We start from the raw sequence: 55,472 nt of genomic DNA, 5'->3' as shown, positions 1-55,472 counted from the left end.
TGAACAAGCCGACCGTCGACGAGCGTGACGCCTGCGCCCCCTGGTTGGACGCCGAGGTGGCGCTGGTGGCGCCCTCCCTGCGGGTGGTGGTGGCCCTGGGCTCGTTCGGCTGGCAGGCCGCCCTGCGCACGTTCCGCTCGCTCGGTTGGCAGGTGCCGCGTCCGGCCCCCCGGTTCGGCCACGGCGCCGAGGCCCGGCTGACCGCGCCCCCGGGAACCGGCCGGGCCGGCGGGCGGACCGAGGTGCTGCTGCTGGGCTGCTACCACCCCAGCCAGCAGAACACGTTCACCGGCACCCTCACCGAGGCGATGCTGGACGAGGTGCTCGGCCGCGCGGCGGCCACTGCGAGAATGCCCGGGTGACCCAGTCTCCTGCTCCGACCAGCGGATCCCGATCCACGCACGCGATCACCGTCCTCGGCCACGACCGGCCCGGCATCATCGCCGAGACCACCGCGCGCCTCGCCGACCTGGGCCTCAACCTCGAGGACTCCACGATGACGCTGCTGCGCGGCCACTTCGCGATGATGCTGATCTGCGAGGGCGAGACCGGCGAGGCCGCGCTCGAGGAGGCCCTGGCGCCGCTCGCCGCCGACGGCACCCTGACCGTGACCGTGCGGCCGCTGCCGCCGGAGCACCACGAGCCGGCCGCGGGCACCTCCTGGGTGCTGACCGTGCACGGTGGTGACCGGCCCGGCATCGTCTCGGCCGTCGCCGGCGAGGTCGCTCGTGTCGGCGGCAACATCACCGACCTCACCACCCGGCTGGCCGGCGACCTCTACCTGCTGGTCGCCGAGATCGACCTGCCCGCCGGCGTCGAGGTGGCCGGCGTCGAGGCCGCGATCGGCGAGGCGGCCGCGCGCCTGGGCGTCGGGGCGACGCTGCGCCCGATGGAGGCCGACGACCTGTGAGTGGCACTCCAGCAGCGAGCACGGTGAACGACCGGGTGGCGTCCTGGTCGGCGACGGAGCTCGGCGTCGAGGGTCGCGTCCTCGACGTGGTCCGCGCCCCGGCAACGGTGCTCTCGAGCAAGGGCGAGGACGTCGACCCCACCTCCGCGGAGGCAGTGCAGCTCGCCGCCGACCTGGTCGCCACGATGCGGGTCAGCCCCGGCTGCGTCGGCCTGGCCGCGCCACAGGTGGGCGTCGGGGCACGGATGTTCTGCGTCGACGTCTCCGAGCACCCCAAGACCCGCGACCACCACGGCACCTTCGTGCTCTGCAACGCCGAGGTGGTCGAGGCCAGCCGCAACGAGAAGGCCCGTGAGGGCTGCATGAGCGTGCCCGACTTCACCGGCGACGTGAAGCGCGCGACCCGGCTGGTCGTCCGGGGCCAGCTGCCGGGCACCGGCGAGGAGGTCACGGTGCGGGCCAACGCCTTCGAGGCACGCTGCCTGCAGCACGAGATCGACCACTGCGAGGGGCTGCTGTTCCTCGACCGCGCCGCGGGCGCGCACGCGATCTACCCCCGCAAGACCTACCTGTAGCGTCCGGTCGACGACCCTCGGCCCCCGTATCCCAACCGGTAGAGGAAGCCGCCTTAAAAGCGGCGTGTTCTGGGTTCGAGTCCCAGCGGGGGCACCCTCGCCGTCCACAGCTCCGACCCCCGGCTTCCCCCGGGCCCCGCTGGTGCGACATGCTGGGGCCGGCCCGCCGACGCGGGGTGGGGGCGAGCAGGAGTGGGGGCGTGACGGTCTTTCTGGTGATCGGGCTGGTCGGGCTCGTGCTGCTCGGCGTCTCGCTCGTGCTCGGCGACGTCTTCGACGGCGCCCTCGACGCGCTCGCCGGCGACGCGTTCTCCAGTGCGGTGATCGGCGCGTTCGTCGCGGCGACCGGCTTCGGCGGGGCGGCGGCCCAGGCGCTCGAGGCGCCGATGGTCGTGGCGCTGCCGGCCGGCCTGGCCGCGGGTGTGGTCTTCGGCTGGTTCGCCTGGTGGCTGACCCGGCTGATCCGAGACGGCGGCAGCGACGCCACCGTCAGCATCGACGACACCGTCGGGCGCGACGGCAAGGTCCTCACCAGCATCCCCACCGACGGCTTCGGCGTCGTGAACATCCTGGTGGGCGGCCACACCCTGCGGCTCAACGCCCGCGCCGACCAGCCGCTCGAGCCCGGCACCGAGGTGCACGTCACCAGCGTGCTCTCCCCGACCGCGGTCACCGTCGCCCCGATCTGGAACCAGTTGCCCTAGCAATCCGTCGGAGCGCCCGAGCGGCGCGCCGCCGCCTCACCCACCCCCTCTCGGAAGGACCCCCGGATGTCCGTGCTGATCCCCGTCGGCGGCCTCGTACTCCTCCTCGTGCTGCTGGTGCTCCTGGTCACCAGCCGCTACAAGGTGGCCGGCCCCAACCAGGCGTTCATCGTCACCGGGCGCAAGGGCAAGGCGGTGCTCAACCCCGAGACCGGTGCGCTGACCACCGACCTGTCGGGGCAGAAGGTCATCCTCGGCGGCGGCACGTTCGTCATCCCGTTCGTGCAGAAGCTCGCCACGATGGACCTCTCCTCGCGGCGCATCTCGGTGCAGATCCGGGGGGCGGTGTCCGGCCAGGGCATCAAGCTCAACGTCGAGGGCGTGGCGATCGTCAAGGTCGGCGGCAACGCCGACCAGATCCGGCTGGCCGCCCAGCGCTTCCTGTCCCAGCAGGCCGACATCGAGCCGTTCACCCAGGAGGTGCTGGCCGGTGCGCTGCGCTCGATCGTCGGTGGCCTGACCGTCGAGCAGATCATCCGCGACCGGGCCGCGTTCGCGCAGCGGGTCGCCGACGAGTCCGAGAACTCGCTCACCGGTCAGGGCCTGATCCTCGACACCTTCCAGATCCAGGACGTCACCGACGACGGCAGCTACCTCGCCGACCTCGGGCGCCCGGAGGCCGCGCGTATCCAGCAGGCCGCGTCGATCGCCGAGGCCAACGCCCGGCAGGCCGCCGAGCAGGCCCGGATCGCCGCCGAGGAGGAGATCGCGGTCTCCCAGCGCCAGCTCGCCCTGAAGCAGGCCGAGATCAAGGCCGAGACCGACGCCGCGTCCGCGCAGGCGGCCTCCGCGGGGCCGCTCGCCCAGGCAGATCGAGACCAGGCGATCCTTCTCGAGCAGGAGAAGGTCGCCGTGCGCCAGGCCGCCCTGACCGAGCGCAAGCTCGAGACCGAGGTCCGCAAGCCGGCCGACGCGGCTCGCTACAAGGTCGAGCAGGAGGCCGAGGCGAACCGTTCGGCCGAGATCGCCGGCGCCGAGGCCCGCAAGGCCGCCACGATCGCCGCCGCCGAGGCGAAGGCGCAGGAGGCCCGGCTCTCCGGTGAGGCGGAGAAGGCTCGCCGTGCCGCACTGGCCGAGGCCGAGGCCATCGAGGGTGCGCGTCGCGGTGAGGCCGAGCGGGCCCGTCGTGTCGCCGAGGCCGAGGCGACCCGCGCCGAGGGTGAGGCCAAGGCGGCCGCCACGCTGGCGATCGGTCAGGCCGAGGCCGAGGCGATGGACAAGCGGGCCGAGGCGTTCGCGCACTACAACGACGCCGCGGTGCTGCAGATGCTGATCGAGGTGCTCCCGCAGATCGCCCGCGAGGTGGCCTCGCCGATCGCCGGCATCGACAACCTCACCGTGATCTCGCCCGACGGCGCCGGCGCGCTGCCGCGGCAGGTCAACGACAACGTCGTGCAGACGCTCAACATGCTCAAGGCCTCCACCGGTCTGGACCTCGAGGCACTGGTCAAGAGGTCGGTCAACCGCGCCGCCGAGGGCACCGGGTTGGTGGCCTCCGACACCGTGGCCGCCGACGAGGCGGCCGAGGCGGGCTCGCGCGGCTGAGAACCAGCCAGAACCAGCCCCGTCCAGCGGGAACGATCCGGCGCACCGGCGCGTTGCACAACACGAGAGCCGGTCTAGTCTGGCCTCACGGCGAGCCGTCAGGGCGACGGCCACCAGGCCTCCAGGGAGGAGACCACACGATGCAGAGCAACAACCCGGTGTTCCGACGCTCGGCCGAGTTCAACGGGTCGGGCGGCAACTCCTACGGCACCCAGCAGGGCTACGCCGACCCCTCGACGTGGGGCACCGGCACGCCCGGCATGCCCAGCACCGACGTGCAGGGCCCCACCGCCCGGATGACCGTCGACTCGGTGGTGCAGAAGACCGCGTTCTCCCTCGGCGCCGTGATCGTGGCCGCCGCGGCGACCTGGTTCCTCACCGCCGACATCACGACCGAGACCACCGCCGACGACCTCGGTGGGCTCTACGCCGCCGCATCGCTCGGTGCGCTGGTCGCGTTCGCGCTGTCGATGGTCAACTCGTTCAAGCGCGTGGTCAGCCCGGCGCTGGTGATGGCCTTCGCGGTCGCCGAGGGCATCGCGCTCGGTGCGATCAGCAAGATCTTCGACGCCCAGTTCGGCGGCGGCATCGTCACCCAGGCCGTGATCGGCACGTTCGCCGCGTTCGCGGGCACCCTGGCCGCCTACAAGTTCTTCGAGATCAAGGTCGGCCAGAAGTTCCGCATGTTCGTGATGGCCGCGGTCTTCGGCATGATCGGGCTGAGCCTGATGGAGCTCGTGCTCGGCATGTTCGGCTCGCAGATCGGCCTGTTCGGCCTCGGCGGCCTCGGCCTGCTCACCGCGGTCGCCGGTCTGGTGCTGGGCGTGTTCATGCTGATCCTCGACTTCGACTTCGTCGAGTACGGCGTGGCCAACGGCATCGACGAGCGCGAGTCGTGGCGCGCGGCGTTCGCGATGACCGTGAGCCTGGTCTGGATCTACACCAACCTGCTGCGTCTGCTGGCGATCTTCAGCCAGGACTGACCCACAGCCGCACACCGCGAGGGGCCCCGGAGCGATCCGGGGCCCCTTCGTCGTGTTCGAGGTCAGCCCTCGCCGTCGAGCCAGGCGAGCACCGCGAGCACCCGGCGGTTGTCGTCGCCGGCCGGGGGCAGGTCGAGCTTGGTGAGGATGTTGCCGATGTGCTTGCCGACGGCCTTCTCGGTGACCACGAGCCGCTCGGCGATCGCGGCGTTGGAGCGGCCCTGGGCCATCAGCTCCAGGACCTCCCGCTCCCGGGGCGTGAGCCGCTGCAGCGGGCGGTGGCGCCCGGAGCCGCTCACCAGCCCGGCCACCACCTCGGGGTCGAGCACCGTGCCGCCCGCTGCGACCTGACGGACCGCGGCGAGGAAGACGTCGACGTCGGCGACGCGGTCCTTGAGCAGGTAGCCGACCGCTCCGGTGCCGCCGGCCAGCAGGTCGCGGGCGTAGAGCGGCTCGACGTACTGACTCAGCACCAGGACCGGGAGGCCCGGCCTGGCGGCGCGTGCGGCGACCGCCGACCGCAGCCCCTCGGTGGTGTGGGTGGGCGGCATCCGGACGTCGACGATCGCGACGTCGACGTCGGGGCGGGCCAGGGCCCGATCCAGCGACGGGGCGTCGTCGACCGCCTCGATGACCGTGATGTCGCCGGCCTCGAGGATCCGGGTCAGGCCGACCCGGAGGAGGGCCTGGTCCTCGGCTACGACGGCGCGGAGCCCGGGGACGTCGGGGTCGTCGGGCACGGCACCTCCAGGGTCACGACGGTGGGACCGCCGGCGGGGCTGGACACGGTCATGCTGCCATCGAACGCGGCCAGTCGCCGGGCCACGCCGGCCAGCCCGGAGCCGGCCGGGTCGGCGCCCCCGACGCCGTCGTCCCCGACCACCAGTCGCAGCCGCTCGTCCTGGTGCGCCCCGGACACCCAGGCCCGGGAGGCCGCGGCGTGCTTGACGGTGTTGGCCAGGCACTCCGCGACCGCGAAGTACGCCGCCGACTCCACCGGGGCGGGCAGCGACTCCGGCACGTCGAGCGCGAGCGTCACCGGCAACGGGATCGACAGCGCGAGGGCCTCCACCGCACCCGGCAGACCACGGTCGGCCAGCACCGGCGGGTGGATGCCGCGCACGACCGACCGGAGGTCCTCCAGGGCCGAGACCGTGGTCTCGCGGGCCTCGCGCAGCAGCTCGGCCGCGGCCGCGGGGTCGCTGGCGATCAGCTTCTCCGCCAGGCCGACGTTCATGCCGACCGCGGCGATCCTGGCCTGCGCGCCGTCGTGCAGGTCGCGCTCGATGCGGCGCACCTCGGCAGCGTTCGCGTCGAGGGCCTCGGTGCGGGTCGCCGCCACCTGCGCGACCCGTCGCTCCAGCTGCGCGACCAGAGAGTGGCCCAGGATCGCGCGGTCGGCCAGCGTCCGCGCGCGCACCAGCGGCGGCGTGACCAGCCACCAGACCAGTGGGCAGACCAGGCTCAGGCCGAAGGTCAGCGCCCACACCCGGCCGGGGTCGATCAGCAGGCCGGCCAGGTGGACGACGGGCGTCAGCAACAGCAGCGGCGGCAGCGCCGACAGGATCGCCCCGCCGGTCGTCGAGTAGGCGAGGAAGCCGACGTCGCGCCAACGGTTGCCGTCGCGCAGCCACACGAGAGGACGCCCCAGCAGGCCGCGGCCCGCGGTGTCGGCGTACCCCGCCGGCACCGGCTCGCCGAGCAGCCCGCCGGCCAGGCGGCGGTGCCAGGAGGCCAGCAGCGCGGTCGCCGGCACCACCCCGGCGGCGAGCACGAACCCGACCCCGGCCGGCCCCGTCGGCACCGCGACGACCGTCAGCACGAAGAGCACCAGCGCGGGCACGAACAAGAGGAACTGCCCGGCGCTGACCAGGGTCAGTCGCAGCCGCTCCACCAGCGCGACCTGGTCGACCGGCGCGGGGTGCACGGTCGTGATCGGGGCGAGCAGGCTCGGCATCGGCGCCCAGTCTGTCATCGGGCGGGCACCGCAATGGTGCCGTCGAGCATCGTCCGGCGCAGCGCGGTGCGGGCGGCCAGCACGGTCAGGGTGACGGCGGCGGCGACGACCAGCGGCGGCAACCACAGCTGACCGTCGGGGACGAGCCCCTCGTCGCGGGCCACCGAGAACGGCACCACCGTGACCAGCGCCGCCAGCGACCCCAGCAGTACCCCGACGACCGCCACGACCAGGGACTCGGCGACGACGGCGGCGCGCACCTGGTCCGGCGTGGCACCGAGCCGCCAGAGGAGGACCAGCTCCGGGCGCCGGTGCGCCAACAGGGCCACGGTCGAGCTGACCACGAGGATCGCCGCGAACACCACGATCATGCCGACCACCACCAGGTTGAGCAGGTTGATGGTCTGGGCCTCCTCCGCGGGCACCCCGGCGGCCCGGCGGGTGCGGTCGTCGATGCCGAGGATCGTCAGGATGCTGGTCGCGGCGCTGGTCAGCACGATCACGGGGCCGAGCAGCCCCGCCAGCAGCCGGGCGCGGTGCCGCAGGTGCTGGCCCGCCAGCTGTGCCCAGGTGCCCCGGCCGAGCCACCGCAACGGCACCGAGCAGCCACGCAGCAGCGGCGCCGCCACCAGCGCCAGGCCGACCGCGACCACGATCCCCGCCGCCCCGCTGGTCTGCATCGCGGCATAGGGGTCCTCCGCGTCGGCGGTGACCGTCACGGTCACCACCGCCATCGCGGCCCCGTAGCCGACGAGCAGCACGGCCAGCGCGACCCGCCACCGCGGCAGCCGCGACCGCTCCACGTCGGCCGAAGCGAGGGCCTCCCGGACCGGACCCCGGGTGGTCCGCCGCGCCGCCACACCGGCCGCGACCAGGCTGGTCGCCACCACGACGAGGGCGACGCCGCCGAGGGAGCGCGGGCCGCCGCCGAAGCGCACGTCGTCGGCGACCAGGCCGCCGTCGCGGACCATCGCCAGCAGCAGCCGGCCACCGATACCCGCCAGCGCGGCCCCGCCCAGCGCCGCCGCGAGCGCGACCGTGAGGGTCTCCAGGCGCACCAGCCGGCGGGCCTGGCGCGGGGTGGCGCCGATGGTGCGCAGCGTCGCCACCTCCGTGGTCCGCTGGCCGACGGCGATGCCGACGGTGCTCGCGGTCGCGAACAGCACGATCACCGTGCCCCAGGCGCCGACGACCAGTCCCATGACCGTCAGCGTCTCCGCGTCCAGCTCCGACACCGGGCCGGTCGCGGTCTCCGCCAGCGTCGCGAACGAGCCCATCAGCGTGGTCCCCAGCAGCAGGGTCACGAAGGTCGCCGCGAACGCGTCGGCGCGGTGCCGCACCGACCGCAGGGCCAGGCCGATCACGACGCCGCCCCCTGCCGGGAGGCGGCGACCAGCTGGTCGAGGTGTGCGAGCTGACCGGCGACGGCGTCGGCGCTGGGGGAGGCCATCTGGCCGGCCACCCGGCCGTCGACGAGGAAGGCCACGCTGTCGGCGTACGCCGCGGCGACGGGGTCGTGGGTGACCATGACGACCGTCTGAGCCCGACCGGAGACGGGGCGGTCGACGATGGATCGCAGCAGCTCCAGGACGCCGCGGGCGCTGCGACTGTCGAGGGCTCCGGTCGGCTCGTCGGCGAGCACCACGCTCGGCTCGGTGACCAGGGCCCGGGCCAACGCGACGCGCTGCTGCTGGCCGCCGGAGAGCTGAGCCGGCAGGTGCCCGGCCCGGTCCGCGAGGCCGACCCGGGCGAGCAGCGCCTGCACCCGGTCGCGGTCCGGGCGCCGCCCGCTCAGCCGCACCGGCAGGGCGACGTTCTGCTCGGCGGTGAGGTAGGGCATCAGCTGGAACGACTGGAACACGAACCCGAGGTGGTCGCGCCGGAAGCGGGTGCGCTCGTCGTCGGCCCACTCGGTGACGTCGGTGCCGTCGACCAGCACCCGGCCCGCGGTGGGCCGCTCGAGGCCGGCCGCGCAGGTGAGCAAGGTCGTCTTGCCGGAGCCCGAGGGGCCCATCACGGCGGTGAAGGTGCCGCGGTGGAACGTCAGGTCCAGCCCGGCGAGGGCGTGCACGGCCGCTGCGCCGTCGCCGTAGGTGCGGGCCAGGCCGTGCAGCGCCAGGGCGGGGGCCTGCGTAGGCGGGACGGAGGGGATGGAGAGGGACATCGTGGATACTCCTGGGAGTCGGCGCTGTGTCGACTCCGACGCTTCCAGCGCGGGTGCCCGGCCACGAGGGGCCCAGACCGCCGACCGGGGGTGGGCCTGGACCCACCACCCGGCAGCTCGGCTCGAGCTCAGTCGTCCGCGGTCCCGGTGGGCGAGAGGCCGTCGGCGTCGTCGCCGGGGCTCTCGTCGCCCTCGTCGGGGGCCTCGCCCGCCGCCTGCGGGTGCCGCCGGCGGTGCCGCAGCTCGACCCACAGCCCGCGCACCCCGAACCGGGCGCCGCCCACCTCGGTGCCGTCGAGCTCGGTGCCGGGCTGGTTGACCGCCTGGATCGCGGCCTTCGTGATCGGCAGCACGCCCTCTCCGCGCAGCGCCTCGGGGCGCGCCTCGTCCTCGGGGATCTGCCCCAGCGCGGCCAGCGCCGAGGGCAGCAGCACGGCCGCGAGCGAGCGGTAGCCCTCGGCCGAGGGGTGGAACTGGTCGGGCCCGAAGAGCAGCGCCGGGGCCGCGGCGAACTCGGGGCCGAGGATCGAGCCGAGCGACACGGTCCGGCCGCCCTCCTCGAGCACCGCGATCGTCTGCCCCGCGGCCAGCCGGCGCGACCAGGTGCGGGCCACCTGCTTGAGCGGCGGGGCGATCGGCTTGATCGTGCCGAGGTCGGGGCAGGTGCCGACCAGCACCTCGACGCCGGCCTCGCGCAGCCGGCGTACCCCCTCCTGGAGGTGGCGGACCGAGGCCGAGGGGAGCACCGTGTGGGTGACGTCGTTGCCGCCGACGAGGATCACCGCGATGTCGGGCTCGATCGGCAGCGCGCGGTCGATCTGGGCGGCCAGGTCGGAGGACTGCGCGCCGACCACCGCGAAGCTGCGCAGATAGACCCGCCGGTCGGCCCGCTCGGCCAGACCGCTGGCCAGCAGGGAGCCGGGGGTGTCCTGCACCCGCTCCACGCCGTAGCCGGCCGCGCTGGAGTCGCCCAGCAGCGCGACCTTGAACGCCGGACCGGGCCGGCCGCGGCCGTACCACCCGGTGCAGTCCGGCGGCGGCTCGTCGCGCGGATCGCCGATCGTCTTGCGGGCCAACGTCGCCTCGACGCGCATCACCCCGTAGAGCGCGGCGCCGAGCGCCGAGACACCGCCGCCGCCGTACGCAGCGGCGGACGCGAGCTTCCGGGCGGCTGCAGCTTTCCCCACGCGCCTCACTCTACGGAGCGCCACCCATGAGGGTGAGAGAGCGGGGTTTCGCGGGTGACGGTCGCCACCCGTAGTTTGGGCCCGTGCAGTACGTGAACTCGCTCCTCGACCTGATCGGCAACACTCCGCTGCTGCGCCTCTCGCGCACGCTGGACGACCTGAACCCCGAGACCGGGGCGTCCGGCCCGCTGGTGCTCGCCAAGGTCGAGTACCTCAACCCCGGCGGGTCGGTGAAGGACCGGATCGCCACCCGGATGATCGAGGCGGCCGAGGCCTCCGGCGCCCTCCAGCCCGGCGGCACGATCGTGGAGCCCACCTCGGGCAACACCGGGGTCGGCCTGGCGATGGTGGCCCAGGCCAAGGGCTACCGCTGCGTGTTCGTCTGCCCCGACAAGGTCAGCGAGGACAAGCGCAACGTGCTGCGCGCCTATGGCGCCGAGGTCGTGGTCTGCCCGACCGCCGTCGAGCCCGAGCACCCGGACTCCTACTACAACGTCTCCGACCGGCTCGCCTCGCAGCCGGGCGCCTGGAAGCCCGACCAGTACTCCAACCCCCACAACCCGCGCTCGCACTACGAGACCACCGGGCCGGAGATCTGGCGCCAGACCGAGGGCCGGATCACGCACTTCGTCACCGGCATGGGCACCGGCGGCACGATCAGCGGCGTCGGGCGCTACCTCAAGGAGCAGAACCCGGCCATCCAGGTGATCGGTGCCGACCCGGCCGGCTCGGTCTACTCCGGCGGCACCGGACGCCCCTACCTGGTGGAGGGCGTCGGCGAGGACTTCTGGCCCGAGACCTACGACCGCGACATCGCCGACCGGGTGATCGAGGTCTCCGACGCCGACTCGTTCGCGTTCACCCGCCGGCTCGCCCGCGAAGAGGCGCTGCTCGTGGGCGGCTCGTCGGGCATGGCCGCCTTCGCCGCCAAGCAGCTCGCCGCCGAGCTGGCTGCCGAGGGACGCACCGACGCGGTGATCGTGGTGCTGCTGCCCGATTCGGGCCGCGGCTACCTCACCAAGCTGTTCAACGACGACTGGCTGGGCCAGTACGGCTTCCGGGTCGACGGTGCCGAGGCGGCCGTGCAGACCGTCGGCGAGGTGCTGCGCGGCAAGGACGGCCGGCTGCCCGATCTGGTGCACACCCACCCGGGCGAGACCATCGCCGAGGCCGTCGCCATCCTCTCCGAGTACGGCGTGAGCCAGATGCCGGTGGTCCGTGCCGAGCCGCCGGTGGTCGCCGCGGAGGTCACCGGCTCGGTGTCCGAGCGGGCCCTGCTCGACGCGCTCTATCAGGGCGCCGCGTCGCTGACCGACCGGGTCGAGGCACACATGTCGCCGCCGCTGCCGACGATCGGCTCCAGCGAGGACGCCAAGGCGGCGGTGCGGCTGCTCGAGCAGGCCGACGCCGTCCTGGTGCACGAGGACGGCAAGCCGGTGGGCGTGCTGACCCGCCAGGACCTGCTCGGCTACCTCGCCCGCGGCTGACGGTCCGCAGTCGCGGGTCCGGTGACCGCCCGCGGGTCCCGCCCGCGACGCGGCCCGGTGCTGCGTAGGCTGCGGACATGCGCAGCCCGGCCCGTCAGCCCACGATGGCCGACGTGGCGGCTCGCGCGGGAGTCTCGCACCAGACGGTTTCGCGGGTGCTCAACGACCTGCCGGGGGTGCGGGAGGAGACCGCGCTGCGGGTCCAGCAGGCGATCGCGGAGCTCGGCTACCGGAGGAACCGCTCGGCACGGCTGCTGGCGTCGCGCCGGTCCGGGCTGGTCGGGGTGGCCACCTGGGGAACCAGCCACTTCGGCCCCCAGCAGACCCAGCTCCAGCTCGATCTGGCTGCCCGCGAGGCCGGCTTCCGGCTGACCACCGTGGCGATCCGCGACCTGGTCATCGACGACGTGCGGGAGGCGGTCGACGAGCTGCTCGAGCAGGGGGTCGAGGCGGTCGTGCTGCTGCTTCCGCACGACTCCGTGGTCCGCTTCGTGCAGCAGGTCGAGCTCGGCGTGCCGGTGGTCGTGGTGGAGGGCGACCCGTCCCGCACCCCGCTCAGCGTGGCGGTCGACAACGTGCAGGGGGCGCGGTTGGCGACCCGGCACCTGCTCGAGCTGGGGCACCACACGGTCACCCACGTCGCCGGGCCGCCCGGGTGGGCCCAGACCGCGGCCCGCATCGAGGGGTGGCGCACCGAGCTGGAGGAGTGGGGCCGGCCGGTGCCGCCGCTGCGGTGGGGTGGCGACTGGTCCGCCGACAGCGGCTTCGCCGCGGGCAGCGCGCTGGCTCGCGAGCGCGAGGTGACGGCCGTGTTCACCGCCAACGACCAGATGGCGATGGGGCTGATGGCCGCCCTGCGGGAGGCGGGGCGGCGGGTCCCGGCCGACGTCAGCGTCGTCGGCTTCGACGACCTGGCCGAGTCGGTCTACTTCGACCCGCCGCTGACCAGCGTGCGCCAGGACTTCGGCGAGCTGGGCCGGCGCTCGATGTCGCTGGTGACCCGCGCGCTGGCCGGCGAGGTCGGGCCGGTGGTCGACCTGGTGCCGACGCAGTTGGTGGTGCGGGCCTCCACGGCCAGGTGGGCGAGCTGAGCAGCCGTCGGCCATAGGGTCGTTGTGCCCGGATCTTCCCGGTTAGGGCCCGAGTGCGTCCGGCCGGCCGTTACCTTGCTTCCGAGTCCTTCCGCTTGGCGCCGGCGCGCCTTGGATCGTGCCAAACAGCGTTGACCTGCGACGTCGCAGATCGGCGGTCCCGCTGAGCCGCGATGTGAACAAACTGGGTCGGTCACGTTTCCGTGAAGTTGCTTGACGGGGGCGTTTGTGAGCGCTCACACTCGGTTGCTGTGAGCGCTCACATTGGTGGGTGACGCCGGACCGTGAAGGGCAGGCCTCAGATGGCTCCCGAGAAGTCTCCGCTGGTGGTGGGTGTCGACTTCGGCACGCTCTCCGGACGCGCCGTCGTGGTGCGGACCAGCGACGGTGCCGAGCTCGGCTCCGCCACCCACGAGTACGAGCACGCGGTGCTCGACACCGTGCTGCCGTCGGGGCGCCGGCTCGGGCCCGACTGGGCGCTGCAGGTGCCGGCCGACTACGTCTCGGTGCTGCGCCACGCCGTGCCCGAGGCGCTCGCCGCCGCGGGCGTCGACCCGGCCGACGTCGTCGGCATCGCCACCGACTTCACCGCCTGCACGATGGTGCCGACCACCGCCGACGGCACCCCGCTGTGCGAGCTGCCGCAGTTCGCCGATGAGCCCCACGCGTTCGTCAAGCTGTGGAAGCACCACGCCGCGCAGCCGCACGCCGACCGGATCAACGCCCTGGCCGAGCGGCGCGGAGCGCCCTGGCTGGCCCGCTACGGCGGGCTCATCTCCTCGGAGTGGGAGTTCGCCAAGGGCCTCCAGCTGCTCGAGGAGGCCCCGGAGGTCTACGCGGCCATGGACCGCTGGGTCGAGGCCGCCGACTGGATCGTGTGGCAGCTGTGCGGGGAGTACCTCCGCAACGCCTGCACCGCCGGCTACAAGGGCATCTACCAGGACGGCACCTACCCCTCCCGCGACTTCCTCGCCGAGCTGAACCCCGCCTTCGCCGGCTTCGTCACCGACAAGCTCGAGCACCCGATCGGCGAGCTGGGCGCGCCCGCCGGGCGGCTCACCGCCGAGGCGGCCGCCTGGACCGGTCTGCCCGAGGGCACCGTGGTCGCCGTCGGCAACGTCGACGCCCACGTCACCGCCCCCGCCGCGCAGGCCACCGAGCCCGGCCAGATGGTCGCGATCATGGGCACCTCCACCTGCCACATCATGAACGGGGACACCCTGCGCGAGGTGCCCGGCATGTGCGGCGCGGTCGACGGCGGCATCGTGCCGCGACTGTGGGGCTACGAGGCCGGCCAGTCCGGCGTCGGCGACATCTTCAACTGGTTCGTCACCACCTCGGTCCCGCAGGCGTACGCCGAGGAGGCCGCCGAGCGCGGACTCTCCCTGCACGAGCTGCTCACCGAGAAGGCAGCGGCGCAGCCGGTCGGCGCGCACGGCCTGATCGCGCTCGACTGGCACTCCGGCAACCGCTCGGTGCTGGTCGACCACGAGCTCAGCGGGCTGGTGCTGGGCCTGACCCTGACCACCCGACCCGAGGAGATCTACCGTGCGCTGCTGGAGTCGACCGCGTTCGGCACGCGCGTCATCGTCGAGACCTTCCAGGCGGCAGGCGTGCCGGTGGAGGAGTTCGTGGTCGCGGGCGGCCTGCTGCGCAACCCGTTCCTCATGCAGGTCTACGCGGACGTGCTGAACCTGCCGCTCTCGACGATCCGCTCGACCCAGGGCCCGGCGCTCGGCTCGGCGATCCACGCCGCGGTCGCGGCCGGCGTCCACCCCGACGTCCACGCGGCCGCCGCGGCGATGGGCGGCGTCGACCGGGGCTCCTACACCCCGATCCCCGAGAACGTGAAGGCCTACGACGCCCTCTACGCCGAGTACCGCGCGCTGCACGACCACTTCGGCCGGGCCGAGAGCGCGATGCACCGGCTCAAGACGATCCGGCGCGAGGCGCTGGCAGGAGGTGGGGCATGAGCTCCCGACGCGCCAGCATCAGCCGGCTCCGCGAGGAGGTCGCCGAGCTCCACTCCGAGCTCACCCGCTATGGCCTGGTCGTGTGGACGGCCGGCAACGTCTCGGCCCGGGTGCCCGGCCACGACCTGATGGTGATCAAGCCCTCCGGCGTGTCCTACGACGAGCTCACCCCCGACAACATGGTGGTCTGCGACCTCGACGGCAACCTGGTCGAGGGCGAGCACGCCCCCAGCTCCGACACCGCCGCGCACGCCTACGTCTACCGGCACCTGCCCGAGGTCGGCGGCGTCGTGCACACCCACTCGACGTACGCCACCGCCTGGGCGGCCCGCGGCGAGCCGATCCCGTGCGTGCTGACGATGATCGCCGACGAGTTCGGCGGCGAGGTCCCGATCGGACCGTTCGCGCTGATCGGTGACGACTCGATCGGCCAGGGCATCGTCGACACGCTGCGCTCCAGCCGCTCGCCGGCCGTCCTGATGCAGAACCACGGGCCGTTCACCGTCGGCAAGGACGCCCGCGCGGCGGTCAAGGCCGCGGTCATGGTCGAGGACGTCGCCCGCACCATCCACATCAGCCGGCAGCTCGGGGAGCCGCTGCCGATCGCGCAGGAGCACATCGACTCCCTCTTCGACCGCTACCAGAACGTCTACGGCCAGCACCAGGGCGTGCCGGCCCGAGGAGGGCACGCGTGAGCACCGGTCAGCACGGCACACAGCAGGGTCGGATCTGGTTCCTCACCGGGAGCCAGCACCTCTACGGCCCCGAGGTCCTCGACCAGGTGGCCGCCCAGTCCGGCCAGATCGTCGCCGCACTGGACGCCTCGCCCGAGCTGCCGGTGCCGGTCGTGGCCAAGCCGGTCCTGACCGGCACCGACGCGATCCGCCGGACCCTGCAGGAGGCGAGCGCCGACGACAGCTGCCTCGGTGTGATCGCCTGGATGCACACGTTCAGCCCGGCGAAGATGTGGATCACCGGCCTCGACGCCCTCCGCAAGCCACTGCTCCACCTGCACACGCAGGCGAACCAGGCGCTGCCGTGGGCCGAGATCGACATGGACTTCATGAACCTCAACCAGGCCGCGCACGGCGACCGCGAGTTCGCGGCCGTGCAGACCCGGATGGGCGTGGTCCGCAAGACCATCGCCGGCCACGTCGCCGACCCCGAGGTCGCCCGCCGGGTCGGCGTCTGGGCCCGGGCCGCGATCGGCCGGGCCGAGATGTCGACGATGAAGCTGGCCCGCTTCGGCGACAACATGCGCAACGTCGCGGTCACCGAGGGCGACAAGGTCGAGGCCGAGCGCCGGTTCGGCGTCTCGGTGAACACCTGGGGCGTCAACGACCTGGTGGCCGTGGTCGACCAGGTCGCCGACGCCGACGTCGACGCGCTGGTGGCGGAGTACGCCGACTCCTACGTCGTGGCGCCCGAGCTGCTGCCCGGCGCCGAGCGCCACGACTCGCTGCGCTACGGCGCCCGCATCGAGCTCGGCCTGCGGTCGTTCCTGACCGAGGGCGGCTTCGGGGCGTTCACCACGAACTTCGAGGACCTCGGCGGCCTGCGCCAGCTGCCCGGCCTGGCCGTGCAGCGGCTGATGGCCGACGGCTACGGCTTCGGCGGCGAGGGCGACTGGAAGACCGCGGTGCTGGGTCGCACCCTGAAGACGATGGCGGCCGGCCTGCCCGGCGGCACCTCGTTCATGGAGGACTACACCTACCACCTGGTCCCCGGCGAGGAGCTGATCCTCGGCGCCCACATGCTCGAGGTCTGCCCGAGCATCGCGGTGGCCCGACCCAGCCTGGAGATCCACCCGCTGTCGATCGGCGACCGTGAGGACCCGGTCCGGCTGGTCTTCGACGCCACCCCCGGCCCCGCCGTCGTGCTGGGCCTGGCCGACCTCGGCGAGCGGTTCCGCTTCGTCGCCAACGAGGTGGAGGTCGTCGCCCCCGACGAGCCGCTGCCCAACCTCCCGGTCGCCCGCGCAGTCTGGCGACCGGCCCCGAACCTCCGCACCTCCACCGAGGCCTGGCTGATGGCCGGCGGACCGCACCACACGGTGCTCTCCTCCGCGCTCACCAGCGAGCACCTCGAGGACCTCGCGGAGATGACGCGCACCGAGCTGGTGCTCGTCGACGCCTCGACCACCATCCGCTCGCTGCGCAAGGAGCTCCGGTGGAACGCGGCCTACCACCGATTGGCTCAGGGGTTCTGAGAGACCACTGGCAGGACGGGCCGGGAGCTACCCGGTCCAGGAACGAATGGAGAAGGTACGTGCGCAAGCTACTCACGACCATCGCCGCAGGAAGCCTTGCGCTGACCCTGGCCGCGTGCGGCGGGGACGACGACAGCAACGGCGGCGGCAGCGACGGCGGCGGCGACAAGGGCACGATCGGTGTCGCGATGCCGACGAAGTCCTCGGAGCGCTGGATCGCCGACGGCAACAACATCAAGGAGCAGCTGGAGGCCGAGGGCTACACGGTCGACCTGCAGTACGCCGAGGACGACATCCCGACCCAGGTCTCCCAGGTCGAGAACATGGTGACCAAGGAGGTCGACACCCTGGTCATCGCCGCGATCGACGGCACCGCGCTCGGCGAGGTGCTGGCCAACGCGGAGGCCGCGGACATCGACATCATCAGCTACGACCGGCTGATCCGCGACTCCGACGCGGTCGACTACTACACGACCTTCGACAACTTCCAGGTCGGCGTGCTGCAGGCCGAGTCGCTGGTCAAGGGCCTCGAGGAGTCCGGCAAGCCGCCGTACAACGTCGAGCTGTTCGCCGGCTCGCCCGACGACAACAACGCCACCTTCTTCTGGGAGGGCGCGATGTCGGTGCTCCAGCCGATGATCGACTCCGGCGACATCGTGGTGCCCTCCGGCCAGACCGACTTCGACCAGGCGGCGATCCTGCGTTGGGACCCGGCCACTGCGCAGCGGCGCATGGAGGACATCCTCACCAACACCTACTCCAGTGAGACCGTGGAGGGCGTGCTCTCGCCCTACGACGGCCTGTCGCTCGGCATCATCGCCGCGCTCCAGGGCAACGGCTACGGCGGCGGCGGCAAGGCCCTGCCGATCGTCAGCGGTCAGGACGCCGAGGTGCAGTCGGTGAAGTCGATCCTCGCGGGCGAGCAGTACTCCACGATCTTCAAGGACACCCGCGAGCTCGCGGCGGTCACCGTCGACATGATCAAGGCGCTGGGTGAGGGCGAGGAGCCCGAGGTCAACGACACCGAGACCTACGACAACGGCGTGAAGGTCGTGCCGTCCTACCTGCTCGACCCGGTCACGGTGGAGAAGGACGACGTCCAGTCCGTGCTGGTCGACTCGGGCTACTACACCGAGGACGAGCTCAAGTAACACCACCACACGCACGGTCGCGACCGCGGCCGTGGGGGCGGGCCCGGGGGACCCGGGTCCGCCCCATGACCTCGGCCCCCGGGCCGGAGAAGGGGTAGGCCCATGGCGCAGCCGATCCTGGAGATGCGCTCGATCACCAAGAGGTTCCCCGGCGTCCTCGCGCTCTCGGACGTCAACCTCGTCGTCGAGCGCGGCGCGATCCACGCCATCTGCGGCGAGAACGGGGCCGGCAAGTCCACGCTGATGAAGGTGCTGAGCGGGGTCTACCCGCACGGCAGCTACGAAGGCGAGATCTTCTACGAGAACGCCGAGGTCGAGTTCTCCAACATCCGGCAGAGCGAGGCGGCCGGCATCGCGATCATCCACCAGGAGCTGGCGCTGATCCCCGAGCTCTCGATCGCCGAGAACATCTTCCTCGGCAACGAGACCGTGCGGCGCGGCGTCATCGACTGGAACCTCGCGAACCACCGGGCCATCGAGCTGATGGCGCGGGTCGGGCTGCGCGAGAACCCGCTGACCCGGATCAAGGACCTCGGTGTCGGCAAGCAGCAGCTGGTCGAGATCGCCAAGGCCCTCAGCAAGGACGTCAAGCTGCTGATCCTCGACGAGCCGACCGCCGCGCTGAACGACGACGACTCCCGCCACCTGCTCGACCTGCTCAAGGGCCTGCAGGGCAAGGGGATGACCTCGATCATGATCAGCCACAAGCTGAACGAGATCGCCCAGGTCGCCGACGCGATCACGATCCTGCGCGACGGCAAGACGATCGAGACCCTCGACGTGCGCGGTGGCGAGGTCAACGAGGACCGGATCATCCGGGGCATGGTCGGGCGCGACCTGGAGCACCGGTTCCCCGACCACACCCCGCAGATCGGCGACGTGCTCTTCGAGGCGCGCAACTGGTCGGTCATGCACCCCCAGGACCACACGCGCGCGGTGATCCGCGACGCGAACCTCACGGTGCGCCGGGGCGAGATCGTCGGTCTGGCCGGCCTGATGGGCGCCGGGCGCACCGAGCTGGCCCGCAGCATCTTCGGCAGGTCCTACGGCAGCCGGCACCAGGGCACGCTGATGCTCGACGGCCAGGAGCTGAAGCTGCGCTCGGTGTCCGACGCGATCAAGGCCGGCATCGCCTACGTCAGCGAGGACCGCAAGGGCCTCGGCCTGAACCTGCTCGACGACATCAAGACCTCGATCGTCTCCGCGAGCCTCGACAAGATCCGCAAGGGCATCACCGTCGACGAGCACGCCGAGGTGGTCGCCGCCGAGGACTACCGCCGGCGGCTCAACATCAAGACGCCCAGCGTGCGCGCGGGCGTCGGCAAGCTGTCGGGCGGCAACCAGCAGAAGGTCGTCCTCAGCAAGTGGATGTTCACCGAACCGCAGTTCCTGATCCTCGACGAACCCACCCGCGGCATCGACGTCGGGGCGAAGTTCGAGATCTACGGGATCATCCAGGGCCTCGCCCAGCAGGGGAAGGGGGTCCTCGTGATCAGCTCCGAGCTGCCCGAGCTCCTCGGCCTCTGCGACCGGATCTACACGCTCGCCGAGGGCGTGATCACCCACGAGTTCGACCGTGAGGACGCCGACCAGGAGGTCCTCATGCGCCACATGACAGCGGATGCGAGATAACTGATGAGTTCCCTGACCACGATGCTGCGCGGCAACATCCGCCAGTACGGCATGATCATCGCCCTCGCGGCGATCGTGATCCTGTTCCAGATCACCACCGACGGCGTGCTGCTCAAGCCGTTGAACGTGTCGAACCTGATCGTCCAGAACGCCCACATCCTGATCCTGGCCATCGGCATGGTGATCGTGATCGTGGCCCGCCACATCGACCTCTCGGTCGGCTCGGTGGCGGCGTTCGTGGGTGCGGTCTCGGCGATCCTGATGACCAAGCACGACGTGCACTGGCTGCTCGCGATCGTCCTGTGCCTCGCCCTCGGCGCCCTGATCGGCGCCTGGCACGGCTTCTGGGTCGCCTACGTCGGCATCCCGGCGTTCATCGTGACGCTGTCGAGCATGCTGCTCTTCCGCGGCCTCACCCTGGTCGTGCTCGAGGGCGCCACCGTGGGTGGCCTGCCGGAGAACTTCAAGAAGATGGGCAACGGCTTCCTCCCCGAGGTCGGCCCCGACACCGACCTGCACAACCTCACGCTGATCCTCGGGGTGCTGGTGGTCGCGGTGCTGGTCGTGCTCGACATGCGCAAGCGGTCGGTGTCCAAGCGCTACAACGTCGAGGTGCTCCCGGTCTGGGCGTTCTGGGCCAAGCAGGTCGTGCTCGCCGCGGTGGTCCTCGAGTTCGCCTACCTGCTCGCCGACGCCCGTGGTCTGCCGATCGTCGGCCTGATCCTGTTCGCCCTCATCGCGATCTACAGCTTCATCATGGCCCGCACGGTCTTCGGCCGGCACGTCTACGCGATCGGCGGCAACGTCGACGCGGCGACGATGTCGGGTGTCAACACCAAGCGGGTCGACTTCCTGGTGATGACGAACATGGGCCTCCTCGCCGGTCTCGCCGGCATGGTCACCGCCGCCCGCCTGACCGCGGCCAACCCGAAGGCCGGCACGAACTTCGAGCTCGACGCGATCGCGGCGTCCTTCATCGGCGGCGCTGCGGTCACCGGCGGCGTCGGCACGGTCGTCGGCGCGATCGTCGGTGGTCTGGTGATGGGCGTCCTGAACAACGGCATGTCCCTGATGGGCGTGTCGATCGACTGGCAGCAGGCCATCAAGGGCCTGGTCCTGCTGCTCGCGGTCGCCTTCGATGTGTGGAACAAGAAGCGCACCGCCGGGAGCGGCGGGGCCGGCGCCGAGGACCCGGACGCCACCCAGCCGCCCCCCGAGGAGCTCGCGGAACAGCTCGACGACGGTCCGTCGAGCGCGGCGCCGCCACGGCGTCTCTGACCCGCGTCGGGCTCCTCACCGGGACCCGGCCGGCCTCAACTCCTCCGAGGCCGGTCGGGTCCCGTCCATTTCCTGTGGCTAGAATCTGAAACCTGTTCTAGTTCGCCAGGTCCCCAGGGGAGTGCATGAGCGCCACGGCAACGCCCGCCATCGACGGCTGGTTCACCACCGGACCCGAGCCCGCCCTGCTGGGCTCGCGCTGCACCGGTTGCGCCAGCGTGTTCTTCCCGCCCACGGGCGGCTTCTGCCGCAACCCGGGCTGCGCGAGCACCGAGTCCGAGCAGGTCGAGCTGGCCCGGCGCGGCACCGTGTGGTCCTACACCGACGCGCAGTACCAGCCCCCCGCGCCCTACATCCCGGCCAGCGACCCCTACGAGCCGTTCGCGCTCGCGGCGGTCGAGCTGCCCGAGGGCCTGGTCGTGCTCGGTCAGGTCGCGGCCGGCTACGGCGTCGCCGATCTGCGGGTCGGCGCGGAGGCCGAGCTGGTCGTGGAGCCCCTCTACGCCGACGAGACCGGCGACCGGCTGATCTGGCGCTGGAAACCCGTGACCGAGCTCGGTGAGGAGACCGACCAGTGAGCAGCAACGACGTCGCCGTCGCCGGGGTAGGCATGCACCCCTGGGGCAAGTGGGGCCGCAACTTCGTCGAGTACGGCGTGCACGCCGCCCGCGCCGCGCTGGCCGACGCGGGCGTCGACTGGCGCGACGTCGGCCTGGTCGTCGGCGGCGAGACCGTGCGCAACGGCTACGGCGGCTACGTCGCCGGCGCCACCTTCGCCCAGGCGCTCGGCTGGAACGGAGCCACCGTCGCCACCTCCTACGCCGCCTGCGCGACCGGCGCGCAGGCCCTCGACACCGCCCGGGCCCGGATCCTCGCCGGCATGTGCGACGTCGCGCTGGTGGTCGGCGCCGACACCACCCCGAAGGGCTTCCTCGCGCCCAACGCCGGCGAGCGCTGGGACGACCCCGACTGGCTGCGGTTCCGGCTGCTCGGCATGACCAACCCGGCCTACTTCGCGATGTACGCCCGCCGCCGGATGGACCTCTACGGCGCGACCCAGGAGGACTTCGCCCGGGTCAAGGTGAAGAACGCCCGGCACGGGCTGGCCAACCCCTACGCGCGCTACCGCAAGGAGGTCGGCGTCGACGACGTGCTGGGCAGCGCGGTCGTCTCCGACCCGCTGCACCTGCTCGACATCTGCGCCACCTCCGACGGCGCCGCAGCGGTGGTGCTGACCAGCATGGACTACGCCCGCCGGCACGGGCTCACGCAGCCGGTGCGGGTCCGCGCGGTCTCCACGGTGACCCCCACCTTCCCGAACACGGTGCTGGACATGCCGAACCTGTCCACCGACCCCAGCACCGCCGTCGCCCCGCCCGCCCGCACGTTCAAGGAGTCGATCGCCCACGCGGCGTACGAGGAGGCCGGGCTGGGCCCCGAGGACGTCAGCCTGGCCGAGGTCTACGACCTCTCGACCGCCCTTGAGCTGGACTGGATGGAGGACGTCGGCCTGTGCGAGCGCGGCGAGGCCGAGGCGCTCCTGCGGGCCGGCGAGACCACGATCGGCGGCCGCATCCCGGTCAACCCCTCGGGCGGGCTGGCCTGTTTCGGCGAAGCCGTCCCCGCGCAGGCGCTCGCGCAGGTCTGCGAGGTCACCTGGCAGCTGCGCGGCCAGGCCGAGGGTCGCCAGGTCGAGGCGGCCCGGGTCGGCATCACCGCCAACCAGGGGCTGTTCGGCCACGGCTCGTCGGTGATCCTCAGCGTCTGACGCCGACCCGTCAATGATTCCCGCAGACACGCCGTGTCGCGAGGAACGATCGACGGGTCGTGGTCCGCTGCGAGGTCAGTCCGGCAGCACCATCAACCAGACGTCGGGCTGGTGGGCGGGCAGCCACGGCGGCCGGATGCGCCGGACCTCCTGCCAGCCGCGACGCCGGTAGAGGGCCAGCGCCGCCGCGTGCACCGGGGCGACGTCGAGCACCGGCCGCCGCCCGTCGGCGCGGATCGCCGCGACCGCGTGCTCGAGCAGGCGCCCGCCGATGCCGTGGCCGCGGCACGCCGGGTCGACCAGCAGCACGCTGACCGCCGCCAGCCTTCCCTCGACCCCGGCCGCCCGGAACTCCGCGAGGCCCTCGCCCTCGACCCGGGACACGGCCACGTGCCCCAGAAGGACCGGTCCGGCGCCGTCGTCGCGCTCGGCCACCCAGGCGCGCTCCTCTGCGGGCCGGACGACGAACTGCTCCGCCGGGAACGGCAGCGGCCACCGCATCGGATAGCCCGAGGTCGGCTGCTGGAGGGTCAGCATCTCGACCAGCCCGGGCACGTCGGTCGGACGCCGCTCACGGATCGTCACCCCGGCGCTCACGAGACGTCGCCGTCGAGGTAGACCCAGCGCCCGGCACGCCGCAGGAACCGGGAGCGCTCGTGCAGCTCGCCGGGGCCGGCGGGGGAGTCATAGCGGGCCACGAACTCCACGACGCCCTCGTCGTCGCCAGGCCCACCGGCGACCGTGTCCACGACCTCGAGGCCGGTCCAGCGCAGGGCGTGGTCCCAGGTGCGCCCGTCGAGGTCGTCGGGGCGGGTGCGGGGGTGCCAGGTGGCGAAGACGTACGCCGCGTCGCCGACCGCGTAGGCGGCGTAGCGCGAGCGCATCAGCTCCTCGGCGGTCTCGGCCCGGTCGGCGCCGCGGTGCAGCCGGCCGCAGCAGGCGTCGTAGGTCGTCTCGGTGCCGCAGGGGCAGGCGGGCTGCAGGTCCACGTCCGCGACGGTAGCGGGCGGCCCTCTCGCACCGGCGCTACGGTCGCCGGGTGATCATCGAACACGCGCTGCTCCCCGTCGTCCCCGGCCGGGAGGCCGACTTCGAGGCGGCCTTCGCCGAGGCGCGCGGCATCATCGCCGCGATGCCGGGCTTCCGCCGACTCACGCTCTCTCGGTGCGTGGAGCGGCCCAGCGGCTATCTGCTGCTGGTCGAGTGGGACACCCTCGAGGATCACACCGAGGGGTTCCGCGGCTCGCCGGACTACCAGCGCTGGCGCGAGCTGCTGCACCACTTCTACGAGCCGTTACCGGTGGTCGAGCACTTCACGCAGGTGCTCGACGCCTGAGTGTTCGACCACCGGGACGCGTCACCGGCTCACAACCGCCAGCAGGAGGACGTCGCCGGAAGCCCCGCGAACCGGGCCTCGAAGAACCCGTAGACCTCGGTGGCGTTGTTGAGCATGCCGCCCACGTGCAGCGGCGTCGCATTCGTGCTCAACCGCACCTTGGCGCCGCGGTCGCACCAGTCGGTGGCCAGCTGCTTGCCGACCCGGTGCGGGACGATGTCGTCGAGCAGGCTGTGGCTGACCAGCACCGGCGCGCTGGGCCGGATCCGGCCGATCCGCTGGTCGGCGATCATCGAACGGAACGGTTCGACGCCGATCAGCTCCTCGAGGTTCGACCCGTCGGCGGTGAACTCGCGCGAGTCGGTGAACGCGGCGTTGAACAGGTCGAAGACGCAGTCGTCGGAGATCTCGGCGAACATCTTTGCGCCCGCGTCGTTGAGGTAGCCGGCCATGTCGACGTCGTAGCTCGCCGACAGCCCGGCGATCGCGAACCAGGTGAACTCCGCCCACAGGCTGCCGTCGATGGCGCCGGGCAGCGCGGTCAGGTCGGCCGGGACGGCACCGACGACACTGCCCTTCACCTTGAGCTCGGGGGCGTACGACGCGGCGAGCTCGGCCGCCGAGGCGGCGGCGGCGCCACCCTGGCTGTAGCCGTAGAACCCGACCGGGCTGGTCGCGGTCAGCCCGCTGCCCGGCAGCCGCTGGGCGGCGCGGACCGCGTCGAGCACGGCGTGGCCCTGCGAGACCCGGTCCATGTAGGTGTGCATGCCCGCGGTGCCGAGGCCCTCGTAGTCGGTCACCGCCAGCGCGTAGCCGCGGGCCAGCAAGCCCGCCATGAACAGCGCCTCGTACTCGATGCTCTCGCTGAACAGGCGCGACGGCGCGCAGGTGTCGCCGACGCCCTGGGTGCCGACCGCGTAGCCGATCACCGGCCGCCGGCCGGGGCCGATCCACGGAGCCTCGGGCACGAGCACCGAGCCGGAGACCGCGTGCGGCTCGCCGGTGCGGTTGGTCGACCGGTAGAGGATCCGGGTGGAGTCGAACGCGACGTCGGTGACGCCGGCGGGGTCGAGGAGATAGCGGATCGGCTCGCTGCGGACGATGTCGCCGTCGGCCGGCGGCAGCGTGGCCGGCGCCTGGTAGAACGGCGGCAGGGTCTCCTCCGCCGCTCCCTCGGCGGCGGTGGAGGTGGTGGCCCCGACGAGCGGGACCAGGATCGCGGTGGCCAGTGCGGCCACCGCGGTTCCGAGACGGGTTGATGGCACGGTGCTCCCTTTCCGTTACCTGTGGGTAGGTGACCACACCCAACCGTGTGACGCCCCTCACCGGCAACGGCCTGTCCGCCGGGACAGTCGCTAGGGTTCAGCGCCATGGGGGATGTCACGCGCGAGACCGGCGAGGGACACCGCGAGGCGTGGCGCCGGGAGCGGGCTCAGGTCGACCGGGCGCTGGAGGCGGTGGGCACCGCGCTCTACCGGCTCAACGAGGCGAGCGACGCGGTGCGCGAGGCGCGCCGCTGGTGGGCGCCCGGGATCGCCTTCGGCGGAGGCGGGATGTTCCGGTGGTCGCGGATGAAGGCGTCGGCGGCCGACGCCTCGCGGTCGCTGCGCACCATCGACCTCGCCCTCGGTGACCTGCGCGCCGAGCTCGCCCGGCTCACCGACGTGCACGTCGAGGAGGCGCCGGAGGCCTCGGCTGCCGGCACGGCCGTGGGCGACTGGGTGGTCGCGGCGTGGTTCGAGGCCCTGTTCTCGAGCGTGGTGATGAACCGGAGGCTGCGCAACGCCGCCGACCGGATCGAGGCGACCGGCCTGGCCGTGGTCCGGCTGCAGAGCGCGCTGGGCCGCCGCCGGGCCTGGCTGGAGGAGCGGCTGGGCGAGGGCGCCGCGGCCGGTTGAGGTCGCGAGTAGCGTTTCCCGCGTGACCACGGCCGCGAGCGCATCCCCCACCACACCCCCCGCCATCGGCACCGTCGGCGAGCTGCGCGCCGCCGGGCACGAGCTGAAGCACCTGCGCCAGGAGCTGCGCGACAACCTGCTCGCGATGCTGCGCGAGGGCCGGGACCCCTGGCCCGGGCTGCACGGCTTCGAGTCCACCGTGATCCCGCAGCTCGAGCGGGCGCTGATCGCCGGGCACGACGTCGTCCTGCTCGGCGAGCGCGGCCAGGGCAAGACCCGGCTGTTGCGCACGCTGGTCGGGCTGCTCGACGAGTGGAGCCCGGTGATCTCCGGCTCCGAGCTCGGCGAGCACCCCTACGAGCCGATCACGGTGGCCTCCCAGCAGGCCGCGGCGACCTACGGCGACGACCTGCGGGTCTCCTGGCGGCACCGCAGCGAGAGGTACGCCGAGAAGCTGGCGACGCCGGACACCTCCGTCGCCGACCTGATCGGCGACGTCGACCCGATGAAGGTGGCCGAGGGCCGCAGCCTCGGCGACCCGGAGACCATCCACTTCGGGCTGATCCCGCGCAGCCACCGCGGCATCGTGGCGATCAACGAGCTGCCCGACCTCGCCGAGCGCATCCAGGTCGCGATGCTCAACGTGATGGAGGAGCGCGACATCCAGATCCGCGGCTACGTGCTGCGGCTGCCGCTCGACGTGCTCGTGGTGGCCAGTGCCAACCCGGAGGACTACACCAACCGCGGCCGCATCATCACCCCGCTCAAGGACCGGTTCGGCGCCGAGATCCGCACCCACTACCCGACCGAGCTCGACGACGAGGTGTCGGTGATCCGGCAGGAGGCGCACCTGGTCGCCGAGGTGCCCGACCACCTGATCGAGGTGCTCGCGCGGTTCACCCGGGCGCTGCGCGAGTCCAGCGCGGTCGACCAGCGCAGCGGGGTCTCCGCCCGGTTCGCGATCGCCGGCGCCGAGACGATCGCGGCGTCCGCGCTGCACCGGGCCACCTCGCGTGGTGAGGACGAGGCGGTCGCCCGGGTGGTCGACCTCGAGACCGCGGTCGAGGTGCTCGGCGGCAAGGTCGAGTTCGAGACCGGGGAGGAGGGCCGCGAGAGCGAGATCCTCACCCATCTGCTGCGCACCGCCACCGCCGAGACCGTGCGCGCCCACCTGCGCGGCGTCGACCTGGCACTGCTGGTCGAGGCGGTCGAGAACGGCGCGATGATCACCACCGGCGAGCAGGTCACCGCCCGCGAGTTCCTCTCCGGACTGCCGGTGCTCGGCGAGTCGGAGGTCTACGACGAGATCTGCGACCGGCTCGGCGCCACCAGCGACGGCGCGCGCGCCGGCGCCATCGAGCTCGCGCTCGAGGGGCTCTACCTCGCCCGCAAGGTCGGCAAGGACACCGCCGGCGGCGAGACGGTCTACGGCTAGGACGTCTCGGTGACCAAGGACCGCACCCGCTTCAAGCGCTACGACGGCGGCGACCCGCTCGCCCCGCCGGTCGACCTCGCCGAGGCGCTCGACGCGATCGGCGAGGACGTCATGGCCGGCTACAGCCCCGAGCGCGCGATGCGCGAGTTCCTGCGCCGCGGCGGCCAGGACCAGTCCGGTCTGGACGACCTGGCCCGCCGCGTCGCCGAGAAGCGGCGCGACCTGCTCCGGCGGCACAACCTCGACGGCACCCTGGCCGAGGTCCGCGAGCTGCTCGACCGCGCCCTGCTCGAGGAGCGCAAGCAGCTGGCCCGTGACGCGATGATGGACGACGCCGACCGGGCCTTCCGGGAGATGCAGCTCGAGGGGCTGCCGGCCTCGCCGGCGGCGGCGGTCAGCGAGCTCGCGGCGTACGACTGGCAGAGCGGCGAGGCACGCCAGGCCTACGAGCAGATCAAGGACCTGCTCGGTCGTGAGCTGCTCGACCAGCGCTTCGCCGGCATGAAGCAGGCGCTGGAGGGCGCCACCGACGCCGACCGGGCCGCGGTCAACCAGATGCTGGGCGACCTCAACGAGCTGCTCGAGAAGCACCGCCGCGGCGAGGACACCCAGGCCGACTTCGACGAGTTCATGCGCAAGCACGGCGACTTCTTCCCCGAGGGACCGCGCAACGTCGACGAGCTCGTCGACGCGATGGCCCAGCGGGCCGCGGCCGCCCAGCGGATGCTGAACTCGATGACTCCCGAGCAGCGCGCGGAGCTGATGCAGCTCTCGGCCCAGGCGTTCGGCTCGCCCGAGCTGATGTCCGCGCTCGACCAGCTCGACGCCAACCTGCAGGCGCTGCGGCCCGGTGAGGACTGGTCGGGTGCCGAGCAGTTCGACGGTCAGGAGGGGCTCGGGCTCGGCGACGGCACCGGCGCGCTGCAGGACCTCGCCGAGCTCGACCGGCTCTCCGAGCAGCTCTCGCAGTCCTACGGCGGTGCCCGGCTCGACGACCTCGACCTCGACGCGCTGGCCCGGCAGCTGGGCGAGCAGGCGTCCGTCGACGCCCGCACCCTGCAGCGGCTCGAGCGGGCGCTGCGCGACAACGACCTGCTCAAGCGGGGATCCGACGGGCAGCTGCGGCTCAGCCCCAAGGCGATGCGCCAGCTCGGCAAGTCGCTGCTGCGCGACGTGGCCCAGCGGATGTCAGGCCGGCAGGGGCAGCGCGACCTGCGCCAGGCGGGTGCCGCGGGGGAGCGCTCCGGCGCGAGCCGCGAGTGGGTCTTCGGCGACACCGAGCCCTGGGACATCCCGCGCACGGTCACCAACGCGGTGGTGCGCACCGCCGGCGCCGGCCGGTCCACCCGGGGTGGCGTACGGCTCGAGATCGGCGACGTCGAGGTGCAGGAGACCGAGGCCCGCACCCAGGCCGCGGTCGCGCTGCTCGTCGACACCTCGTTCTCGATGGCGATGGACGGCCGCTGGGTGCCGATGAAGCGCACCGCGCTCGCCCTGCACACGCTGATCCGCTCCCGGTTCCGCGGCGACCACCTGCAGCTGATCGGCTTCGGCCGGCACGCCGAGGTGATGGACATCGAGCAGCTCACCGCGCTCGACGCGATGTGGGAGAAGGGCACCAACCTCCACCACGGGCTGCTGCTCGCCAACCGCCACTTCCGCAAGCATTCGAGCGCGCAGCCGGTGCTGCTGGTGGTCACCGACGGCGAGCCGACCTCGCACCTCGAGCCCGACGGCGAGGTGTGGTTCAGCTATCCACCGCACCCGCTGACCATCGCCTACTCCGTGCGCGAGCTCGAGAACGCCCGCCGGCTCGGGGCCCAGACCACGTTCTTCCGGCTCGGCGAGGACCCCGGCCTGGCCCGGTTCGTCGACTCGATGGCGCGTCGCGTCGACGGGTCGGTCGTGGCGCCGGAGCTCGACGACCTCGGTGCGGCCGTGGTCGGGTCCTACCTCGGCTCCCGCGGTCCTCGCGGCGGCCCCGGCGCCGGACCGTCGTACGGCGACTGGTTCGGCGGCCGGGGCTTCTGGGTCGGCGACTGAGGCGTCAGCCCGCGACCTTCAACGCACGCTTGGCCAGCTTGATCGACTTCGCCTTGGCAGGCGCCTTGCCATCCAGCGAGTACGCCGAGGCGATGACCAGACGCTTGCCCTGGCGGACCATGAGCGTGTCGCTGAAGGTCGTGGTGCCGTCGGCGACGACCTTGACCCGGAGCCCGGCGCGCTGCTGGCCGGCCTTGAACCTGATCGTGCTGACCTTGACGGTCGCGTCCGGGTCACCGGAGTAGGCGTCGCCGGCGCATCGCTTGTTCCTGGCCACGGCCTTGCGCAGCCAGGTCGACGCCGACTTCGCCGACCGGAAGCGGGCCGCGGAGGCGCCGACGCCGGGCGTGTCGCCGGTCGGGTACGTCGCGTCGGCCGCCTGGTAGGAGGCGCTGCGGTACCGCGCGCCCTTGACCGGCTTGCCCTCCGAGCAGCCCTTTCCGATGCTCGGCACCTGGCCGGTGTACTCGTCGGCGCTCCCGCCGGCGAGGTGGGGGTAGATCTTCGCGACCGCGCCCACCTTCGGGACTGCCGGCGGCTTGGCGGCGGCGGTGGCGGGGGCGGCGGTGGCGGGAACGACGAGGGCGGCGGCGGCAAGGACGAGGGCCGCGCGGTGGCGCCGACGGGACATGTGGTTGCTCCGGTTCTTCGATGGGTTGACCTGGACTGCCGATCGGGCCGGCACCGTGGGTCTACCCAGCCGGGAGCGGCCTACACCCACGGCCTGTGGGCTACTCCCCGGCCCGGCCCGCATCGCCGGCCACCTACCATCGGCCGGGTGGAGGACCCGACGATCACCGTGCTCCTCCTGCTCGGACTGGCGGCGCTGTTCGCCGGTTTCGTCGACGCGGTCGTCGGTGGGGGCGGGCTGGTGCAGCTGCCGGCGATCCTGATCGGGCTGCCGGGAGCCTCGCCGGTGCAGGTGCTGGCCACCAACAAGCTCGCCTCGATCTGCGGCACCACCGTCAGCAGTGCGACGTACTACCGGCGGATCCGCCCCGATCCGCGCACGTTCGGGCCGCTGATGGCGGCGGCGTTCCTCGGGGCGATCGGCGGCGCGCTGGTGGCCGCGCAGATCCCCAAGCGCGCGTTCGACCCGATCGTGCTGGTCGCGCTGGTGGTGGTCGGCGCCTACGTGCTGGCCAACCCGCGGCTCGGGCGGTCCACGATGCTGCGGTTCGCCGGCCACCGCCACACGCTGCTGGCGATGCTCACCGGCCTCGTGGTCGGCTTCTACGACGGCGCGCTCGGCCCCGGCACCGGCAGCTTCTTCGTGTTCACGCTGGTGGGGTTGCTCGGCTACAACTTCCTCGAGGCCAGTGCCAAGGCGAAGCTGGCCAACTGGGCCACCAACCTCGCGTCGCTGTGCGTGTTCGTGCCGCACGGCGCGGTGCTGTGGAAGGTCGGGCTGCTGATGGGCGGCTGCAACCTGGTCGGCGGCTACCTCGGTGCCCGCACCGCGGTGGCGAAGGGGTCGCGGTTCGTGCGGGTCTTCTTCATCGTCGTCGTCGGCGCGTTCGTGGTGCGCATCGGCGGCGACGTGGTGGGGGTCTGGTGAGCGTGGAGGTGAGCAGCTACCTCACGGTCGCGCGCCCCGCCGAGGCCGAGATCGAGGTGAAGCGGTCGCGGTTCCTGTGCACGGTCGAGCCGGTCGGCGACGAGCCCGCAGCCCGGGCGGTCGTCGAGCGGCTGCGCCGACAGCACTGGGACGCCCGGCACCACTGCTCGGCGTTCGTGCTCGGCCCCGACGGGCGGGTGGAGCGCTCCAGCGACGACGGCGAGCCGGCCGGCACCGCCGGGGCACCGATGCTCGACGTGCTGCGTGGCCGTGGTGTCACCGACGTGGTCGCGGTGGTGACCCGCTGGTTCGGCGGCACGCTGCTGGGCGCTGGGGGCCTGGTCCGGGCGTACGGCGACGCGGGGCGGGCCGGGCTCGACGCCGCCGGCACGCTGCGGCGGGAGCTGCGCCGCGAGCTGGTGCTGGAGGTCGGCCACGCCGACGCCGGCCGGGTCGAGACCGAGCTGCGACACCGCGGCGTCGTGGTCGTCGACACCGCCTACGGCACTGCCGTCACGCTCCGGGTGGCCGTCGCCCCCGACCGGGAGGAGGCCCTGCACGCCCTGGTCGCGGAGCTGACCGGCGGCACGGCGGCTGCGGCGGTCGCCGGGGAGCGCTGGGTCGACGCGACCCCATGACCGGGCACTAGCGTGGGGCCATGAGCATCCCCGTCGACGTCGCCGAGCTGGCGACCACGCTCGCCGACTACGGCTCGGGCTACCTGCTGACCGTCTCCAGCGCCGGACGGGTCAAGGTGGTCAGCGCCGCACCTCGGTTCGTCGACGGCTCGCTGCTGGTGACCGCGCCCGGCAGCGGCTCGATCACCAACATCGAGCGCAACCCGGCGGTGACGCTGCTGTTCCCGCCGGTGCAGCCCGGCGGTCATACGCTCCTGGTCGACGGCATCGCAGCGCTCCCCACCCGCGACGACGAGGACGACCGGAGCGACGTGGACGACGAGGACGACGGGGACGAGGAGCGGACCGGCGACCGGGAGAGCGGTGACGCCGCTCCGGACGTGCGGATCGAGCCGCACCACGCGGTGCTGCACCGGCCCGCGACGCCGGCCGACACGCAGGCCGTGGATGGCCCCGCATGACGCCCTCGTGGGTCTCCGCCTTCCTCGACTTCGCGCCTGACGAGTTCGCCGCCGGCGTCGAGCACTGGCGCCGGGTGACCGGCTACGGCCTCTCGACCACCCGCGGCGAGGATGGCGAGTTCGCCTCGCTGCTGCCTCCCGACGGCGACGACTACCTGCGGGTGCAGCGGCTGGGGCAGGGGCCGAGCCGGATCCACCTCGACCTGCACGTGGCCGACGCCGACGAGGCCCTCGAGAGCGCGGTCGGCCACGGCGCGTCGCTCGTCGCGCGGCCCCTGGGCGACGACGGCTACGCCGTGCTCACCTCGCCCGGCGGCTTCCCGTTCTGCCTGGTCACCCACCGGGCGTCGATCCGGCCCCGGCCGGCCCCCTGGGGCGACGGCGCCTGGGAGTCGGTCGTCGACCAGGTCTGCCTCGACATCCCGCCCGCGGCCCACGAGCGCGAGGTGGCGTTCTGGGCGGCCGTGACCGGTTGGGAGGCCCGGCCCACCTCCGACGAGTTCACCAACCTGGTCCGCCCCGGCACCAGCCCGCTGCGGCTGCTGTTGCAGCGGCTGGACCAGCCCGAGTCGGGTCCGGTCACCGCCCACCTCGACCTTTCCAGCACCGACCGCGACGCCGAGACCGCGCGCCACGTCGCCCTCGGCGCCCGGGTGCTCGAGCGGTTCGAGCACTGGACCGTGCTCGCCGCGCCCGCCGGACCGGCGTACTGCATCACCGCCCGCACCCCCGACCCGATGGACCCGGAGGCCTGCTCGTGACCGACCGCACCCACCCCCCGATGGCCGCCGGCGAGCGCGAGACCCTGCTCGCCTTCCTGGACTTCCAACGGCAGACGCTGCGCCTCAAGGCGTCCGGGCTCACCGCCGAGCAGCTGCGCACGCCCCTGCCGCCGTCGTCGCTCACCCTGGCGGGGCTGCTCAAGCACGCGGCGCTGGTCGAGGACAACTGGTTCGCCCACGTGCTGCGCGGCGACGAGCCGGCTCAGCCGTGGGCGTCGGTCGACTGGGACGCCGACCCCGACTGGGAGTTCCGCACGGCGAACCAGGACGCGCCCGACGACCTCTTCGCGCTCTTCGACGCCGCGACCGCCGCGTCCGACGCGGTGCTCGCCGAGATCACCGACCTCGACCACCTCGCCGCGCGGCAGCGGCGAAGCGGGGAGCGGGCGTCGCTGCGCTGGATCCTGCTGCACATGATCGAGGAGTACGCCCGCCATGCAGGTCACGCCGACCTGATCCGCGAGTCGATCGACGGGCAGACGGGAGAGTGAGCCACGGCGCGCGGGCCCCCGAGGCGATCCGCACCGCCACCGACGACGACTGGCCCCGCATCTGGCCGTTCTTCCGCGAGGTCGTGCTGGCCGGCGAGACCTACGCCTACCCGCTCGACGTCACCGAGGAGACGGGGCGGGCGCTGTGGATGCAGCGGCCACCCGCCCGCACCGTCGTGCTCGAGGACGAGGGGACCGGCGAGGTCCTGGGCAGCGCCACGATGGGGCCGAACCGCCCCGGTCGCGGCAGCCACGTCGGCGCCGCCTCGTTCATGGTCGCGCCGTCGGCGCGCGGGCGCGGCGTCGGACGGGCGCTGGGCGAGCACGTCGTCGCCTGGCACCGCGAGCAGGGGTTCCGCTCGATCCAGTTCAACGCGGTCGTCGAGACCAACACCGCGGCGGTGCGCCTGTGGCAGTCGCTGGGGTTCACGATCGTCGGCACCGTCCCGGAGGCGTTCGACTCCGCGAGCCACGGCCTGGTCGGCCTGCACGTGATGCACCTGCCGCTGCGCTGATCGGCTACGCGGTGTCTCCGGGGCCGTCCGGCTCGGCGAAGCCGGGCAGGTGGTCGATGAGGATCTGCCGGAACGGGGCCTCGGCCTCGAGCTGGCTGAGCACCCCCACGCCGCCGAGCCAGGTGCGGTGGATGAGCAGGTAGGACGGCGGCAGGTTGAGTCGGGTCGCGATGAGGTAGGCCGGGTCGTCGGGGTCGTTGATGCGCTGGAACTGCTGCTGCATCCAGGCGCGCGAGAACTGGAACCGGTCGACGGCCGCCGGCTCGACGAACGGGGCGAGGTACTCCAGCAGCAGGTCGGGGTCGACCTTGACCCGGTCCTTGATGAAGCCCTCCTCGCGCAGGCCCTCGACGAGGTCCTCGCGAGCGGCGTCGATCGCGATCCGGATCAACCGGCCCATCGCCTCGGGCATACCCCCGGGCAGCCGCGCGGCGGCGCCGTAGTCGAGCACCGCCAGCCGGCCCGGCGCGCCCTCGTCGTCCGGGATCACCCGGAAGTTGCCCGGGTGCGGGTCGGCGTGCAGCAGCCCGGCCCGGGCCGGTCCGGCGAAGAGGAACCGGGCGAACAGCTCGCCGTAGTGGTCGCGTTCGGCCTGGGTGCCGTGCCGGATCACCGACGCCAGCGAGGCGGGGCTCTCCACCCACTCGGTGACCAGCACGGTGCTGCCGACCGCCACCACGTCGGGCACCACGAAGTCGGGGTCGTCGCGGAAGGCCGCGGCGAACGCCGCCTGGGCCTCGGCCTCGAGGTGGTAGTCGAGCTCGTCCTCGGCCCGGGCTTGCAGCTCCTCGACCAGCGGCTTGACCTCCATGCCGGGCATCAGCGGCGCGATGGTCCTGGCCAGCCGGGAGAGCTGTCGCAGGTCGGAGCGGAGCGCGTCGCCGGCGCCGGGGTACTGCACCTTGACCGCGACCTCGCGGCCGTCGTGCCAGCGGCCCTGGTGCACCTGCCCGATCGATGCCGAGGCGGTCGGGCCGCCGTCGAGCCAGACCAGCTGGTCGCGCCAGTCGTCGCCGAGCTCGGCGGCGAGGATGTCGCGCACGGTCTGGGTCGGCATCGGGGGAGCGGAGTCCTGCAGCCGGGTCAGGTGCTCGCGATAGGGCGCCGCCAGCTCGTCGGGCAGCGCCGCCTCGAGCACCGACAGGGTCTGGCCGAACTTCATCGCGCCGCCCTTGAGCTCGCCGAGGGTGCGGAACAGCTGGTCGGCGGTGCGCTGCTGGATCTCCGACATCACGACCTCGGCCGGCCGCCCACCCAGCCGCTTGCCGAGCCCCAGCGCGTTGCGCCCGGCGTACCCCAGGGGCAGCGCCGCGAGCTTCGCCGTGCGGGCCACGGCCTTGCGGGGGAGTTCGGTCACGCCGTCCATTGTCCGGTACGACGCGAAATCGTGCGGGCGGCCCGCCGGCGAAGTCTACGCCGCCGGCAGCAGTGCCGCGTAGCGCTCCAGGTAGAGCGGCCAGCCCTGCTCGTCGCCGATGCCGTCGCGCAGCGACTGCCAGCCCGCCCCGTGGCGGTCGAGATGCCGGTGCTCGAGCTCCACGCGGGTGCGTCCATCGCCCTCGGCCAGGAATCGGATCTCGACCTCGCTGGCGTTCTCGGTGCTCTCCTCCAGCTGCCAGATGGGGCCGATGTCCCAGCTGAAGACCAGCCGGTGTGGTGGGTCGAAGGCGAGGATGCGCGCCCAGGCGCATTCGGTGCCGTCCTCGGCGCGGTCGAGGATCCGGCCGCCGACGTGGGGCTCGAGGATGGTCTGCACGAGGGGGGCGCCGAGCAGGTTGTGCTCGCGCGGCTTGATGGCGTCGAACTGCTGGGTGAACACCGCGAACGCCTGCTCGGGCGTGGCGTTGACGATGGTGTGGCGTTGCACCACGGCTTCCTGGGTCATGGTCTCTCCTCCTGATCAGGTTGCTGGTCGAGTTGCTGCTCCAAGCCCTCCAGCGTCCTTCGCCAGAACGTGTCGAGCTGGTCGCGAAGGGCGGCGACGCCGTGCTCGCTGAGCCGGTACCGACGCCGGGTGCCCTCGGCGCGGTCGGTCACCATGCCGACCTGCTTGAGCACCTTGAGGGTGCTGGGAGACCGCCGGCTGGCTCACCGGCAGCGCCTCGGTCAGCTCGCCGACGGTGCGCTCACCCTCGGCCAGCTGCATGACGATGGCGCGGCGGGTCTTGTCGGCCAGCACGGTCCATGCGTCAGTGTCTTCATAAGTCATGATGAATAGAAGTCAGAACTTATGGAGTGCTGGCGCAACCTCTGGTGGCCTGCATGTCGGGTCGCGACGTGGGAGCGGGCGCCGACCGTCGTCGTACCGCGACGGACATAAGGGCGCCGACGAGGACGATTGCGCGGTGCGAAGGGTCGATACGTCCGTCCAATTGCGAGCGGGTTCGCGCGATCGCTCGGCAGACGAACCAGCAGAGCACGCACGCACAGCCGCCGGTAAGGCGTCGCAGCACCCCCGAGCCGCCGCCAGGTCACGGCATTGGCTCGGCGTACTGAGCTCCCGCCCGGGATCAGGCCTAGCCGCCGTGCACCAGCCCGCCGACGACCCAGGCGAGGATGAAGGCGAAGCCGCCGGTGAGCCGTCGCGCGCCAGGAGGGGGAGGCCCCACCAGCGGCAGCACACCGCCGAGCACCAGGAACGCGATGGCAGCGAGCGGCATCACCGGGCTGGCGAGCAGCCAGAACCAGGCCCAGCGGGTGGCCCGCCACGGCTCGTTCAGGCCGGTGATCAGCGCCAGGGTCAGCACGAAGGCGGCCGCCGTCGCCCAGGCCACGGCGCCACTGAGCTCGCGGCCCAGCATTCCGACGCTGACCCCGGACGGCCGGTCCATCGAGTCCACCGCCAAGCTCGGCTGAAGTGCGCGCAGCTGTGTGGCGAGGTCCTCGACCACCGGTCGCTCGGTGCCGATGCCGTCAACGCCGTCGGGTCGCTCGTCACCGCGCTCCGGCCGCGACTCCACGACCTCGGTCGAGTAGGTGTAGAGGCCGCTGCGCCACCGCACCTCGACGACCGAGAACCCCCGTGACCGGGGGGACAGGCCGGGCGTCATCGCGACTTCGTCGGTCCGGCCGAGGGCGACGTCGGCCTCGAGCTCGGCGAGGGTCGCCTGCTGCGGCGCCAGGAACCAGGCCCACGCCGAGATCACCGTCCAGCAGAGCAGCAGCGCCCATCCGAGGTACGTCGACGCGCGGTCGACCCGCGAACGCCGCGGAGTCGAGACACCGCCCCCCGTGTGCGGTGAGCGGTCCGTGCGCCCCGGCCGGTCGGCAGGTCCCCCGAGCATGATCCCACCCTAGGGTTCCAGCGCTCCGAGGGCCGAACGTTCCGTGATCGGCTCGTCCGCCACGCCCTCCCGCTCAGGTCTCGACTGCTCGGTGTCCCGCCCGGCGGCGCGTGCGCAGGGCGACCACGCCGGCCGCGAGCACCGAGGCCACCCCGGCTGCGGCCACCGACAGCGGAACGACGCTCCACGGGCCGAGCCGCGAGAGCAGTGGGGGCAGTCGTGGCGCCGACTCGACGGCGACCAGGCTGAACGGCTGCGCACCCGTGGGGTCGCAGACCACCTCGACCTGGTCGGACCGCGGCGTGAACACAGCCGTGGCCTCCCAGTCGGCCGCGCTGCCGCCCTCCCGGACGAGGGCGTCGTCGGGCCGGCTCGATGGCAGCACCTCGGCAGTGGCGGCGTCCCGCACCGTGCACGACGGTTCGGCATCGGCCGCGTAGGACCACAGCAGCACGTTCCGGTCCCGGTCGACGCGCACGACGTGCGGCCGACCGTCGTCCTCCACCATGGCCTCCTCGGCCCAGTCGTAGCCGTCGAGCTGGCTCGCGGCCAGCAGCAGCATCGCCACGGCCGACGTCACCAGCAGGACGAGGCCGCCGGCGAGCAGCCACCACGGCCCGCGGACGCGGGCCGGGGCGCTCACGCCCCCGCCACCCGGATGACGGTCTTGTCCCCGGAGCGGCCGACGGCATGCCGGAACGCCTCGTCCGCCCGCTCGAGTGGGAACCGGTCGCTGACCAGGTCGTCGAGGTCGACGCCGGTGGTGGCGAGCTCGATCGCCCGGGGATAGGTGCCGTGCATCCGGCGCACCATCGCGAACGTCAGGCCCTTGCGCCGAGCCGGAGCAGCGGGGAAGGCCGAGAGCGGCGTCGACGGGATGCCGCCCACCGCGATCCGGGCGCCCGGCCGGGCGCAGGCGACCGCCGTCGTCAGGGCCGCGTCGACACCAGCCATCTCGACCACCACGTCGACGCCCCTGCCCGACGTCGCGGCGAGCAGCTCGCGTTCGGCCTCCTCGGGCGACCACGCGGCGTCGGCGCCGAAGCGCTGAGCGGTCGCACGTCGGTGCGCCAGCGGCTCGGACACGAAGACCCTCGCCGCGCCGGCGCGCCGGGCCACCGCGCAGGCCAGCACGCCGATAGGTCCGGCGCCCACGACCAGGACGTCGTCGCCGTCGCGCACGTGCGCGACCTTGACCGCGTGGACCGCCACGCCGAGCGGCTCGAGCAGGGCCCCGGCATCGTCGGTGAGCTCGTCGGGCAGCGGGAACAGCAGCTCGTCGGGCCAGACCAGCCGCTCCTGCAGGCCGCCGTCCAGGCCGGCGTGGCCTGCGAACCGGACCTCGGGGCAGAGGTTGCCGTGGCCGGACCGGCACTGCTCGCACGCGCCGCACGGGATCGCCGGGTCCACCGCGACCCGGCGCCCGGCGTGGGGCCCGTCCAGCGCCACGCCGGCGAACTCGTGCCCCGGCACCACCGGGTCGCCGATCGTCACCTCCCCGGTGCCGCCCTCGGCGTACCAGTGCAGGTCGGAGCCGCACAGGCCGACCGAGGTGACCGCCACCGTCGACCAGCCGGGCGGCGGCGGGCCGGGGTCGGCGACCTCCGCCAGTCGCAGGTCCCCGACGGCGTGGAGCTTCGCGGCGCGGTGCACCCTCACATCATCGCGCAGCCCGGCGCCTGCACCCACGATGCGCCGTCGCGTGCTGCTGTCTCGGCTCAGGGCATCTGCGGGCCGACGGCGCCGGACCGGCCGTCCGCAGGGTCCGCGCCCTCGGCCGTCCCCTTGAGCTCGACGAAGAGCACGTGCGTGGGGGTCTCGCCGATGTTCTCGCCGTGGTGCTCCTGGGCCGGGAGCCAGGTGGTCGCCCCCTCCTCGAGCGTCACCTCGCGCTGGGTCTCGCCCGACACGAGGCGACGGCGGAAGGAGGACAGGGCGTACATGACGCTGTCGGGGTGCCGATGCGGAGTCGTCTGGTCGCCGGGCTGGTCGGTGTACTCGAGCACGCGCACCCGCTCGTTCTCGAGCACGACCCGGTAGTGCCGCGGATTGGTGACCACGGGGTCGAGGTCCATCCAGCCAGGGTGGCGCCGCCGACGCTGTGTGTGAAGAGCCTCCGGCGCCTAGCCCGGCCGCGGCCCGAAGCGCCGGACCTCCTGCGGCCAGCCACACGCCTCGGCCATCCGGCCCGCCCACATCCGCGCGGTCTCCAGGTCGGGCACGTCGACGACCGCGAAGCCGCCGAGCTGCTCGGTGGTCTCGGCGTACGGCCCGTCGGTGAACACCAGGGTGCCGCTGGTCGCGTCGGCGCTGACCACGTCGGACTGGTCCTCCTCCAGGCCGCCGGCGAAGACGTAGACGCCTGCTGCCTCCATGTCGTTCACGACCGCCATGGCCAGCGGCGCCCGGCCGGCGAACCACTCCGGGGAGTGCTCGCCCACCCACTGCTGATTGAAGTAGATGAGGTACTCGGTCATGCGCGCTCCTCTCGGCCTGGCGACCCCGACGGTCGCCTCCACCCTCATGACGACCGAGCCTGGCAGGAATCGACAGCCGCCCGCGAGCGGTCCGCCTACGCCGGGAACGGCACGCCGGTGTTGGCGTGGCAGCGGTAGCCGTGGGGCACCTTGTGCAGGTACTGCTGGTGCGGGTCCTCGGCGTAGTAGTAGGTGGGCGCCGGGGCGATCTCGGTGGTGATCGCGCCGATGCCGCGCCGCTCCAGCTCCGCCCCGTAGACCGCGGTCAGCTCGCGCGCGACCTGCTCCTGCTCGGGCGAGGTGTAGTAGATCGCCGAGCGGTACTGCGTGCCGACGTCGTTGCCCTGCTGCATGCCCTGGGTCGGGTCGTGCACCTCGAAGAACTGCTTGACCAGGTCGGCGTAGGAGACCTGCGCCGGGTCGAAGACCACGCGCACCGCCTCGGTGTGGCCGGTGCGGCCGGTGCACACCTCCTCGTAGGTCGGGTGCGGGGTGTAGCCGCCGGCGTAGCCGACCGAAGTCGACCAGACGCCGGGCACCTGCCAGTAGATCTCCTCGGCGCCCCAGAAGCAGCCGAGGCCGAACAGCGCCACCTCGTAGCCCTCGGGGATGTTCGTCTCGTCGGTGACCAGCGGGGTGCCGAGCACCTGGTGCTTCTCCGCCAGCGCGAACGGCTGCTGCGGCCGGCCGGGCAGGGCCTGGTCGGGGGCCACCATCTGGGTCTTGGTGCTGGAGAAGAACACGAGCTTCACTCCTCGTCGTCGCCGGTCGCGGCTGCGCACCAGTGTGCGCACCGGGTGCAACAACGAGATCGTGCCCGACGTTCCCGGGCGAAGAGGCCTCGCCGAAGTGGTATCACCGCGGTATCGTTTCCGACATGGCGATGACGCTGCGCACCGATGAGGAACTGGACCGTGCGCTCGAGGACCTGGCCTCCTCGCAGGGCATCTCCAAGCAGGAAGCGGCCCGCCGGGCGATCCTCGACATGCACTCGCGTCTGGACCTGCGCGAACGGCTGGACACCATCGCCGACGAGATGCTGGAGAAGTGGGGCGACGTCCTCGACCGACTCGGCAAGGCCTGACGTTGGTCGACTACCTCGACCTCGAGGCCCTGCTGCTGCTCACGCGCAAGCTGGGCGCGGGTCCGGTCCGCGACCCCGGGCTGCTCGACTCATCGGCGGCCCGACCTCGCTCGAGCGTGTTCGGCGCCGACGCCTATCCCTCGATGGAACTGAAGGCTGCCGCGCTGCTGCACTCGATCTGTCGCAACCACGCGCTGGTGGACGGGAACAAGCGGCTCGCCTGGTTCGCCACGGTGACCTTCCTCGGCATCAACGGCCACGAGGTGGACATGGGAGACGACGACGCCTTCGATCTCGTGATGGCCGTGGCCGAGGGAACCCTCGACGTCGAGGAGATCGCCGCGGCCCTGGCTGCACACCTGCGGCCGCGCTGAGTAGCCTCCTCGGATGAGCGAGCAGCAGCACAGGTCCAAGTCCGGCTTCATGACGCGTGCGATCCACGCCGGCTACGAGCCCGACCCCACCACCGGCGCGGTGATCCCGCCGATCTTCGCGACCTCGACCTACAAGCAGGACGGCGTCGGCGGGCTGCGCGGCGGCTACGAGTACAGCCGCTCCGGCAACCCCACCCGCACCGCTCTCGAGGGCGCGATCGCGGCGCTCGAGGAGGGGGAGCGGGGGTTCGCGTTCGCCTCCGGCCTGGCCGCCGAGGACACCCTGGTGCGCACCACCTGCCGGCCCGGCGACCACGTCGTCATCCCCGACGACGCCTACGGCGGCACGTTCCGGCTCTTCGACAAGGTCGAGAAGGTCTGGGGGGTCGAGCACAGCCCCGCGCCGGTCTCCGACGTCGACGCGGTCCGCGCCGCGATCCGGCCCGGGCAGACCAAGCTGGTCTGGGTGGAGACCCCCACCAACCCGCTGCTGAACATCGGCGACATCGAGGCGCTGGCCGCCGTCGCCCACGACGCCGGCGCGCTGCTGGTCGTCGACAACACCTTCGCCTCGCCATACCTCCAGCAGCCGCTCACGCTGGGCGCCGACGTCGTCGTGCACTCGACCACGAAGTACTGCGGCGGCCACTCCGACGTCGTCGGCGGTGCGCTGGTGGTGCGCGACCTCGACCTGGCCGAGCGGGTGGCCTTCCACCAGAACTCCATCGGCGCGGTCGCCGGACCGTTCGACTCCTTCCTCGTGCAGCGCGGGCTGAAGACGCTGGGCATCCGGATGGACCGGCACTGCGACAACGCCGAGCGGGTCGTCGAGTTCCTCGCCGGCCACGCCAAGGTGGCGCAGGTGATCTACCCCGGCCTGCCCGAGCACCCCGGCCACGCGGTCGCCGCACGGCAGATGTCGCGCTTCGGCGGCATGGTCTCGTTCCGGGTCGCCGGCGGCGAGGAGCACGCCCTCGCGGTCTGCGACCGGGCCGAGGTGTTCACGCTCGCGGAGTCGCTGGGCGGCATCGAGTCGCTCATCGAGCACCCGGGCCGGATGACCCACGCCAGCGTCGCCGGCACCGACCTCGAGGTGCCCGCGGACCTGGTCCGGCTCAGCGTCGGCATCGAGACCGTCGACGACCTGCTCGCCGACCTCGACCGTGCACTTGGGTGACGTCGAGGGGGGACCAGCCGTCGCCCTCTGCGTCGACTTCGGGTCCACCTTCACCAAGGCGTTGCTGGTCGACCTGGCCACCGGCGACCTGCTCGGCACCGCCGAGCACCCGACCACGATCGACACCGACGTGCTCGACGGGTACGACGCGTGCCGGGCCGCGCTGCTGCGGCTCGACGCGCGCGCGGAGCACGCCGAGGTGCTGGCCTGCTCGAGTGCCGGAGGCGGTCTGCGCATCGCGGTGCTCGGCAACGAGCTGCTGGTGACCGCCGAGGCCGGCCGTCGGGTGGCGCTGTCCAGCGGCGGCCGGGTGGTCGCCGTGCTCGCCGCGGCGTCCGGCCTGGACCCGCGCGGGTTGGGCGAGAGGCTGCACGAGGCGCGCGCCGACGTCGTGCTGCTCACCGGCGGCACCGACGGCGGCAACAGCGAGGTGCTGCTGGCCGCGGCCGAGGCGCTCGCCGGCTGCGGCTGGCACGGTCCGGTGGTCGTGGCGGGCAACGTCGACGCCCGCGAGGAGGTGGCCCGGCGGCTCGCCGCTCTGCCGCACGTGCTGGCCGACAACGTGGTGCCGCGCATCGGCGAGCTGGCGCCGGCCTCCGCCCGGGCCGCCGTCCGCGAGATGTTCCTGGCGCACGTGATCGGCGGCAAGCACCTCAGCGCGCGCCGCGACTTCACGGCGATGGTGCGCGGCGCGACCCCCGACCTGGTGCTCACCGGGGTCGAGCTCCTCGCCCGTGGCGTCGACGAGCGCCACCCCGGTGTCGGCGACGTGGTGGTCGTCGACATCGGCGGCGCCACCACCGACGTGCACTCGGTGGTCGAGCCGGACCACGAGGCGGCGCTGCTCGACGCCGACGGGCTGGCCCGCGAGGTGGTCGCGAGCACCCCGGTCACCCGCACCGTCGAGGGCGACCTCGGCATGCGCTGGTCGGCGCTCAGCACGGTGGCCGAGGCCGGCCTCGACGACGCCGACCTGGTCGAGGCGGCCCGCGCCCGGGCGGAGCGGCCCGGGCTGCTGCCGCTCACCGACGACGAGTGGGCCGCCGACGAGGCCATCGCCCGCGCCGCCGCGACGCTCGCATTGCGCCGCCACGCCGGCCGCGCGAAGGTCGTCGTCGGCCCCGACGGGCGCGTGGTGGAGCGCACCGGGAAGGACCTGCGCGAGGTGCGGCTCGTCGTGGGCTCCGGCGGTGTGCTGCGCAACGGCCGGGCCGGAGTCGCCGACCGGGTTTTCGGTGGCTCGGTGGGCCCCGACCCCGAGGGCGGCTGGCAGCTGCCTCGCCAGGCACGGGTGAGCGTCGACCGCGACTACGTGCTCGCCGCGGCCGGGCTGCTGAGCGCCGACCATCCGGTGGCGGCCTACCGGCTCGTGCGGCGCGTGGTCGACGGCGGCGTACCCCCGGGCCAGTAGCCTGACCAGGTGACGGAGCGGGAGGGCGGACAGGCCGACGACGAGGCGGCCGGGCTGCCGGTCCCGCCGCCCGAGAGCGAGGACGAGCGGCGGCGGCGGGTGCCCCGGATGGGGCTGCGGTCGCGTCGCGACGACGATCGGCACGCCCAGCAGCCGAACGCCGAGGACGACGACGGGCTGGCCGAGCGGGTCACCCAGCAGATCGCCCATCAGTGGGCGCTGATCCGCGCGGAGCGGCGCGCCGAGCAGCAGCCGCCGCAGATCGTCGGCGGACGCTCCAACTTCAGCCGCGCCCAGGTGCCGTGGGGCTACGACCTGGCCGCGGCCTGGGCCTGGCGGTTCCTGGTGATCTGCGCCGCCGGCTACGTGATCTTGTGGCTGCTCGCCCGGTTCGCGGTGATCACGGTGCCGCTCGCGATCGCCCTGCTCATCGCGGCGCTGGCCACCCCGGGGGTGCGCGGGCTGCGGCGCATCGGGGTGCCCCAGGGGCTGGCCGCCGGCCTGGTGGTGCTGACCGGGCTGGCGATGGTCGGCGGGCTCGGCACCGTGGTCGGCCAGCAGATCGCCGACCAGTCCTCGCAGCTGGCCGACCAGGTGGTCAAGGGCCTGGGCGAGATCCGCACCTGGCTCAAGGAGGGCCCCCTCAACGCCAGCGACACCCAGATCCAGACCTACATCGAGCGCACCCAGGAGGCGATCGGCAACTGGGGGCAGGGCGGTGACGCCGTCAACCGGGTCACCGACCTGGGCACCGCGCTCAGCCACGTGCTCACCGGCTTCTTCGTGGTGTTGTTCGCGACCTACTTCTTCCTCGCCGACGGACGGCGCATCTGGGCGTTCTTCGTGCGGCTGGCGCCGCGCGCCGCGCGGGAGCGGATCGACAGCTCGGGCCGCGTCGCGTGGGTCTCGCTCACCCAGTTCGTGCGTGCCACCGTGCTGGTGGCCCTGGTCGACGCGATCGGCATCGCCGTCTGGGCCGCCGTGCTCGGCCTGCCGCTGGTGCTCGCGATCGGGCTGCTGGTCTTCCTCGGCGCGTTCGTGCCGCTGGTCGGTGCCACGGTCGCGGGCGCGGTGGCGGTGCTGGTCGCGCTGGTGGACCAGGGTCCCTGGACCGCTCTCCTGATGCTGGTCGGCGTGATCGTGGTGCAGCAGGTCGAAGGCCACGTGCTCCAGCCGTTCCTGATGGGCCGCTTCGTCTCGGTGCACCCCCTCGGCGTGATCGTGGCCATCGGCTGCGGGGTGCTGGTCGCCGGCGTCACCGGGGCGCTGATCGCGGTCCCGCTGGTCGCCGCGGCCAACGCGGTGGTCCAGCACCTGGCGGCCGAGACCGAGCCCGGCGACGACCCGGAACGCGAGCTGGCAGACGAGCTGCCACCGGAACAGCGGACCCCGGTCCGCGACGAGGGGGTGGGTGACGATGCCTGAGCCGACCGTTGGTCTCGACGACATCCGTGAGGCCCGGCGGATGCTCGAGGGCGTCACCGTGGGCACGCCGGTCGAGCCCTCCCGCTGGCTGTCGGCGGCGACCGGCTCACCGGTGCTGCTGAAGCACGAGCACCTCCAGCGCACCGGCTCGTTCAAGGCCCGCGGCGCCTACGTCCGGATCGCGCGGCTCACCGCGGAGGAGCGCAGTCGCGGCGTCGTGGCCGCCTCCGCCGGCAACCACGCTCAGGGCGTCGCGCTCGCCGCGCAGGAGCTCGGCATCCCGGCCACGGTGTTCATGCCCGAGGGTGCGCCGATCCCCAAGGAGAAGGCGACCCGCGGCTACGGCGCCGACGTGGTGTTCCGCAAGGGCTACCTCGAGGACTGCCTGGCCGCCGCCGTCGATCACGCCGAGCGCACCGGGGCGGTCTTCATCCACCCGTTCGACCACGTCGACATCGTGGCCGGTCAGGGCACCCTCGGGCTCGAGCTGCTGGAGCAGGCACCCGAGGCGACCACGGTGCTGGTCCCGACCGGTGGCGGCGGGCTGCTGGCGGGCGTCGCGATCGCCGTCAAGGCGCTGCGGCCCGACATCCGCGTGATCGGCGTGCAGGCCGAGGGCGCCGCGGCGTACCCCGGTTCGCTGGCCGCCGGCCACCCCGTCGCGCTCACCGAGATGCACACGATGGCCGACGGCATCGCCGTCGGCCGCCCGGGCGCGATCACGTTCGCCGCGATCCGCGACCACGTCGACGAGGTCCGCACGGTCTCGGAGGAGTCGCTCTCCCGCGCCCTGCTGGCGCTGCTCGAGCGCGCCAAGCAGCTGGTCGAGCCGGCCGGCGCGGCCGCGGTGGCGGCGATCCTCGACCGGCCCGAGGACTTCCCCGGGCCGACGCTCGCCGTGCTCTCGGGCGGCAACATCGACCCGCTGCTCCTCGGCAAGGTGATCCGGCACGGCCTGGCCGCCGCGGGTCGCTACCTCAACCTGTCGGTGCACATCCCCGACGTGCCCGGCGGCTTGGCCCGGCTGCTCTCCGAGGTGGGGGAGGAGGGGGCCAACGTGCTCGAGGTGATGCACGAGCGGATCTCGCCGGCGCTGCAGCTCGACGAGGTCGAGGTGCTGCTCCAGCTGGAGACGCGCGGTGGGGCGCACGCCGAGGCGCTGCTGACCCGGCTGCGCGGGCACGGCTACACCGTCACCACGCGCTGAGCCGGGCCGGCGCCCGGCCGGGTCAGCCGGTGAACGGGGTGGCGTCGAGGATGACCACCTCGAGGGTCTTGCCGTTGGGGGCCTCGTAGGAGACCGTGTCGCCCTTGCGCTTGCCGTTGATCGCCGAGCCGAGCGGCGAGGCGGGGGAGTAGACGGTGAGCCCCTCGGGCTCGATCTCGCGGGCGCCCAGCAGGAAGGTCTCGGCCTCGTCGTCGTCGTCGCCGACGAACTTGTAGGTCACGACCATGCCCGGCTCGACGACGCCGTCGTCGGGCGGGGTCTCGCCGATCTCGGCGCGGCGGAGCATGTCCTCGAGCTGACGGATGCGCCCCTCGATCTTGCCCTGCTCCTCACGTGCGGCGTGGTAGCCGCCGTTCTCCTTCAGGTCGCCCTCGTCGCGGGCGGCGCTGATCCGGGCGATGACCTCTTGACGCACCGGCCCCTTGAGGTCCTCCAGCTCCGCCTTGAGCTTGTCGTAGGCGTCCTGGGTCAGCCAGACGGTGGCGGGCTCGGTCTGCTGCGTCATCTTCGGCTCCTGTGCATCAGTTACGGGTAAGGCACTGCCCACCCGGTGGTTCCGAGTGTGTGTCGGCCCTCTGCGAGCGAACCGGTGTGCGGCTGTGCGCTCGGCCGTGGGCGCATCGGCCGCTCTGGAGGCGGCGCGAGCCAGTACACCTGGTCAGCCCGACGGGGACGATCAGAACGACCAGCCTAGCAACACCAGGCACATCCGGCAGCCGGGAAGCCGAACCCGCAGGTCAACCCGCACGCGAGGGGTTCCTCACCGGGGCCGGTTCTGGCCCTTCGCGGTGCAGCCGATCAGGTCCACCGAGGTGGCCCGGCGCTCGGTCCGGATGGTCTTCACCTGCCGGGCCGGGTCGCCCGGGCCGGTGTCCCAGGCCAACTCGCCGACGGTGTTCTTGTCCTCGGCGGTGGCCCGCAGCAGGCAGGAGACGTCTTCGGCGTCGTCGGCCATCGTCACCACCACTGTGGCGCGCACCTGGTGCTCGTCGACGATCTCCCACGCCTCGACGTCCGACTGCACCGCCGGGTCGGAGTAGACGACCACGAACCAGCCGATCATGGCCAAGAAGACGAGCGCCAGCGCGGTGCTGCCCGCCACCAGCAGCCGGCGCCGGCCGGGAGGAGGGGTGCCGTAGCGCGCGGCGAGCGAGGGGTCCGGGCGGGCTGGGGAGCTCACCGGTCCATGGTCACACCTACGATTGGCCCATGCCGCACCACCCCACCCCCCGTGCCGGACTCCGGCTGATGCACGTGCACGCGCATCCCGACGACGAGTCGAGCAAGGGAGCCGCGTCCACGGCGCGCTACGTCGCCGAAGGCGTCGACGTGCACGTGGTCACCTGCACCGGTGGCGAGCGCGGCTCGGTGCTGAACCCGAAGATGGACCGTCCCGAGGTGCTGGCGAACATCGCCGAGATCCGCCGGGCCGAGATGGACGCCGCCCGCGAGATCCTCGGGGTCCGCCAGGACTGGCTGGGCTTCGTCGACTCCGGCTGGCCCGAGGGCGACCCGCGTCCGCCGCTGCCCGAGGGCTGCTTCGCGCTGGTGCCGACCGAGGAGGCCGCGGCGCCGCTGGTGCGGCTGATGCGCGAGTTCCGGCCGCACGTGGTGACGACCTACGACGAGCGGGGCGGCTACCCGCACCCCGACCACGTGAAGTGCCACGAGGTCACGGTGGCCGCGTTCGAGGCGGCCGGCGACCCCCAGCGCTACCCCGAGCTCGGCGATCCCTGGCAGCCGCTGAAGCTCTACTACCACCACTCGTTCAACCGGCCGCGCACCCAGGCGCTGCACGACGAGATGGTCCGCCGGGGTCTGCACTCGCCCTATGCCGAGCGGCTCGAGAAGTGGAAGCCCGAGCCCGACTGGGACGCCCGCATCACCACCCGCGTCCCGTGTGCCGAGTTCTTCCCGGTGCGCGACAAGGCGCTGCTCGCGCACGCCACCCAGATCGACCCCGACGGTCCGTGGTTCGAGATCCCGCTCGAGGTGCACCAGTCGGTGTGGCCCACCGAGGACTACGAGCTGGTGGTGAGCCACGTCTCCTCGCCCACGCCGGAGGACGACCTGTTCGCCGGCATCGTCGACCCCGCCTGAGAGGCTCCCCCCATGCCGCTGCTCGTCCTCGCCACCGCCGACCTGCTCAGCAACCTGGCGACCGGTGTCGCTCCGCTGCTGCTCTCCTTCGCCGACCAGGCTCCCGACGACGAGGACGTCAAGGCGGGCTGGACCGCGTTCGCGATCTTCCTGCTGGGCGTCGCCGCGGTCGCCTTCCTCGGGTGGAGCCTGACCAAGCAGCTGAAGAGGGCCAAGGCCGCCGACGAGGCCGGTCTCTTCGACCCCTCCGACAAGCCGGCCCGGCGCACCACGATCCCCAGCGCCGAGCAGCCCACCGACCCCGATCGCTGACGGGCGGGTCAGGACCTCCGCCTCTGGTCAACGCTCCCGGCTCGGCTGACCGTGTCAAGGAGGGGCACGGCATCGGAAGGGGCTGGACATGAAGCGGTCGGCACGCATGGTCGGGGCGGGGGTGGCGGCGGCCGCCCTGTTCGTCGTGGGCGGAGGAGTCGCGGTCGCGACGGCGGACGACGGTGGCTGGGCGATGATCGGCAGGCACACTCCGGGTCACCCGATGATGGACGCGGCGCCGGGCGGGTTCGCGGGGATGCCCGGTGGGATGCACGGGATGTCGCACGGGTGGGTGTCCAGTGAGCTGGACTACCTCGCCGCGATGGTTCCCCACCACGAGGAGGCGATCGCCGCCGCCGGCGAGCTGGCCCGCTCCGAGCGGCCGCAGATGCGCCGGCTCGGCGCCGCGATCGTGGCCGCACAGAGCACCCAGGTCGACCAGATGACCGGCTGGCTCGCCGAGTGGTACCCCGGCGAGACCGCCGACCAGGACTACGAGCCGATGATGCGCGACCTCTCCAGGCTCGAGGGGGACGCGCTCGACCGGGCCTTCCTGCGCGACATGGTCGGCCACCACATGATGGCGGTGATGATGTCGCAGCAGGTGCTGGTCCGCGACCTGGCCGAGCACGAGGCTCTCGCCGACTTCGCGGGCGACGTCCGTGACGAGCAGCGCACCGAGATCCACCAGATGCGCAGGTGGTACGCCGAGTGGTTCGGACGGCCCGGCGACTGCCCCGGCGGGCCGCGGGGTCAGGGGCACCCGAGCGGCATGGGCGGCATGGGCGGCATGGGCGGCATGGGCGGCATGGGCGGCATGGGCGGCATGGGCTGGCGCGCCTGACGCTCAGGCCGGCAGCGCCAGGGCCTGCCGGGCGTCGTCGAGCTCGGCGGCGGTGCGGTGGTCGCTCCAGCCCAGCTCGGCCGCTGCGGTCCGGGCCACCGCCTCGAGGACCTCGTCGCCGGGGTGGCCCAGGGTGCCGATGCCGGTGCGGCGCAGCAGCACGTCGCGCAGGGTCCGGGCCATCTCCCAGCGGGTCGCGGCGACGACCTGGGCGAGCAGTTCGCCGTCCGCGTCGAGGGCCCTGGCCAGCGCGGGGTCCTGGTCGGCGAGCGCCAGCACCCGGTCGTGCTCGGTGCCGTGGTGCAGCGCGACGTACCGGACGGTCTCGGGGGCGAAGGCCCGGTGCCGGTCGGAGGCGGCGGTCAGGTAGGGGCGCAGCGGCCCGGTGTCGCAGCCGTGCAGCGGCGTCCTCGCGGTGCGGCTGCGGCCCGGTGGCCGGCCGAGCTTGCGCGCGATGGTGCGGTAGGTGTGCTCGGCGAAGCCGCGGCTGGTGGTGTACTTCCCGCCGGTGACCGTGATCAGCCCGCCCAGGCCGTCGTGGGCGTGGTCGATGTGCTCGGAGGCGCGGGAGGCGTCGTAGGTGGTCTCGCCGGCGACCTCGGTGAGCGGGCGCAGGCCGCCGTAGGCGAACAGCACGTCGTCGTAGCCCAGCGTGACCGGCAAGAGCCCGGCGGAGTTGATCGTGACGAGGAACTCCTCGATGCTGCGCCGGGTCAGCCGCCAGTCGTGCACGGCTCCGCGGTAGGGGCTCTCGGTGGGGCCGATCAGACTGTGCCCGCGCCACGGCGCGCAGCTGAAGTGGCCGTGCGGGGTGACGTGCAGCGTCATCACCTCGGTGAGCTGCCGGGTCACCAGATAGATGCCCTCCGAGCGCACCGGTGGCCGGCGGCCGGCGGCGCGCTCGGTGCCGGGGGTGCCCATCAGCACGTCGTGCGCCCACGGGCCGGTGGCGTTGACGACGACGCGGGCCCGCACCTGCGTGCTGTGGCCGGTGAGCGCGTCGCGCACCTGGGCGCCCACCACCCGGTCGCCTTCGAGCAGGAACCGCTCCGCGCGGGTGTGGTTGGCGACGTCGGCGCCGTGGGCGACCGCCGAGCGCACGAAGGCGAGGGTGAGCCGCTCGGGGCTCGGCATCGTGCAGTCGTGGTAGAGCAGCGCGTGCGGATCGGTGCCCAGACCCCATGTGGACGCCTCGGCGGCGTGCACCCGCCGGTGCCGCGGGATCCGCTGGCCCGGGTCCCAGACCCGGTTGCGATCGAACGAGAGCAGGTCGTAGGCCGTGAGCCCGGCTCGCTCCAGCAGCCCGGCGTCGGGCAGGGCGATGGGGTAGGGGCGGACAAGGTTGGGGGCGATGTTGGACAGCACCCGGCGCTCGCGCAGCGACTCGCGCACCAGCCGGACCTCGAGCTGCTTGAGATAGCGCAGCCCGCCGTGCACCAGCTTGCCGGTGGCCGCGGACGTGGCGGCGCCGAAGTCGTCGGCCTCCACCAGCGCGACCGTGCAGCCGCGGCTGGCCGCCTCGTAGGCCAGGGCCGCGCCGGTGATCCCGCCGCCGACGACCAGCACGTCGTAGGCCGGGGCGCCCGGCGGTGGCGGTGACTCCACGAACCGGTGCAGGGTCACCGGCCGGGTCGTCGACGGGGTCATCGGTGAGCGTCGTCCGCGGCGAGGGCGGCGCGCAGCGCGGCACGAAGCCGGTCCCGTTCGGAGGGGATGTCCCAGGCCAGGCGCAGCACCAGCGCCGGGGCTCGCCAGGCCGCCACGGCCCCGTGGCCCAGCCCGGTGAGGCGGCGGTACTCCGCCCAGTAGAACTCGAAGAACGCTCGGCGGCCGGCGACGATCACGGCCTTGCGGGCGAGGGAGAGCCCGGGGAACAGCTCGGCGTCGCGGAACAGCAGGAACGTGGCGGCCACATCGGCGGCGGGGTCGCCGCGCAGGGCGGTCTGCCAGTCGATGACGTGGTGGACGACTCGATCGGCGCTCCCGGCCCGGTCGGCGGGGGTGGTGTCGCCGGTGACGATGACGTTCTCGGGGTGGAAGTCCAGGTGCAGCAGACGGTCGCCGTCGGGCAGGGCGTTCACCAGGCCGCGGGTGTGGGCCTGCTCGATCGGGCTGAGGAACGACAGGGCGGCCTGGTCGAGTGCGTGCAGCACCGCGGCTCGGACGTCGGTCAGGTCGGGCGCCGCGACCTCGTGCATCCGGGCCTGGAGCCGGGCCAGGGTCCGGCCGCTACGCCGCAGCTGCAGCGGGTTGCGCTCGGCGACCCGGGTCAGCGAGCCGCCGTCGAGCCGGTCGAGGACGAGCCCGGTGCGGTCGTCGACGTACGCCGTGCCGTGGCAGCGGGCGCCGGTCAGCCCAGCGCGCACCGCGACGTCGATGTGCTCCGCCTCGGCCTCCACCTCCTCCCCGGGGACGTCGCCGTGGAAGAGCTTCAGGACCCGGTCGGGGCGGCCCGGATGGGCGTAGACCTCGCTGGTGCGTCCGGTGGCGACGGGGTCGCCGAGGTCGGCGAGGGTCCATCGGGTCATGGCCGGTCGCCGGCGGCCGGCCGGGTGCTGCCGTAGCCGGTGCGCAGGGCGGCCTCGATGACCGCCTCCTGGTCGGCCTGGGTGAGCGCCCGGGGGGTGCCGAGCGCGGCGGCCTGCCAGTAGAGCGTGCACGCCCACTCCAGCAGCAGGGCACGCTCGACGGCGGTGTCGAGGTCCGGCCCGATCGTGACGGTGCCGTGGTTGGCCAGCAGCACCGCGTGCCGATCGCGCAGGGCGACGTGCACCGAGTCGGCGAGCTCGGCCGACCCGAACACCGCGAACGGGACGACGGGGGTCGAGCCGCCGAGCAGGAGCTGTTGGTAGTGCACACAGGGCAGCTCGTCGAGCACCAGGGAGAGCGCGGTGGAGACCGGAGCGTGGGTGTGCACCACCGCGCCGACGTCGGGGCGGGCGAGGAGGTCGAGATGCAGGTCGAGCTCGGAGGTCGGGGCGAGGGCGCCGTCGACCACGGTCCCGTGGGCGTCCACGACCGTGACGGCGTCCGCGCCCGCCTCGGCGAGCACGACTCCGGTGCCGGTGACCGCGATCAGTCCGGCGTCGGCGCCGCTCAGCGCGACGCCGACGTTGCCCGCGGTGCCGATCAGCAGGCCCTCGGCGGCCAACCGGCGGGCGGCCTGGGCGACCGCCGTCCTCGCCTGCTCACGCTGCATAGGGCTAGCATCGAAGGGAAACAAATCAGAGTCAAGTTTGATTTGGGGTGACGATGGTCGCGTCAGACGGTCCGTCCGGCGGCGGGGCAGACGACGGCGGGTTCGACGACGGCGGGTTCGACGGCGCCGTCCTGCACCGCGTGCCCCGCCAGGCTCGGTCCCGGGAGAAGGTGGTGCGAGCCCTGGCCGCCGCCGAACGGCTGCTGGAGCGCGACGGGGCGCCGGCCCTCACCGTCACCGGCGTCGCACGCGAGGCCGGACTCTCCGTCGGCGCGCTGCACCAATACCTGCCGGACCGGGAGGCGATGACCCGGGCCCTGCTGACCCGCTACCACGCGCGGTTCGAACGGCTGCTGGCCCGACTCGTCGAGGAGGCCGCTGGCCGCCCGGGCGGCATCGGCGAGCTGGACGTGGTGGTCGCGGCCTTCGCCGATCTGCACCGGCGCAGCGCGGGGGTGCGAGCCCTGCGCGGCGAGCGCCCCGACTCCGAGCCGGAGACCCGCGAGCACAAGGCTCGGATGGCGGCGCTGCTGCTGCGTCTGCTGCGAGAGCTGGGACTGCTCGCCGGCGTGTCCGACGATCGCGCCGCGCTGGTCGCCCGGACCGCGTTCGCGACCGCCGACGCGCTCATGCACGAGGCGTTCCGCGAAGACCCCGAGGGAGACCCGCGGCTGCTCGCCGAGCTCGACCGGCTGCTGGCTGCTTATCTCCACGCGGCGGCTGCCGATGGGACTCCCACGAGAGACGCCGGCTCCTCTGGGCCTGCCGGCTGACCCACCGTCTGACCCACCGTGGCACCTGTTCAGAGCTCCGCTTGTGGCGCGTCGGCTAGCGTCCGACACGGGGGTCGGATCGAGACGAGAGGACCAATGCCCGTGGACCGGGTGGTCGACGACGCCGACGCGGATCCCGCGACCGGTGTGGAGGCGCGACCCCGGCAGCTGCTCCTCCTCACGGTGGGGTTCGCCGTCGCCCACGCTGTCACCCTGGTGCTGGCCCGCGTCACGCTCGTGCCCGACACCCTGCTGGTGGTCCTCGCCCCTGGCGCCGGGATCGCGGCGGCCTGGTTCGCCTTCGTGCGCCCGCTGCCCTGGCGCGTGGTCGCCGCCGGCCTGCTGTTCACGATCAACGTGGCCGTGCTGGGGGAGAGTCACGCGTCGGCTTCCGTCGCGCTCGGCTTCGGAGCCGCCAGCGTGGTCCAAGTCGTGCTGTTCACCTGGCTGATGGAGAGGCGAGGGGGCAGTCGTTCGCCGATCGAGCTCGCCGAGCGCCTGGACGTGGAGGACCTCGGCCGGGTGGCGCTCTTCGCCATGCTCGCCGCGCTGGTGACCGGCGCCCTGGGACCGGCCTCGCTGACCGATCTGGGTGACCGCAACCTGGCGCTGTGGGCGGCGTGGGCCGTGCGCAACACGGTCACGGTGGTGGCGTTCTACCCTCTGGCGCTGCTGCTGCTCAGCCACGTCCGCACGGCCCGGGACCCCGGGTCGGAGGTGGCCCGACGTGGACGGTGGACTGCCGCCCGGTGGGCGGAGCTGGCGATGCTGATACTCGCCACCCTGGTGGCCTGCTGGCTGACCTTCGGTGAGAAGGAGCTGCCGGTCACCTTCCTGATCCTCGCCACCAGTGCGTGGGTCGGTGCTCGCTTCACTCCGCTGGTGGCGAACCTGCACGCGGTCGCGGCCGGCGGGGTCGTGGCGAGGCTGACCATCGGCGACCGGGGGCTGCTGTCGACGATCCCGGACCCCGTCGCCGAGGCCGCGGTGATCCAGGCATTCATAGCCGTGACCCTGGGCATCTCGATGAGCCTGGCGCTGCACCGACGCACCAACGAGCGGCTCACCGAGAGGCTGGCGGAGGCCGAGCGCGAGGCGCGGGGCCAGGCGGAGATGCTCGAGGCGATCCTGGCGGCGTCCGAGGAGAGCGTGGTCGTGCTGGACGGGTCCGGTCGGGTCCTGATGCGCAACCGGGCGGCCGTCCGGCTCGGCGGCGGCCCCGCCGACCAGGGGCTGCCGACCGACGACGTCGACCTGCGCCGACCCGGCGGCCCCCGGCTGCGGCCCGACGAGCTGCCGCAGGCGCGGGCCCTGGCCGGTGAGGCCGTGGTGGCCGAGGACTACGTGCTGCGCACCCGCTACCGGCCGGAGCCGGTCATCGTGCAGCTGAGCGCCGTGGTGGTGCCCTCGATCGACGGCGAGCCGCTCGCGGTGCTGCTCTCCCAGGACGTGACCGCCGTCCGGAGGGAGCGCGACGAGCTGACCTCCTTCGCCGCGGTGGTGGCCCACGACCTGCTCAACCCGCTGACCGCGGTCGACGGGTGGTCCGACGCGCTCGAGGACGAACTGGACGGCCCGGAGCCGGACGTCGTTCAGCTGCGCAGCCACCTGCGACGGATCCGTCGGGGGTCCGAGCGGATGCACGCGCTGATCCGCGACCTGCTGGCCTACACCACGGCCCGCAGCTCCGAGCTGACCCTGCTCCGCGTCGACCTGACCGAGCTGGTCGCCGAGGTGGTCGCCGAACGCATCGACGCGGCCCGGGCCGGAGGCGTCGAGCCCGAGATCACCGTCGAGCCGCTGCCGGTCGTGCACGCGCAGCCGCTGCTGGTCCGGCAGGCGATCGACAACATCGTCGGCAACGCCCTCAAGTACGTCGCGCCGGGCGTCACGCCGCGACTGGACATCCGCGCGCGCCGGGTGCCGGCCGGCGAACGGGGGGCGCACCCGGAG

60 protein-coding genes, 1 tRNA gene and 1 pseudogene (2 of these 62 cut by a window edge) are annotated in these 55,472 nt (G+C 73.1%); 38 read left to right on the top strand and 24 right to left on the bottom strand.

The features are described from left to right. From D6B71_RS13220 to D6B71_RS13190, 7 genes are all read left to right on the top strand, one after another. Positions 1-362: the final stretch of a uracil-DNA glycosylase gene (locus D6B71_RS13220; protein ID WP_121255904.1), read on the top strand. The gene continues 535 nt to the left of window position 1, outside the view; only the last 362 of its 897 coding nucleotides appear in the window; its start codon lies off the left edge, out of view; its stop codon occupies positions 360-362. Beyond that, the gene (locus tag D6B71_RS13215; RefSeq protein ID WP_121255760.1) at positions 359-910 is read left to right on the top strand and encodes a glycine cleavage system transcriptional repressor; all 552 of its coding nucleotides are present in this window, start codon (positions 359-361) and stop codon (positions 908-910) included. The genes D6B71_RS13220 and D6B71_RS13215 overlap by 4 nt, the downstream gene beginning before the upstream one ends. 23 nt (positions 911-933) lie before the next feature. Then, the gene (gene def / locus D6B71_RS13210) at positions 934-1,485 is read left to right on the top strand and encodes a peptide deformylase (RefSeq protein WP_121255758.1); all 552 of its coding nucleotides are present in this window, start codon (positions 934-936) and stop codon (positions 1,483-1,485) included. Between the two features lie 20 nt (positions 1,486-1,505). Further along, positions 1,506-1,579: transfer RNA gene (locus D6B71_RS13205), tRNA-Leu, on the top strand. 106 nt (positions 1,580-1,685) lie between these two features. Then, a complete protein-coding gene (locus D6B71_RS13200) occupies positions 1,686-2,189 on the top strand; it encodes an NfeD family protein (RefSeq protein WP_164519653.1) in 504 nt (167 codons plus the stop codon). A 66-nt stretch (positions 2,190-2,255) separates the two neighbouring features. Continuing rightward, entirely contained in the window at positions 2,256-3,794 is a 1,539-nt protein-coding gene (locus D6B71_RS13195; RefSeq protein ID WP_206051739.1) for a flotillin family protein, read from the top strand. A gap of 140 nt (positions 3,795-3,934) precedes the next feature. Beyond that, positions 3,935-4,777 carry a Bax inhibitor-1/YccA family protein gene (locus tag D6B71_RS13190; RefSeq protein WP_121255754.1) on the top strand — a complete coding sequence of 281 codons (843 nt, stop codon included), beginning with the start codon at positions 3,935-3,937 and terminating at the stop codon, positions 4,775-4,777. Between the two features lie 62 nt (positions 4,778-4,839). Here D6B71_RS13190 and D6B71_RS13185 read toward each other — a convergent pair whose 3' ends face one another. The 5 genes from D6B71_RS13185 to D6B71_RS13165 all read right to left on the bottom strand — a co-directional run bounded on the left by D6B71_RS13185 (position 4,840) and on the right by D6B71_RS13165 (position 10,085). After that, the gene (locus tag D6B71_RS13185; protein WP_121255752.1) at positions 4,840-5,517 is read right to left on the bottom strand and encodes a LuxR C-terminal-related transcriptional regulator; all 678 of its coding nucleotides are present in this window, start codon (positions 5,515-5,517) and stop codon (positions 4,840-4,842) included. After that, positions 5,475-6,734, bottom strand: coding sequence for a sensor histidine kinase (locus tag D6B71_RS13180; RefSeq protein ID WP_206051738.1), 1,260 nt, complete (start codon positions 6,732-6,734; stop codon positions 5,475-5,477). Before D6B71_RS13180 ends, D6B71_RS13185 begins: the two co-directional genes overlap by 43 nt. Before the next feature lie 14 nt (positions 6,735-6,748). Next, on the bottom strand, positions 6,749-8,098 hold the full coding sequence (locus D6B71_RS13175) for an FtsX-like permease family protein (protein ID WP_164519652.1): 1,350 nt from the start codon (positions 8,096-8,098) through the stop codon (positions 6,749-6,751). Beyond that, positions 8,095-8,898 carry an ABC transporter ATP-binding protein gene (locus D6B71_RS13170; protein WP_121255748.1) on the bottom strand — a complete coding sequence of 268 codons (804 nt, stop codon included), beginning with the start codon at positions 8,896-8,898 and terminating at the stop codon, positions 8,095-8,097. The genes D6B71_RS13175 and D6B71_RS13170 overlap by 4 nt, the downstream gene beginning before the upstream one ends. A gap of 128 nt (positions 8,899-9,026) precedes the next feature. Next, positions 9,027-10,085 carry an SGNH/GDSL hydrolase family protein gene (locus tag D6B71_RS13165; protein WP_121255746.1) on the bottom strand — a complete coding sequence of 353 codons (1,059 nt, stop codon included), beginning with the start codon at positions 10,083-10,085 and terminating at the stop codon, positions 9,027-9,029. 83 nt (positions 10,086-10,168) lie between these two features. Between D6B71_RS13165 and D6B71_RS13160 the strand changes: the two genes are divergently transcribed. The 10 genes from D6B71_RS13160 (at position 10,169) to D6B71_RS13115 (ending at position 22,674) form a co-directional block, all read left to right on the top strand. Beyond that, entirely contained in the window at positions 10,169-11,572 is a 1,404-nt protein-coding gene (locus D6B71_RS13160; protein ID WP_121255744.1) for a cystathionine beta-synthase, read from the top strand. Between the two features lie 77 nt (positions 11,573-11,649). Next, on the top strand, positions 11,650-12,663 hold the full coding sequence (locus tag D6B71_RS13155; protein WP_121255742.1) for a LacI family DNA-binding transcriptional regulator: 1,014 nt from the start codon (positions 11,650-11,652) through the stop codon (positions 12,661-12,663). Positions 12,664-12,965: 302 nt separating this feature from the next. Continuing rightward, positions 12,966-14,636 (top strand): ribulokinase, encoded by a 1,671-nt coding sequence (araB, locus tag D6B71_RS13150; RefSeq protein WP_121255740.1) that lies wholly within the window; start codon positions 12,966-12,968, stop codon positions 14,634-14,636. Then, positions 14,633-15,331 (top strand): L-ribulose-5-phosphate 4-epimerase, encoded by a 699-nt coding sequence (locus tag D6B71_RS13145; protein ID WP_121255738.1) that lies wholly within the window; start codon positions 14,633-14,635, stop codon positions 15,329-15,331. The genes araB and D6B71_RS13145 overlap by 4 nt, the downstream gene beginning before the upstream one ends. Continuing rightward, positions 15,328-16,845 (top strand): L-arabinose isomerase, encoded by a 1,518-nt coding sequence (gene araA / locus D6B71_RS13140; protein WP_121255736.1) that lies wholly within the window; start codon positions 15,328-15,330, stop codon positions 16,843-16,845. Before D6B71_RS13145 ends, araA begins: the two co-directional genes overlap by 4 nt. A 59-nt stretch (positions 16,846-16,904) precedes the next feature. After that, a complete protein-coding gene (gene chvE / locus D6B71_RS13135; RefSeq protein ID WP_276311003.1) occupies positions 16,905-17,996 on the top strand; it encodes a multiple monosaccharide ABC transporter substrate-binding protein in 1,092 nt (363 codons plus the stop codon). 102 nt (positions 17,997-18,098) lie between these two features. Next, entirely contained in the window at positions 18,099-19,628 is a 1,530-nt protein-coding gene (mmsA, locus tag D6B71_RS13130; protein WP_121255734.1) for a multiple monosaccharide ABC transporter ATP-binding protein, read from the top strand. A 3-nt stretch (positions 19,629-19,631) separates the two neighbouring features. Beyond that, positions 19,632-20,906, top strand: a complete 1,275-nt coding sequence (gene mmsB, locus D6B71_RS13125) for a multiple monosaccharide ABC transporter permease (protein WP_121255732.1) — start codon at positions 19,632-19,634, stop codon at positions 20,904-20,906. 125 nt (positions 20,907-21,031) lie between these two features. Next, positions 21,032-21,484, top strand: a complete 453-nt coding sequence (locus D6B71_RS13120; RefSeq protein WP_121255730.1) for a Zn-ribbon domain-containing OB-fold protein — start codon at positions 21,032-21,034, stop codon at positions 21,482-21,484. Then, entirely contained in the window at positions 21,481-22,674 is a 1,194-nt protein-coding gene (locus tag D6B71_RS13115) for a lipid-transfer protein (protein WP_121255728.1), read from the top strand. Before D6B71_RS13120 ends, D6B71_RS13115 begins: the two co-directional genes overlap by 4 nt. A gap of 75 nt (positions 22,675-22,749) precedes the next feature. Here the strand turns inward: D6B71_RS13115 and D6B71_RS13110 are convergent, their stop codons facing one another. Together D6B71_RS13110 and D6B71_RS13105 are read right to left on the bottom strand one after the other, a co-directional pair. Continuing rightward, positions 22,750-23,271: a GNAT family N-acetyltransferase gene (locus tag D6B71_RS13110; RefSeq protein ID WP_206051737.1), complete on the bottom strand. Its 522-nt coding sequence runs from the start codon at positions 23,269-23,271 to the stop codon at positions 22,750-22,752. Next, positions 23,268-23,663, bottom strand: a complete 396-nt coding sequence (locus D6B71_RS13105) for a YchJ family protein (protein ID WP_121255726.1) — start codon at positions 23,661-23,663, stop codon at positions 23,268-23,270. The genes D6B71_RS13110 and D6B71_RS13105 overlap by 4 nt, the downstream gene beginning before the upstream one ends. Positions 23,664-23,713: 50 nt before the next feature. Between D6B71_RS13105 and D6B71_RS13100 the strand changes: the two genes are divergently transcribed. Beyond that, complete coding sequence (locus D6B71_RS13100) at positions 23,714-24,010, top strand: antibiotic biosynthesis monooxygenase family protein (RefSeq protein ID WP_121255724.1); 297 nt, start codon at positions 23,714-23,716, stop codon at positions 24,008-24,010. A gap of 29 nt (positions 24,011-24,039) precedes the next feature. Here the strand turns inward: D6B71_RS13100 and D6B71_RS13095 are convergent, their stop codons facing one another. Next, on the bottom strand, positions 24,040-25,275 hold the full coding sequence (locus D6B71_RS13095; protein WP_121255722.1) for a lipase family protein: 1,236 nt from the start codon (positions 25,273-25,275) through the stop codon (positions 24,040-24,042). A gap of 105 nt (positions 25,276-25,380) precedes the next feature. Here D6B71_RS13095 and D6B71_RS22790 point away from each other — a divergent pair, with 105 nt between their 5' ends. The 3 genes from D6B71_RS22790 to D6B71_RS13075 are packed head-to-tail and all read left to right on the top strand — an operon-like array spanning position 25,381 to position 29,386. Next, a complete protein-coding gene (locus D6B71_RS22790) occupies positions 25,381-25,908 on the top strand; it encodes a hypothetical protein (protein WP_164519651.1) in 528 nt (175 codons plus the stop codon). 22 nt (positions 25,909-25,930) lie between these two features. Continuing rightward, on the top strand, positions 25,931-27,343 hold the full coding sequence (locus tag D6B71_RS13080) for a MoxR family ATPase (protein WP_121255718.1): 1,413 nt from the start codon (positions 25,931-25,933) through the stop codon (positions 27,341-27,343). Between the two features lie 9 nt (positions 27,344-27,352). After that, entirely contained in the window at positions 27,353-29,386 is a 2,034-nt protein-coding gene (locus tag D6B71_RS13075) for a vWA domain-containing protein (protein WP_121255717.1), read from the top strand. 4 nt (positions 29,387-29,390) lie between these two features. Here D6B71_RS13075 and D6B71_RS13070 read toward each other — a convergent pair whose 3' ends face one another. Then, a complete protein-coding gene (locus D6B71_RS13070; RefSeq protein ID WP_121255712.1) occupies positions 29,391-30,017 on the bottom strand; it encodes a sensor domain-containing protein in 627 nt (208 codons plus the stop codon). A 147-nt stretch (positions 30,018-30,164) separates the two neighbouring features. Between D6B71_RS13070 and D6B71_RS13065 the strand changes: the two genes are divergently transcribed. The 6 genes from D6B71_RS13065 to D6B71_RS13040 are packed head-to-tail and all read left to right on the top strand — an operon-like array spanning position 30,165 to position 33,831. Further along, on the top strand, positions 30,165-30,944 hold the full coding sequence (locus D6B71_RS13065; RefSeq protein ID WP_121255711.1) for a sulfite exporter TauE/SafE family protein: 780 nt from the start codon (positions 30,165-30,167) through the stop codon (positions 30,942-30,944). Further along, entirely contained in the window at positions 30,941-31,582 is a 642-nt protein-coding gene (locus D6B71_RS13060) for a YigZ family protein (protein ID WP_240641399.1), read from the top strand. The genes D6B71_RS13065 and D6B71_RS13060 overlap by 4 nt, the downstream gene beginning before the upstream one ends. A gap of 20 nt (positions 31,583-31,602) precedes the next feature. Beyond that, positions 31,603-32,043: a pyridoxamine 5'-phosphate oxidase gene (locus tag D6B71_RS13055; RefSeq protein WP_121255707.1), complete on the top strand. Its 441-nt coding sequence runs from the start codon at positions 31,603-31,605 to the stop codon at positions 32,041-32,043. After that, positions 32,040-32,804 carry a VOC family protein gene (locus D6B71_RS13050; protein WP_121255705.1) on the top strand — a complete coding sequence of 255 codons (765 nt, stop codon included), beginning with the start codon at positions 32,040-32,042 and terminating at the stop codon, positions 32,802-32,804. The genes D6B71_RS13055 and D6B71_RS13050 overlap by 4 nt, the downstream gene beginning before the upstream one ends. Next, positions 32,801-33,316 carry a DinB family protein gene (locus tag D6B71_RS13045; protein WP_240641398.1) on the top strand — a complete coding sequence of 172 codons (516 nt, stop codon included), beginning with the start codon at positions 32,801-32,803 and terminating at the stop codon, positions 33,314-33,316. The genes D6B71_RS13050 and D6B71_RS13045 overlap by 4 nt, the downstream gene beginning before the upstream one ends. Beyond that, positions 33,313-33,831, top strand: coding sequence for a GNAT family N-acetyltransferase (locus tag D6B71_RS13040; protein ID WP_240641397.1), 519 nt, complete (start codon positions 33,313-33,315; stop codon positions 33,829-33,831). Before D6B71_RS13045 ends, D6B71_RS13040 begins: the two co-directional genes overlap by 4 nt. Before the next feature lie 4 nt (positions 33,832-33,835). Here D6B71_RS13040 and D6B71_RS13035 read toward each other — a convergent pair whose 3' ends face one another. The 10 genes and pseudogenes from D6B71_RS13035 to msrA form a co-directional block, all read right to left on the bottom strand. Next, positions 33,836-35,188 (bottom strand): ABC1 kinase family protein, encoded by a 1,353-nt coding sequence (locus tag D6B71_RS13035; RefSeq protein WP_121255890.1) that lies wholly within the window; start codon positions 35,186-35,188, stop codon positions 33,836-33,838. A 54-nt stretch (positions 35,189-35,242) separates the two neighbouring features. Beyond that, the gene (locus D6B71_RS13030; protein WP_121255703.1) at positions 35,243-35,716 is read right to left on the bottom strand and encodes an SRPBCC family protein; all 474 of its coding nucleotides are present in this window, start codon (positions 35,714-35,716) and stop codon (positions 35,243-35,245) included. After that, entirely contained in the window at positions 35,713-35,889 is a 177-nt protein-coding gene (locus tag D6B71_RS23505; RefSeq protein WP_240641410.1) for a hypothetical protein, read from the bottom strand. The genes D6B71_RS13030 and D6B71_RS23505 overlap by 4 nt, the downstream gene beginning before the upstream one ends. A gap of 19 nt (positions 35,890-35,908) precedes the next feature. Beyond that, positions 35,909-36,040, bottom strand: a pseudogene (locus D6B71_RS23935) (ArsR/SmtB family transcription factor); the annotation flags it as partial. 307 nt (positions 36,041-36,347) lie between these two features. Continuing rightward, the gene (locus D6B71_RS13020) at positions 36,348-37,115 is read right to left on the bottom strand and encodes a hypothetical protein (RefSeq protein ID WP_121255701.1); all 768 of its coding nucleotides are present in this window, start codon (positions 37,113-37,115) and stop codon (positions 36,348-36,350) included. Positions 37,116-37,188: 73 nt separating this feature from the next. Further along, on the bottom strand, positions 37,189-37,758 hold the full coding sequence (locus tag D6B71_RS13015; RefSeq protein ID WP_121255700.1) for a hypothetical protein: 570 nt from the start codon (positions 37,756-37,758) through the stop codon (positions 37,189-37,191). Then, positions 37,755-38,768 carry a zinc-dependent alcohol dehydrogenase gene (locus D6B71_RS13010; RefSeq protein ID WP_121255698.1) on the bottom strand — a complete coding sequence of 338 codons (1,014 nt, stop codon included), beginning with the start codon at positions 38,766-38,768 and terminating at the stop codon, positions 37,755-37,757. Before D6B71_RS13010 ends, D6B71_RS13015 begins: the two co-directional genes overlap by 4 nt. 65 nt (positions 38,769-38,833) lie before the next feature. Continuing rightward, the gene (locus D6B71_RS13005) at positions 38,834-39,190 is read right to left on the bottom strand and encodes a cupin domain-containing protein (protein ID WP_121255696.1); all 357 of its coding nucleotides are present in this window, start codon (positions 39,188-39,190) and stop codon (positions 38,834-38,836) included. A gap of 48 nt (positions 39,191-39,238) precedes the next feature. Further along, a complete protein-coding gene (locus tag D6B71_RS13000; RefSeq protein WP_121255694.1) occupies positions 39,239-39,592 on the bottom strand; it encodes a YciI family protein in 354 nt (117 codons plus the stop codon). A 95-nt stretch (positions 39,593-39,687) separates the two neighbouring features. After that, a complete protein-coding gene (gene msrA / locus D6B71_RS12995; RefSeq protein WP_338036798.1) occupies positions 39,688-40,335 on the bottom strand; it encodes a peptide-methionine (S)-S-oxide reductase MsrA in 648 nt (215 codons plus the stop codon). A 134-nt stretch (positions 40,336-40,469) separates the two neighbouring features. Here msrA and D6B71_RS12990 point away from each other — a divergent pair, with 134 nt between their 5' ends. Genes D6B71_RS12990 through ilvA form a run of 6 tightly spaced genes read left to right on the top strand, consistent with a single transcriptional unit; the run spans position 40,470 to position 46,270 of the window. Then, complete coding sequence (locus D6B71_RS12990; protein WP_121255692.1) at positions 40,470-40,676, top strand: CopG family transcriptional regulator; 207 nt, start codon at positions 40,470-40,472, stop codon at positions 40,674-40,676. A gap of 2 nt (positions 40,677-40,678) precedes the next feature. Next, positions 40,679-41,050: a type II toxin-antitoxin system death-on-curing family toxin gene (locus D6B71_RS12985; RefSeq protein ID WP_121255690.1), complete on the top strand. Its 372-nt coding sequence runs from the start codon at positions 40,679-40,681 to the stop codon at positions 41,048-41,050. Between the two features lie 13 nt (positions 41,051-41,063). Then, positions 41,064-42,227: a cystathionine gamma-synthase gene (locus D6B71_RS12980; RefSeq protein WP_121255688.1), complete on the top strand. Its 1,164-nt coding sequence runs from the start codon at positions 41,064-41,066 to the stop codon at positions 42,225-42,227. Next, positions 42,220-43,638, top strand: a complete 1,419-nt coding sequence (locus tag D6B71_RS12975; RefSeq protein ID WP_121255886.1) for a glutamate mutase L — start codon at positions 42,220-42,222, stop codon at positions 43,636-43,638. The genes D6B71_RS12980 and D6B71_RS12975 overlap by 8 nt, the downstream gene beginning before the upstream one ends. Before the next feature lie 9 nt (positions 43,639-43,647). After that, positions 43,648-45,063 (top strand): AI-2E family transporter, encoded by a 1,416-nt coding sequence (locus tag D6B71_RS12970; RefSeq protein ID WP_240641396.1) that lies wholly within the window; start codon positions 43,648-43,650, stop codon positions 45,061-45,063. After that, positions 45,056-46,270 carry a threonine ammonia-lyase gene (gene ilvA / locus D6B71_RS12965; protein ID WP_121255882.1) on the top strand — a complete coding sequence of 405 codons (1,215 nt, stop codon included), beginning with the start codon at positions 45,056-45,058 and terminating at the stop codon, positions 46,268-46,270. Before D6B71_RS12970 ends, ilvA begins: the two co-directional genes overlap by 8 nt. Positions 46,271-46,292: 22 nt before the next feature. Here the strand turns inward: ilvA and greA are convergent, their stop codons facing one another. Together greA and D6B71_RS12955 are read right to left on the bottom strand one after the other, a co-directional pair. After that, positions 46,293-46,796 (bottom strand): transcription elongation factor GreA, encoded by a 504-nt coding sequence (gene greA / locus D6B71_RS12960; RefSeq protein ID WP_121255686.1) that lies wholly within the window; start codon positions 46,794-46,796, stop codon positions 46,293-46,295. Positions 46,797-47,051: 255 nt separating this feature from the next. Further along, positions 47,052-47,471, bottom strand: a complete 420-nt coding sequence (locus D6B71_RS12955; protein WP_121255684.1) for a DUF4307 domain-containing protein — start codon at positions 47,469-47,471, stop codon at positions 47,052-47,054. 29 nt (positions 47,472-47,500) lie between these two features. On the opposite strand from D6B71_RS12955, the gene mca reads away from it, so the two are divergent. The 3 genes from mca to D6B71_RS12940 all read left to right on the top strand — a co-directional run bounded on the left by mca (position 47,501) and on the right by D6B71_RS12940 (position 49,547). Continuing rightward, positions 47,501-48,391 (top strand): mycothiol conjugate amidase Mca, encoded by an 891-nt coding sequence (mca, locus tag D6B71_RS12950; protein ID WP_206051735.1) that lies wholly within the window; start codon positions 47,501-47,503, stop codon positions 48,389-48,391. 12 nt (positions 48,392-48,403) lie between these two features. After that, positions 48,404-48,703, top strand: a complete 300-nt coding sequence (locus tag D6B71_RS12945; protein ID WP_121255682.1) for a hypothetical protein — start codon at positions 48,404-48,406, stop codon at positions 48,701-48,703. Positions 48,704-48,791: 88 nt separating this feature from the next. Beyond that, on the top strand, positions 48,792-49,547 hold the full coding sequence (locus D6B71_RS12940) for a DUF305 domain-containing protein (RefSeq protein WP_121255680.1): 756 nt from the start codon (positions 48,792-48,794) through the stop codon (positions 49,545-49,547). A 3-nt stretch (positions 49,548-49,550) separates the two neighbouring features. On the opposite strand, the gene D6B71_RS12935 is transcribed toward D6B71_RS12940, so the two are convergent. The 3 genes from D6B71_RS12935 to D6B71_RS12925 are packed head-to-tail and all read right to left on the bottom strand — an operon-like array spanning position 49,551 to position 52,746. Next, positions 49,551-51,194, bottom strand: coding sequence for a glycerol-3-phosphate dehydrogenase/oxidase (locus D6B71_RS12935; RefSeq protein WP_121255678.1), 1,644 nt, complete (start codon positions 51,192-51,194; stop codon positions 49,551-49,553). Further along, positions 51,191-52,075 carry an aminoglycoside phosphotransferase family protein gene (locus tag D6B71_RS12930; protein ID WP_121255677.1) on the bottom strand — a complete coding sequence of 295 codons (885 nt, stop codon included), beginning with the start codon at positions 52,073-52,075 and terminating at the stop codon, positions 51,191-51,193. Before D6B71_RS12930 ends, D6B71_RS12935 begins: the two co-directional genes overlap by 4 nt. Beyond that, positions 52,072-52,746, bottom strand: coding sequence for a class II aldolase/adducin family protein (locus tag D6B71_RS12925; RefSeq protein ID WP_121255675.1), 675 nt, complete (start codon positions 52,744-52,746; stop codon positions 52,072-52,074). Before D6B71_RS12925 ends, D6B71_RS12930 begins: the two co-directional genes overlap by 4 nt. Positions 52,747-52,799: 53 nt before the next feature. On the opposite strand from D6B71_RS12925, the gene D6B71_RS12920 reads away from it, so the two are divergent. Continuing rightward, positions 52,800-53,519, top strand: coding sequence for a TetR/AcrR family transcriptional regulator (locus D6B71_RS12920; RefSeq protein ID WP_121255878.1), 720 nt, complete (start codon positions 52,800-52,802; stop codon positions 53,517-53,519). 96 nt (positions 53,520-53,615) lie between these two features. Next, positions 53,616-55,472: the 5' portion of a sensor histidine kinase gene (locus D6B71_RS12915; RefSeq protein WP_121255673.1), read on the top strand. It continues 231 nt past the right edge of the window; the window shows 1,857 of its 2,088 coding nt (coding positions 1-1,857); it begins with the start codon at positions 53,616-53,618; its stop codon lies beyond the right edge, outside the window.

The sequence above is a fragment of the Nocardioides ferulae genome (genome assembly GCF_003660455.1).
Taxonomy (GTDB): domain Bacteria; phylum Actinomycetota; class Actinomycetes; order Propionibacteriales; family Nocardioidaceae; genus Nocardioides; species Nocardioides ferulae.
This window is presented reverse-complemented; position numbering and strand designations above follow the sequence as displayed.

Excerpts from the sequence above, each read along its gene's own strand:
- D6B71_RS13195 (WP_206051739.1), top strand. The coding sequence starts at position 2,256 with ATGTCCGTGCTGATCCCCGTCGGCGGCCTCGTACTCCTCCTCGTGCTG.
- D6B71_RS13190 (WP_121255754.1), top strand. The coding sequence starts at position 3,935 with ATGCAGAGCAACAACCCGGTGTTCCGACGCTCGGCCGAGTTCAACGGG.
- D6B71_RS13180 (WP_206051738.1), bottom strand. The coding sequence starts at position 6,734 with ATGCCGAGCCTGCTCGCCCCGATCACGACCGTGCACCCCGCGCCGGTC.
- D6B71_RS13170 (WP_121255748.1), bottom strand. The coding sequence starts at position 8,898 with ATGTCCCTCTCCATCCCCTCCGTCCCGCCTACGCAGGCCCCCGCCCTG.
- D6B71_RS13155 (WP_121255742.1), top strand. The coding sequence starts at position 11,650 with ATGCGCAGCCCGGCCCGTCAGCCCACGATGGCCGACGTGGCGGCTCGC.
- araB (WP_121255740.1), top strand. The coding sequence starts at position 12,966 with ATGGCTCCCGAGAAGTCTCCGCTGGTGGTGGGTGTCGACTTCGGCACG.
- D6B71_RS13145 (WP_121255738.1), top strand. The coding sequence starts at position 14,633 with ATGAGCTCCCGACGCGCCAGCATCAGCCGGCTCCGCGAGGAGGTCGCC.
- mmsA (WP_121255734.1), top strand. The coding sequence starts at position 18,099 with ATGGCGCAGCCGATCCTGGAGATGCGCTCGATCACCAAGAGGTTCCCC.
- mmsB (WP_121255732.1), top strand. The coding sequence starts at position 19,632 with ATGAGTTCCCTGACCACGATGCTGCGCGGCAACATCCGCCAGTACGGC.
- D6B71_RS13120 (WP_121255730.1), top strand. The coding sequence starts at position 21,032 with ATGAGCGCCACGGCAACGCCCGCCATCGACGGCTGGTTCACCACCGGA.
- D6B71_RS22790 (WP_164519651.1), top strand. The coding sequence starts at position 25,381 with ATGGGGGATGTCACGCGCGAGACCGGCGAGGGACACCGCGAGGCGTGG.
- D6B71_RS13070 (WP_121255712.1), bottom strand. The coding sequence starts at position 30,017 with ATGTCCCGTCGGCGCCACCGCGCGGCCCTCGTCCTTGCCGCCGCCGCC.
- D6B71_RS13055 (WP_121255707.1), top strand. The coding sequence starts at position 31,603 with ATGAGCATCCCCGTCGACGTCGCCGAGCTGGCGACCACGCTCGCCGAC.
- D6B71_RS13050 (WP_121255705.1), top strand. The coding sequence starts at position 32,040 with ATGACGCCCTCGTGGGTCTCCGCCTTCCTCGACTTCGCGCCTGACGAG.
- D6B71_RS13030 (WP_121255703.1), bottom strand. The coding sequence starts at position 35,716 with ATGACCCAGGAAGCCGTGGTGCAACGCCACACCATCGTCAACGCCACG.
- D6B71_RS13020 (WP_121255701.1), bottom strand. The coding sequence starts at position 37,115 with ATGCTCGGGGGACCTGCCGACCGGCCGGGGCGCACGGACCGCTCACCG.
- D6B71_RS13005 (WP_121255696.1), bottom strand. The coding sequence starts at position 39,190 with ATGGACCTCGACCCCGTGGTCACCAATCCGCGGCACTACCGGGTCGTG.
- D6B71_RS13000 (WP_121255694.1), bottom strand. The coding sequence starts at position 39,592 with ATGACCGAGTACCTCATCTACTTCAATCAGCAGTGGGTGGGCGAGCAC.
- D6B71_RS12990 (WP_121255692.1), top strand. The coding sequence starts at position 40,470 with ATGGCGATGACGCTGCGCACCGATGAGGAACTGGACCGTGCGCTCGAG.
- D6B71_RS12980 (WP_121255688.1), top strand. The coding sequence starts at position 41,064 with ATGAGCGAGCAGCAGCACAGGTCCAAGTCCGGCTTCATGACGCGTGCG.
- ilvA (WP_121255882.1), top strand. The coding sequence starts at position 45,056 with ATGCCTGAGCCGACCGTTGGTCTCGACGACATCCGTGAGGCCCGGCGG.
- greA (WP_121255686.1), bottom strand. The coding sequence starts at position 46,796 with ATGACGCAGCAGACCGAGCCCGCCACCGTCTGGCTGACCCAGGACGCC.
- mca (WP_206051735.1), top strand. The coding sequence starts at position 47,501 with ATGCCGCACCACCCCACCCCCCGTGCCGGACTCCGGCTGATGCACGTG.
- D6B71_RS12945 (WP_121255682.1), top strand. The coding sequence starts at position 48,404 with ATGCCGCTGCTCGTCCTCGCCACCGCCGACCTGCTCAGCAACCTGGCG.
- D6B71_RS12940 (WP_121255680.1), top strand. The coding sequence starts at position 48,792 with ATGAAGCGGTCGGCACGCATGGTCGGGGCGGGGGTGGCGGCGGCCGCC.
- D6B71_RS12935 (WP_121255678.1), bottom strand. The coding sequence starts at position 51,194 with ATGACCCCGTCGACGACCCGGCCGGTGACCCTGCACCGGTTCGTGGAG.
- D6B71_RS12930 (WP_121255677.1), bottom strand. The coding sequence starts at position 52,075 with ATGACCCGATGGACCCTCGCCGACCTCGGCGACCCCGTCGCCACCGGA.
- D6B71_RS12925 (WP_121255675.1), bottom strand. The coding sequence starts at position 52,746 with ATGCAGCGTGAGCAGGCGAGGACGGCGGTCGCCCAGGCCGCCCGCCGG.
- D6B71_RS12920 (WP_121255878.1), top strand. The coding sequence starts at position 52,800 with ATGGTCGCGTCAGACGGTCCGTCCGGCGGCGGGGCAGACGACGGCGGG.